This is a genomic window from Reichenbachiella sp. (assembly GCF_039944555.1).
Taxonomy (GTDB): Bacteria; Bacteroidota; Bacteroidia; order Cytophagales; family Cyclobacteriaceae; genus Reichenbachiella.
Genome location: NZ_JBDUYN010000006.1, coordinates 57,672 through 115,342, shown reverse-complemented (window position 1 = coordinate 115,342; position 57,671 = coordinate 57,672). Strand labels below are relative to the sequence as shown.

The 57,671-nt window shown below is 40.8% G+C and carries 44 protein-coding genes (2 of these 44 cut by a window edge); 19 read left to right on the top strand and 25 right to left on the bottom strand.

Features of this window, described 5'->3' with window-relative positions:
- From ABJD64_RS05335 to ABJD64_RS05325, 3 genes are all read left to right on the top strand, one after another.
- On the top strand, positions 1–248 hold the final stretch of the coding sequence (locus ABJD64_RS05335; RefSeq protein WP_348179586.1) for a hypothetical protein. 958 nt of this gene lie to the left of the window's left edge; 248 of the gene's 1,206 nt are visible here — the last part of the coding sequence; the start codon falls outside the window, past its left edge; the stop codon is at positions 246–248.
- 65 nt (positions 249–313) lie between these two features.
- Complete coding sequence (locus tag ABJD64_RS05330; RefSeq protein WP_348179585.1) at positions 314–718, top strand: antitoxin Xre/MbcA/ParS toxin-binding domain-containing protein; 405 nt, start codon at positions 314–316, stop codon at positions 716–718.
- Positions 715–1,164: an RES family NAD+ phosphorylase gene (locus ABJD64_RS05325; RefSeq protein WP_348179584.1), complete on the top strand. Its 450-nt coding sequence runs from the start codon at positions 715–717 to the stop codon at positions 1,162–1,164. The genes ABJD64_RS05330 and ABJD64_RS05325 overlap by 4 nt, the downstream gene beginning before the upstream one ends.
- Before the next feature lie 246 nt (positions 1,165–1,410).
- On the opposite strand, the gene ABJD64_RS05320 is transcribed toward ABJD64_RS05325, so the two are convergent.
- The 5 genes from ABJD64_RS05320 to ABJD64_RS05300 are packed head-to-tail and all read right to left on the bottom strand — an operon-like array spanning position 1,411 to position 12,512.
- Entirely contained in the window at positions 1,411–1,836 is a 426-nt protein-coding gene (locus ABJD64_RS05320) for a hypothetical protein (RefSeq protein ID WP_348179583.1), read from the bottom strand.
- A 4-nt stretch (positions 1,837–1,840) separates the two neighbouring features.
- Positions 1,841–6,337: a DUF6443 domain-containing protein gene (locus ABJD64_RS05315; RefSeq protein WP_348179582.1), complete on the bottom strand. Its 4,497-nt coding sequence runs from the start codon at positions 6,335–6,337 to the stop codon at positions 1,841–1,843.
- A 59-nt stretch (positions 6,338–6,396) separates the two neighbouring features.
- Complete coding sequence (locus ABJD64_RS05310) at positions 6,397–6,843, bottom strand: hypothetical protein (RefSeq protein WP_348179581.1); 447 nt, start codon at positions 6,841–6,843, stop codon at positions 6,397–6,399.
- Between the two features lie 19 nt (positions 6,844–6,862).
- Positions 6,863–10,663, bottom strand: a complete 3,801-nt coding sequence (locus ABJD64_RS05305; RefSeq protein WP_348179580.1) for a BACON domain-containing carbohydrate-binding protein — start codon at positions 10,661–10,663, stop codon at positions 6,863–6,865.
- 52 nt (positions 10,664–10,715) lie between these two features.
- A complete protein-coding gene (locus tag ABJD64_RS05300; RefSeq protein WP_348179579.1) occupies positions 10,716–12,512 on the bottom strand; it encodes a hypothetical protein in 1,797 nt (598 codons plus the stop codon).
- A 770-nt stretch (positions 12,513–13,282) separates the two neighbouring features.
- Between ABJD64_RS05300 and ABJD64_RS05295 the strand changes: the two genes are divergently transcribed.
- The gene (locus ABJD64_RS05295; RefSeq protein WP_348179578.1) at positions 13,283–13,897 is read left to right on the top strand and encodes a LysE family transporter; all 615 of its coding nucleotides are present in this window, start codon (positions 13,283–13,285) and stop codon (positions 13,895–13,897) included.
- A gap of 347 nt (positions 13,898–14,244) precedes the next feature.
- Here the strand turns inward: ABJD64_RS05295 and ABJD64_RS05290 are convergent, their stop codons facing one another.
- Together ABJD64_RS05290 and uvrB are read right to left on the bottom strand one after the other, a co-directional pair.
- Positions 14,245–16,140, bottom strand: a complete 1,896-nt coding sequence (locus ABJD64_RS05290) for a DUF3857 domain-containing protein (protein WP_348179577.1) — start codon at positions 16,138–16,140, stop codon at positions 14,245–14,247.
- A 187-nt stretch (positions 16,141–16,327) separates the two neighbouring features.
- Positions 16,328–18,352: an excinuclease ABC subunit UvrB gene (gene uvrB, locus ABJD64_RS05285; protein WP_348179576.1), complete on the bottom strand. Its 2,025-nt coding sequence runs from the start codon at positions 18,350–18,352 to the stop codon at positions 16,328–16,330.
- Between the two features lie 139 nt (positions 18,353–18,491).
- Here uvrB and ABJD64_RS05280 point away from each other — a divergent pair, with 139 nt between their 5' ends.
- Entirely contained in the window at positions 18,492–19,448 is a 957-nt protein-coding gene (locus tag ABJD64_RS05280) for a carbon-nitrogen hydrolase family protein (RefSeq protein WP_348179575.1), read from the top strand.
- On the opposite strand, the gene ABJD64_RS05275 is transcribed toward ABJD64_RS05280, so the two are convergent.
- From ABJD64_RS05275 to ABJD64_RS05255, 5 genes are all read right to left on the bottom strand, one after another.
- Positions 19,449–20,609 (bottom strand): MFS transporter, encoded by a 1,161-nt coding sequence (locus tag ABJD64_RS05275; protein WP_348179574.1) that lies wholly within the window; start codon positions 20,607–20,609, stop codon positions 19,449–19,451. It lies immediately after the preceding gene.
- A gap of 50 nt (positions 20,610–20,659) precedes the next feature.
- The gene (locus ABJD64_RS05270) at positions 20,660–21,403 is read right to left on the bottom strand and encodes a shikimate dehydrogenase (protein ID WP_348179573.1); all 744 of its coding nucleotides are present in this window, start codon (positions 21,401–21,403) and stop codon (positions 20,660–20,662) included.
- On the bottom strand, positions 21,400–22,353 hold the full coding sequence (locus ABJD64_RS05265; RefSeq protein WP_348179572.1) for a DUF368 domain-containing protein: 954 nt from the start codon (positions 22,351–22,353) through the stop codon (positions 21,400–21,402). The genes ABJD64_RS05270 and ABJD64_RS05265 overlap by 4 nt, the downstream gene beginning before the upstream one ends.
- 17 nt (positions 22,354–22,370) lie before the next feature.
- The gene (locus ABJD64_RS05260; protein WP_348179571.1) at positions 22,371–23,144 is read right to left on the bottom strand and encodes a phosphosulfolactate synthase; all 774 of its coding nucleotides are present in this window, start codon (positions 23,142–23,144) and stop codon (positions 22,371–22,373) included.
- Positions 23,145–23,260: 116 nt separating this feature from the next.
- Positions 23,261–24,655 (bottom strand): tetratricopeptide repeat protein, encoded by a 1,395-nt coding sequence (locus tag ABJD64_RS05255; RefSeq protein WP_348179570.1) that lies wholly within the window; start codon positions 24,653–24,655, stop codon positions 23,261–23,263.
- A 302-nt stretch (positions 24,656–24,957) separates the two neighbouring features.
- On the opposite strand from ABJD64_RS05255, the gene ABJD64_RS05250 reads away from it, so the two are divergent.
- The 3 genes from ABJD64_RS05250 to ABJD64_RS05240 all read left to right on the top strand — a co-directional run bounded on the left by ABJD64_RS05250 (position 24,958) and on the right by ABJD64_RS05240 (position 29,430).
- Positions 24,958–25,845 carry a sterol desaturase family protein gene (locus ABJD64_RS05250; protein WP_348179569.1) on the top strand — a complete coding sequence of 296 codons (888 nt, stop codon included), beginning with the start codon at positions 24,958–24,960 and terminating at the stop codon, positions 25,843–25,845.
- A gap of 31 nt (positions 25,846–25,876) precedes the next feature.
- Positions 25,877–27,007 (top strand): AraC family transcriptional regulator, encoded by a 1,131-nt coding sequence (locus tag ABJD64_RS05245; protein WP_348179568.1) that lies wholly within the window; start codon positions 25,877–25,879, stop codon positions 27,005–27,007.
- A 74-nt stretch (positions 27,008–27,081) separates the two neighbouring features.
- The gene (locus ABJD64_RS05240) at positions 27,082–29,430 is read left to right on the top strand and encodes an FtsX-like permease family protein (protein WP_348179567.1); all 2,349 of its coding nucleotides are present in this window, start codon (positions 27,082–27,084) and stop codon (positions 29,428–29,430) included.
- 54 nt (positions 29,431–29,484) lie between these two features.
- On the opposite strand, the gene ABJD64_RS05235 is transcribed toward ABJD64_RS05240, so the two are convergent.
- The 9 genes from ABJD64_RS05235 to miaB all read right to left on the bottom strand — a co-directional run bounded on the left by ABJD64_RS05235 (position 29,485) and on the right by miaB (position 39,555).
- Complete coding sequence (locus tag ABJD64_RS05235) at positions 29,485–29,883, bottom strand: DUF3127 domain-containing protein (RefSeq protein WP_348179566.1); 399 nt, start codon at positions 29,881–29,883, stop codon at positions 29,485–29,487.
- A gap of 210 nt (positions 29,884–30,093) precedes the next feature.
- Complete coding sequence (locus ABJD64_RS05230) at positions 30,094–31,440, bottom strand: hypothetical protein (RefSeq protein WP_348179565.1); 1,347 nt, start codon at positions 31,438–31,440, stop codon at positions 30,094–30,096.
- 163 nt (positions 31,441–31,603) lie between these two features.
- Positions 31,604–33,238, bottom strand: coding sequence for a chaperonin GroEL (groL, locus tag ABJD64_RS05225; RefSeq protein ID WP_348179564.1), 1,635 nt, complete (start codon positions 33,236–33,238; stop codon positions 31,604–31,606).
- A 46-nt stretch (positions 33,239–33,284) separates the two neighbouring features.
- Positions 33,285–33,563 (bottom strand): co-chaperone GroES, encoded by a 279-nt coding sequence (locus ABJD64_RS05220; protein WP_348179563.1) that lies wholly within the window; start codon positions 33,561–33,563, stop codon positions 33,285–33,287.
- Between the two features lie 230 nt (positions 33,564–33,793).
- Entirely contained in the window at positions 33,794–34,168 is a 375-nt protein-coding gene (gene secG / locus ABJD64_RS05215) for a preprotein translocase subunit SecG (RefSeq protein WP_348179562.1), read from the bottom strand.
- The gene (locus ABJD64_RS05210; protein ID WP_348179561.1) at positions 34,169–36,256 is read right to left on the bottom strand and encodes a hypothetical protein; all 2,088 of its coding nucleotides are present in this window, start codon (positions 36,254–36,256) and stop codon (positions 34,169–34,171) included. It abuts the gene before it with no gap.
- 42 nt (positions 36,257–36,298) lie between these two features.
- Positions 36,299–36,826: an LptE family protein gene (locus tag ABJD64_RS05205; RefSeq protein WP_348179560.1), complete on the bottom strand. Its 528-nt coding sequence runs from the start codon at positions 36,824–36,826 to the stop codon at positions 36,299–36,301.
- Positions 36,810–38,084 carry a sigma-54 dependent transcriptional regulator gene (locus ABJD64_RS05200; protein WP_348179559.1) on the bottom strand — a complete coding sequence of 425 codons (1,275 nt, stop codon included), beginning with the start codon at positions 38,082–38,084 and terminating at the stop codon, positions 36,810–36,812. Before ABJD64_RS05200 ends, ABJD64_RS05205 begins: the two co-directional genes overlap by 17 nt.
- Before the next feature lie 13 nt (positions 38,085–38,097).
- Positions 38,098–39,555: a tRNA (N6-isopentenyl adenosine(37)-C2)-methylthiotransferase MiaB gene (miaB, locus tag ABJD64_RS05195; protein WP_348179558.1), complete on the bottom strand. Its 1,458-nt coding sequence runs from the start codon at positions 39,553–39,555 to the stop codon at positions 38,098–38,100.
- Positions 39,556–39,707: 152 nt separating this feature from the next.
- On the opposite strand from miaB, the gene ABJD64_RS05190 reads away from it, so the two are divergent.
- The 8 genes from ABJD64_RS05190 (at position 39,708) to ABJD64_RS05155 (ending at position 50,361) form a co-directional block, all read left to right on the top strand.
- Positions 39,708–43,925 (top strand): S8 family serine peptidase, encoded by a 4,218-nt coding sequence (locus ABJD64_RS05190; RefSeq protein ID WP_348179557.1) that lies wholly within the window; start codon positions 39,708–39,710, stop codon positions 43,923–43,925.
- 226 nt (positions 43,926–44,151) lie between these two features.
- A complete protein-coding gene (locus tag ABJD64_RS05185; protein WP_348179556.1) occupies positions 44,152–44,628 on the top strand; it encodes a hypothetical protein in 477 nt (158 codons plus the stop codon).
- 130 nt (positions 44,629–44,758) lie between these two features.
- A complete protein-coding gene (locus ABJD64_RS05180; RefSeq protein WP_348179555.1) occupies positions 44,759–47,194 on the top strand; it encodes an ABC transporter permease in 2,436 nt (811 codons plus the stop codon).
- A gap of 233 nt (positions 47,195–47,427) precedes the next feature.
- The gene (locus ABJD64_RS05175) at positions 47,428–48,282 is read left to right on the top strand and encodes a methylated-DNA--[protein]-cysteine S-methyltransferase (RefSeq protein ID WP_348179554.1); all 855 of its coding nucleotides are present in this window, start codon (positions 47,428–47,430) and stop codon (positions 48,280–48,282) included.
- 1 nt (position 48,283) lies between these two features.
- On the top strand, positions 48,284–48,994 hold the full coding sequence (locus ABJD64_RS05170; RefSeq protein WP_348179553.1) for a 2OG-Fe(II) oxygenase: 711 nt from the start codon (positions 48,284–48,286) through the stop codon (positions 48,992–48,994).
- A gap of 2 nt (positions 48,995–48,996) precedes the next feature.
- Positions 48,997–49,245, top strand: coding sequence for an Ada metal-binding domain-containing protein (locus ABJD64_RS05165; protein WP_348179552.1), 249 nt, complete (start codon positions 48,997–48,999; stop codon positions 49,243–49,245).
- Positions 49,232–49,834 (top strand): alpha-ketoglutarate-dependent dioxygenase AlkB, encoded by a 603-nt coding sequence (locus ABJD64_RS05160; protein ID WP_348179551.1) that lies wholly within the window; start codon positions 49,232–49,234, stop codon positions 49,832–49,834. The genes ABJD64_RS05165 and ABJD64_RS05160 overlap by 14 nt, the downstream gene beginning before the upstream one ends.
- 53 nt (positions 49,835–49,887) lie before the next feature.
- Entirely contained in the window at positions 49,888–50,361 is a 474-nt protein-coding gene (locus ABJD64_RS05155; protein ID WP_348179550.1) for an N-acetyltransferase, read from the top strand.
- On the opposite strand, the gene ABJD64_RS05150 is transcribed toward ABJD64_RS05155, so the two are convergent.
- The gene (locus ABJD64_RS05150; protein WP_348179549.1) at positions 50,358–51,170 is read right to left on the bottom strand and encodes a M48 family metallopeptidase; all 813 of its coding nucleotides are present in this window, start codon (positions 51,168–51,170) and stop codon (positions 50,358–50,360) included. The genes ABJD64_RS05155 and ABJD64_RS05150 overlap by 4 nt on opposite strands.
- Positions 51,171–51,261: 91 nt before the next feature.
- Between ABJD64_RS05150 and ABJD64_RS05145 the strand changes: the two genes are divergently transcribed.
- The 3 genes from ABJD64_RS05145 to ABJD64_RS05135 all read left to right on the top strand — a co-directional run bounded on the left by ABJD64_RS05145 (position 51,262) and on the right by ABJD64_RS05135 (position 55,099).
- The gene (locus ABJD64_RS05145; RefSeq protein ID WP_348179548.1) at positions 51,262–51,870 is read left to right on the top strand and encodes a fumarylacetoacetate hydrolase family protein; all 609 of its coding nucleotides are present in this window, start codon (positions 51,262–51,264) and stop codon (positions 51,868–51,870) included.
- Positions 51,857–53,743, top strand: a complete 1,887-nt coding sequence (locus ABJD64_RS05140; protein WP_348179547.1) for a M23 family metallopeptidase — start codon at positions 51,857–51,859, stop codon at positions 53,741–53,743. The genes ABJD64_RS05145 and ABJD64_RS05140 overlap by 14 nt, the downstream gene beginning before the upstream one ends.
- Before the next feature lie 186 nt (positions 53,744–53,929).
- Positions 53,930–55,099: an aspartyl protease family protein gene (locus ABJD64_RS05135; protein ID WP_348179546.1), complete on the top strand. Its 1,170-nt coding sequence runs from the start codon at positions 53,930–53,932 to the stop codon at positions 55,097–55,099.
- Here ABJD64_RS05135 and ABJD64_RS05130 read toward each other — a convergent pair whose 3' ends face one another.
- From ABJD64_RS05130 to ABJD64_RS05120, 3 genes are all read right to left on the bottom strand, one after another.
- Complete coding sequence (locus ABJD64_RS05130; RefSeq protein ID WP_348179545.1) at positions 55,100–56,293, bottom strand: aspartate aminotransferase family protein; 1,194 nt, start codon at positions 56,291–56,293, stop codon at positions 55,100–55,102. It lies immediately after the preceding gene.
- Between the two features lie 65 nt (positions 56,294–56,358).
- Positions 56,359–57,318, bottom strand: coding sequence for a transketolase C-terminal domain-containing protein (locus tag ABJD64_RS05125; RefSeq protein ID WP_348179544.1), 960 nt, complete (start codon positions 57,316–57,318; stop codon positions 56,359–56,361).
- 13 nt (positions 57,319–57,331) lie between these two features.
- Positions 57,332–57,671: the 3' portion of a transketolase gene (locus ABJD64_RS05120; protein WP_348179543.1), read on the bottom strand. Its footprint extends 512 nt past the window's final position; 340 of the gene's 852 nt are visible here — the last part of the coding sequence; its start codon lies beyond the right edge, outside the window — the gene reads right to left on this strand; the stop codon is at positions 57,332–57,334.

Below are 57,671 nucleotides of genomic sequence, written 5' to 3'. Positions count from 1 at the left end.
TAGGCTACGTGGTCATCGGGACGACCACCAAGAATCAGCAAATAGTACTTCATTTTTATGACCAAACTACCGGTAATTATGTGGCCGTAGACTATTTGGGCTTTTCTAGTCCGTATCAGCTGGGGGCCATCGAAGTCACTGCCGACAACGGATTGGCTATACTGGGATCTATACAGGTGGCTGGTAAATTTCAGCGACTGTGTTTGTTTAAGGTCTCTGAGGGTGAGCTCTTGGATTTGGTGCAGTAATTAACTTTTAAAAGAAATGAGAATTTATTCGCTAATTTTAGCGAAATATTTCGTACATTTGAATTGTGAAAAAAAAGGAAGAAATACTGTCCATTGTTAGTGAGCCTGCAGCACGATACCAAAAAGCACATGAGGGGATAAGTAAGTTGGATTTTCTGGACATAGTAGCAATGACCGGGATGAACCTTACCGAATTTTCAGAATTTTTGCCTGTGAGCAAACGTACCCTAGAAAAGATTAAAGAGGAAGAGCTTATCAGTGCCACGGTGAGTGATCGCGTACTTCAGATTGCTGCTCTATTTCAACATGGTGCAGAGGTTTTAGGCAATATGGACGCGTTCAAATCATGGTTGCAGACGGAGCTACTCTCCCTCGCCAATAAAAGACCTATGGATTTTATGGACAATGGTACCGGGTTGTCCATCATTCACGACCTTCTTGGGAGGATAGAGCACGGTGTGTATTCATGATACTCTATCGGATCACAACTAAACCTTACATCAATGATTTGTCAGGAACAGGAGCAATGCTCTACGGAGGCAGATGGAATGCGAAGGGGCAAAGAATGATTTATACCTCTGAAAGTCTCTCACTTGCCATGCTTGAAATTATGGCCAACTTATCTTCCAAGTTGCTCGGTAGAAGTTTTTATTGTGTAGAGCTGGAATTACCCAAAGAGACGGTGATTGAAACTTTACAGGTTCTTCCGGATCAATGGAATGCTTATCCGTATACACTGGCCACAATTGAAATGGGGAATGATTTTTTAAAAGGAGGAGGAGCTTGTCTAAAAGTGCCCAGTGCAATTATTCCCAGTGAATTCAATTACCTATTGAATCCACTTCATGACGACTTTCGTCATTTGAAAGTAGTGGATGCCAGGCCTATTATGTTTGATCATCGGTTGATGGATTAATGTTCTGTTGTTTGAAATTACGCATCCATTGAATACTTATTATTCAAAATGAGCTTAGCCCACTGGCAAGAGATCAAAAACTGGCTTTGCCTACTCTTTATGCAATAAAAAAATCCCACCGACTCTAAAGACAATGGGATTCCTATTCCTTAATATCCAAGTGTAGATGCAATCTACACCTGGTAACTGCTTTTTATTTTATTCTTCACCCAGAGGGAGGGCTAAACGCGCCCGATTGAATCAGATCTATTTTATGTCAAACCAAACTGCATACTTCGAGATAAAGCTTTTGTGTACTTGCAAATCTTCCGTGCCAGTCAATTGAATATCTTTAGGTCCTGCACGCCTATAAATAATCGCCTTATTAAATATCTGCTTAAAATTGGAACCAAAACCTAAGTGATATGTGGAATGTGGTAAGATTGTTAAATTCACTTGATTATTCTTGGGTTCCTGTTTTAATGTCTCTATTAAATTTTCATACGTATCAAACTTTATCGGCAATTCTCTATTTATATATTTAAATTCAAATTTATCAATATCGTAACTTCCATCTTTTATTAAAGAGATTTTAACAGGCTCATCTGTTAAATTTCTAATGTAATAATTGACTGGAACTGTACAGCCGAAAAAAATAGGGGTTATCAAACTAATGAATACAAATACTTTCATAATACTATCTTAGCGGTATAAATTGTCTTCCAAACATTCCAAATGCATATTGATCAGCTTGATACTCTAAAGTTCCTGATGTATTATATACTTGTGAAAGTCCGTACCTCATATACTCTCTTATTGTTCTTCCATAAAAATTTATATACCCATGATTTCTTAGTTGAATAAAATGTGCAGTTTCATGAGCTCGCAAAAAATCATTTGCACGAGCAATGTCTACTTCTTTTCCAAATAAGGAAAATCCCTCTTTGAATTCATGAGTTACAAGGTTTCTTCCGAGTGCAACACCACTACCCTCTCCTGATAATGCTCTTGAAATAAATGTACCCTTCCGATAAACTGGACCATTATGCTTGAAAAAATTCCCATAACTCTTTTCGGGAACGTAAGCTGGCCCATATGCAGCAATTTTCAGGGCACCCATTCCAGCACCTACCATTGCCCCTGTCTTTGCTCCTCTAACTATCCCGTCCATTATATTTCGTCTATGAATAGCAGCGTCTACTCCTCCAATAACTGCACCTGAAATACCATATTGAAGTGTATGATGACCTAATTCAGCACCTATATTAGCCAAAGAACCTCCTTTTACGCCACTAAAACCTGGAATTCCTCTTGCCAATCCTGCAGAAACACCTCCATAAACTGCACCTTTTGCACCAGCAGATAACCCATCTCTAAAATTGGCTCCATTCGTCCAGGCGTTTCCTGATCCTCCAGCAAAACCTCCAGCAGCTCCTGCCGCAACACCTGCTCCAAATGATGTTGTAGCTGCCGCTCCACTAGCCATCACGGTTCCCCCTGAGATTGCTGTCCCGCCTGTGACGGCTGCATTTGCCGCTCCACCTGTAAAGGCTGCCGCCGCTCCAACGAAAGCACCTTTCTCCCAAGTTGTAAACAAGTCCCAGGCATTGTCTATGTTGTCCCAGTTAACTATGGTATTACCGACAGCCCCTACGATCGCACCCACCAGGATATGTACCCATTGCCCGTCAGGATCAACTCCAATGATCGGATTGTTCCCCATCCCTGTATACCCACTCGCAAACTGATCCCTCGGGTCATTACTCAAAAAGCGTCCTGTCGCCGGATCATACTGTCTGGCGTGGAAGTCGTAGAGATTAAGTGCTAAAGCCGTCTGCCACTCCTTGCCCTGGTAGAGGAACCTGTTTTCCTTGTTGCCTAAATCTTCGTATTTGTTACCACTAATCGGCAAACCGAAAGGGTAGTAGTCGTCGGCCTGATGCACATAGGCTGCCGAGGTATGGGAAACTTTGAAGTCGTCGAAGTAAACATTAACATCCAGGGATGATTCATTGCTCACATAAGTGTATAAATAGCCTTCTGTAGGGGCGGTATAGCTAAGGGTAAGCTCTTCGAAGGCATTTTCGGCACCGTCACTGATCTGTAAATGACCCATTAGCGGGTTTTCATAGTTTTGGTCATAAAAGATGTAGTTGAGATAAGCAGCGGGTACATCGCCCGGGCTTTGGGCCAGAAATGAAGCACCACTCAGGGTCCCGGACAGGGCATTGTAGGCCTCGCTGCTGGCGCTTAGTCCATAGGCTGAGGCGACAATGTCGAAGATCAGTAGACTGGAATTGGCCTGCACAGCTCCGTCTGTATCTAAATACCTGGCAAACACTTCCAGATCTACTACATCTCCGGCATATACTTTCAAAGCTTTCGCTGGGCCGATGATCCGGCCTTCACTGGGGTTGAGGCGGGCACTTTCGTTGCCGCTCCTGGCATTGGCTCCGTCCAATTGCCGGGTCTCAGCAATATGAAGGAACTGGGTTTCTTCGGATATGGCCTCGTCGGATTCCATGGTGGCCAGGTATACCCGGGTTTCAGGCGCCACGGTAGAGCGGATGTTGCCCAGGTGATCGCTCAGGTGGTATTGGTAGTCGTAGTTGTAGTCATTGGCTACTTTTTCTACTACGACCCGACCCTGCGGCATAGAGATGTGCGTCAGTTCGTCTTCTTCGAAGATCAGCCCACTGCTGTAGTCGGTCACGTAGGTGGTACCTCCGGTGGTCACGGACATACGCAGCCGTGTGCCAGCTGCATCGTAGGTATAGTCGATGTGGTCGCCATTCGTGAAGGTAATGGTCCCGGGCTTGTTGAGGATATTATAGGTCGTACTCGTGATCAGTTTATTGGCATCGCCGGTGAGGTTGCCGTTGGTATCGTAGGTGTACTCGATGGCCTGCTCAGCCCCGTCTTTGAAGCCTTCGTCCAGGTTGGTCAGGTCATCCAGGCTCACTAGTCGGTTGCCGTCATAGTTGTAGTCCAGGTCGTCTATCAGGATGTTGGTATGGTTTCTTTTCAGGCTCAGGATATTGCCGTTGAGGTCGTAGGAGATACCGCTTACGTTGTGGTGGTTGGTCCGTGTGCTCCAGCTATCGTTTTTCTTTTCTTTGTAAGTAGCCCCGGTCAATCGGTACACTGCATCGTACGCATAGCCATAAGAGCGCTGATCGGCGCCGGTCATGTCTGCATGTCCCCAGGTGGTGCCGGCCAGGTGGCCGTTGGTCCGGGTTGCAAAGGACAGTCCGGACGGAGCACTGTCATAATACAGCTGCATACCAAAGCGATCAGGATGGTCGTCTGTTTCTCCCGAGAGGGGAGTACGGTCGGAGGAGTTGATGTGGGTGAGTTGCCCGCGGATGTTGTAGCGGTAGTCTACCGATTGTACAAAGGTGCCATCGTCCAGCTTGTGCAGGTTTTTTTCGATCAGTTCGCCAAGTTCGTTGTATTGGTACTGGGCGATCAGCACTTCGGGTTCGTTGTCCGTGCTGTGGTATTGTTCGGTCAGTCTGCCGGCATGGTCGTAGACGAACCGCTCTTCGATGCTTATCGTTTTGTTGGCCGACAGCTCGTGTTCGAAGCGGGTCTTTATCACTTCGCCGCGCCAGCTGTATTGCGTATATACCCGCTCTTTGAGGCCCCGGTGATGATCGGACAGACCTTGTATCAGCTGGAGGTCGTTATCGTAATATTTTACCGATCGGAGCCATTGGTCAGTGCCGAGTACACGGACCTTGCCTCCGGTTTCCAGGCCTCTGGGATAGCGTCGGCAAGGGTCATTATTGACCGCATTAGCCTGGTCATAGGCAAAGCCAGCCCAATGGCCATCCATAAAATCATAGTCGTCGTAGTAGCTGACCACTAGGTAGTCGTCGTCCGCTATCCCCTTGGGCCATATGGCATCGGTGTAGCCGTGCTTATCCGATCCACGGATTTCGTATCTTTTGCCCACTACTATTTCGGCTTCGACGAAGGTTTGAAGGGCATCGCGGTCCCGATGGTCGGTCAGGATCCCAGTGAGTACGGGCCGGTCTTTGTTGTCGTATTTGGTAAAGGTCCATTGGCTTGCGCTCCGTTGGTTGCCGTCCTGGCTCAGGATCAGTCGGCCACTTTGATCATATACATAGTAGATCGCTTCTGCTCCGGGTGTTTTTTTACTCACCAGCCGATTTTTGTGATCATAGGAATTGATAAAGACGAGTTTGGCCATGTCTGAATCCGGGTTGGTGGCGTTTATCGTAGTACCCTCAGGGAAGGGCTTTAGTTTAAAGCCGGGCAGGATATTCAGACTGGGCGAGAAAGTAAGCAATACGCCTTCGGCCTTATAGTACACTTCGTCTAAAGGCAGGTGGTCGGGGAATGACTGTGAGGCATGGAACACATGGTCCGGATCTACTGCAGAAAAGTCACTGAGACGGGTCAATTGGCTGGCCTTAGGAGGAATGATATATACCAGTTGGCCCTGATCATCATATACGTAGTAGGTATCGAACTGGTCGGTACCGTTGTAGTATCGGGTCAGGACCTTTTGTCCCAGGTAGTTGGTATAAGTTTCTGAAGTATGATCTGTGCCGCTTTGCCACTCCGGGCTTTTGGTCACTTGTTTGTGCAAGGCGTGGGGAGGATGGTAAGCATTTGACGCGAGGTAAAGATCTCCTTGTTCATTGGGCAGCCATTCAAAAACCAGGTCTTCTGAAGTGTTGAAAGTGTATTGAGCCTGACTTTTATAGCCTTCGGATAGCTGGTAGTTGGCCCCTGTGCCTCCCTGCGCCAGCGTTCTTTTGAAAGGTGACCTTTCCAATTCTACCTGGCTCCAGGGGGCCGTGTCATGACCGATGTTGGCGGCTGATGAATAGAATGTCGTCTGGGCGGAGAGCGCGTCAGTCTGATAAGACCCGTCTGATCCGGTGACCGCAAAGGGCATGTAAGTGGTGGTAGGCTGGCCATATTCATTATAACGATCAAATGATACCAGGTCTTTGCCTGTAGGCGAGGCACTTATCGCTATGCTTTGGTCCGGACGGTTGAGCCTGTCGTAGTAGCTCACCGCTGTAGATACTTCTATGGTTGATTTACCATCCAGGGCAGCGTCGGTTTTCATGCCGGCTATCCTGGCGGTTTTGGTGATCACGTGGTTTTTTGTGAGGGAGGGTGACTGCCCAAAACCGGTCAGAGTGATGCTCAACATCAATAGGAGAGGGCTTGATTCTTTAAACGTTTGGCACAAGTTCATATTTATCCTGGAGTTCAAAGGGTTGATAATTGAATGATTTCCTCAAAGGAGATGACCTGGTCGCTGGCTTCCAGGACATCGACCCTGACCTGGTAGGTGTCGGCGGAGAGGCTGTCGATAGTAAACAGAAAATGGGACTGACTATGAGCCAATACACCGGTAGCTTCTTCTCTAACACCGGCAATATGATCTGGATGGATCAGCAAGGATTTCACCAGTGTGCGGGTATGAGCTTCCTTGAGGGTCAGTAGGATGTTTTTTGGGGTTTGCAAAGCCGCTTTGTACAATTGAATCTCTACCTGATAGGTTGATGAGAGACTATCTTCCGAAATTGACAAGGTCATGGGAGAGGCAGGTGTTTGGGCTGTTGCGGTCACACAGGGTTGTATCAATAAAATTGATATTATCAAGGCCACGCAATGGGGTGTGATCAGGTCTGAAATGGAGGTGTACAGTTTCATATTATCGTTTATTTTATATTTATTCATCTCCCTCTGGGGCATTGGCATTTACGAATATGGTGAGATCAGAACCATCGTCGAATGTGATGGTGATTAGCCCTTGCCCGACATATCTGGCCTCAAGCGTGACGTCGAAATTTCCATTGCCGAGCCCTTCGGTTTCCGAAAAGTAAAGTGGGCTTATGTTGTCCGATGTGACTGTCCAACCAGTGTTGCTCAGCACTTCTACCGTATGTGTTTCTTGTGTTTCGGTGAAAGAAAGAGACCTTGGAGATACGGAAAAGCTGCCCTTATAAAATCCTTGATTGACGGCGAGTGTGCGTATCTGGCCGCTGGCTGAGGTAAACCTGACTGTAGCTGATCGTGTAGAGGTGCCGTTATTTACCGCAGTACTTATGATCACGTCACAGTTAAAGGTGCCTGTGTTTTCTGAAAGAGATATCCAGCCCGGATTGCCATCAACACTCACTGACCAACGTTCATTGGAAACCACTGCGATCCGTTGATCTTCTGCAGCATAGGAGAAATTGGCTGAAGTCGTGAGAATGTTAAAGAACGGTGCGATATGGTATTGTTTGGCGGTGATCACGTCGAGGTTTTGATCCCGAATCATGGACAATCGGCCAGCTGCGTCGTAGGTGTAAAATATGGTGTTGTTGTTGACGTCGGTCTCTGACGCAGTGCCAAAGATCGGATCGACTATACTGGTAGTCATTTCTGCTCCGGATGGATAGAGCTTCAGTTCGTCGATGCTGGCAGATCCGGTGATATAAATTACGCCATCTGAGGCTCTGCTGATCTCTCTTTCCTCGTAGGTCCACCCATCCAGGGTTCGGCTGGCGAGAAGCGTGTTGCCTGATAAGCTTGAAATGGATACCGTGCCGTCTTTGTACCAATAGCTAAGACGGAATTCTTTTGATCCCTGAATGGTGGGTGAGGTGATTCGGCCATTATTCAGGTCGAATGCATAATTGCCGAACAGGCCTGCAACCTGATAAGCGGACTTCTGCGTGGCTGCCACACATTCGTACTTTGTCTGACGGCAGGCTTCCAAACATTCCTGACTCGGAGGGTCGTTTTCTTCTTCTATGCAATCATTATTGTCTGCCAGGCAATCCTGATAGCGTTGATCGCATTGTGGGGTGGATGCGGTGCCTTCATAGCTCCATCTGCCGGAATCATGACCTTCGAAGCTGGTGTAGGCGCACTCAGCATATTCCGCATCTACAACGCTGGCGAGGCTGTATTGTCCATTGTCATCCGGTATAGTGACCGTAAGAAGACCGGTCATGTTGTTTTTGCTGCCTACAGCCCTGCCCGTACCGACATCATACAAGTAACTGACATCGTTGACCAAGAGATCGGCTGTAGCGGTTCCCGTATATTGTTTGGTGGCTACAGGCACCAGTTTTCCCAAAGCATTGGTACCATACTCCGTGACTCCGGTAGAGAGGGTGGTCAGCGCCGTACCGGTTTCTTCATCGCTTGATTTGCTGGTCCGGGTTTTCGGTAATGTCAATAAATTGGCGTAATAAGCCCGGGAATCCGACTCAAAGAGATAGGAGGTTTCTTGTACTCTGGCGTTGTTTTTTTCATCACTCCGATAGGTGATGGTTTTGATCGGCAGTGGGTGGTCTGCATGATAACTATATTCTGTGACGGTGGTCAGCGATTTGGTAATGTCCTCAGCGTCATAAATGGTTGTTGTCTTTTTCTCTAATTGGGGATAGCCTAGGGATAAAGTGTAAAACCCCCAAGAATAGGTTTTGTAACTCTTCTCTGATACACTATTATTGGTATAGTACCCTGTCATTAGAGAGGTGAATCCTCTTGTATAGTCTGTGTTTTTATTAAGGGTGTACTCGAAATCCTGACTATTTAATTGCTTGCCTCGCTGATCGAAGATTTCTATTTTTCTGGGATATCCGACAAAAGAACCATTGAAACTCTTTGATCCAAAGGGAAGGCTGCCATTAATAGCCCTGGGAGAGAGGTCATACAGGTCATTTGTTTTATAGTACCATTTATGTCCTGATAAATCCAATGAACCTGTACCAAACTTGGATTGATCATCTTCAAAAACATGAAATTTTGTTGTTATTTGTCCATCGTCAATGTCCGTAGTTGTCACCTCACCATAGCATATATGTCTACCCATGGCGTCAGCCAAGGGTAGGATAGCATATTCACGGTGATCATCAAGAACCTTCTCTTCAAAATAGATCTTGGAAGTAAAGGACTTTGAATAAACAGGTTCAGTAAAGAGCTTGCCACTGGATATAGACTGCCCGTTGACCTGCTCTGTATAATCATAGGATTTTACAAGATAGCGAGTACCTGCCCCGTCATTTTTGTATACATTTTTAATCCTCAATCCGCCGGCCTCGGTTTCGACATCATTTTTCATATAGGTGTTCAGCTCGTATTCAAATTCATCATAGCCACCCGAAGTGTAGTAGATACTTTTGAGTGTATTGGCTTGGGCGTGAGTCAAAGAGGGGTTTCTTTCTGCGCCCATGATCTCGTAAAGTGTGCCTGAGCTATTCGCATTATGAAAGCCCCAATGGTCTTGTTTGGTGCTTTTGTGCCAGGGCAAAATTGGTTCGCCTTCGGCATCGCCATAGTATAAAAACTGGTACAACAATACATCGAGTCCGCTTTTGCTCACATTTCGGAGAGTAAGCCTGGCCGCTTGGCCCGAACCCATGTAACCGTAATTAAAATTGTAGGCTACTTTGACCTGATCACCGATCAGGTATTCGACAGACTCCAGTTTGTTTTTTGGTGCGCGATAATCATCTTCCCTTTCTCCATAATTAAACCTGATGGTGGTGTTTTTATGCGAGATTTCGCTGACCAAAAAAGGAAGGCGTTTAACTTTAAGAATTTGCTGGTTGACTGTTTCCAATACGGAAGTGTTTTCCTTATAGTATCTGGAGTTTAAATGATTGTATTCTGTATAGGCATCAGAAGAAAGGGCTCTGTAAGAAAAAGTGATTTCTTCTTGTGTGCTATAGTCTACGACGCGACTGAGGTGCCATTTGAGGATCGGGAATTCTATATTATTAGGCAACACCTGGCCACTTGCAGCTCCAACAAAAAGACCAAAAAAATTTGACCCCCCCGAGTCTGTACCGAAGTTTTCATTGGTGCTGATTCCAATTCTTTCTCTGTAATTAAAGTAATACTCGTTTCCCCGCTCATCTGCAATGTGGAAGGTAAACGTGTGAGAAGCGCTGATGTACCCTACATTTATTTTTAGGTTGCTTGGGGTAAGATGGATCACTGTCCGGTCAGAGCGAATGGCAAAGCTTCCGCTATGTCCCAGAAAATTGTAGGTGAAAATATCCGGCTCATGGTCCCAATGCTCTTCCTGGCGAGTATCCATGTAATCACCGACACTTCCGGCATGATTGCCCGGTTGAGGCCTGTAATCCGGAAATTCCAGTAACCTCCCCGTGGCATTTGTACCACTGAAGCCGTTTTCCTCATCATCGGCCTTATCCCTTTTTTGTCGCATGATGTAGCCGCCGGCATTCAGGGTCCAGCCCAATCCTACTTCAGAGGCTTCTTGCTTTACTCGTATTCCACCGGTACTATAGCTGATGGATACAGGTACCAGATGGTTTTCAATGGGCAGGTTGATATTGAGTATGCCTGAGCTGAGGTTTTCGGAGGTCTGTATTTGGTTGATACCAAAATTCTGTGGTGCACCGGGCTCGGGGTCGTATTGTGCCCATACCTGACCCGTCCATACGCCAAGCAGGCTTATTAGGGTACAGACCAGGGCTTTCCTGATTGGTTTCAAATAATTCATCATATATATAAATGGTAGGGTTTGTGAATTTTTCTGATCGGAGTATTTAGGTAGGCTATTTGTTTTCAAGCTTTGAGAGCCTTTCCATGACTTGCTGAAGCTGCAGGTCCTTTTCGATCAGGTGAAGTGTGAGTTCTTCTATTTTTTTGAGTAGGATCATGTTCATTTCCCCCATTTTCATCCCGTTGTTGGTGATCTCTTTCGCTGAGGGCACTTCGGGCAGGTGGTGGTTTTGCTCCACAAAAGATTTGATTTCTGAGAGCGGTTGCAGCTCATAATTTTTCTTAAAAACGTAATCAGGCCAGTTGACTTCTACTTCCACAGTGATTTCTGCTACGGCCATTTCTCCAGCAACGGCCAGTTTGTATCCTTTGGGATCCGTGGTGCCAATGGCTACCTGCCCGGCCACACTCAGAAGATTATTTACCGAAACCTGGTCTGCAAAAGTGCCGTTGGAGGCTTCTACACCCGTACCTGTCAGTTTGCCTAAGGCCTTGATATTTCCGGCTACTTCCAGCTTTTCTGATGGGGTTTCCACACCGATACCCATTTGTCCACCTACAAAGGCATTTTGCGCAACCGATGAGTTCCCTGCTACATTAAAGTCTCCGCTCAATGCCATCTCGACCGCATTTAAGTTTTTGGTAGTTAATGTCTCGCTGATGATGGCATTTCCCAGTACTTCTAGTTTTTCGGTAGGGGCTTCTGTACCCACACCCAAATTTCCGCCAAGGGTTACATCATTGACAACCGTCACTCGATCCGAAAAGGCACCGTTTACAGCTTCGATATCGGTCGATATAATCTTATCCGAGGCTTTAATGTTGCCAGCTACGTCCAGTTTTTCGACAGGCGTGTCAATTCCAACTCCTACATGCCCATCAATTCTCAAAAGATTACCTATTTGAAGCTGGTTTGTAAATGACCCGTCGACGGCTGACATTTCAGTGGAAGAGATTTTATCCGTCACCAGCACATTACCGGCTACTTCCAGTTTTTCGATTGGTTCTGGTACACCTATTCCGAGGTTGCCACTGACCACTGCATTATTGACTACTTCTATATCTCCTCCTATGCTGATGTCCTGTGAGAAAATCCCTGTTTCTGAGGTTACAGACTTTGAACTTACCCGGTCGCTTACCTTGATATTACCTGCCACTTCGAGCTTTTCTGTTGGATCTGCTACTCCCAAGCCAACTAGACCATTAACGTTCAGGTTTTGTTCGATTTGTACATTTCCGGTAAAACTTCCGTCTGTAGTTGTCAAAGTTCCGGACATCAGATCCTTACCGGTAATGGTCTCGCTGGCCTTTATGCTGCCGGCTACTTCTAAGCGTTCAGAGGGATTGGTTATGCCTATTCCGACAAATCCATTGCTATCAAGTATTGTCATCTGGGTATGCCCATTCGTGCGAAGTTCAAGGTTTCGGTTGCCATAAGTCCCTATCGCTCCGTCCACGCGAAGTTCCTTGTTCATGACAAATTTTGACAGGTTGGTGTGTATGTGAACTGATTGTCCGTTTTGAGCACCCAGGTCGAGCCAACCGAACTCGGTATTCACTCTAAGGGCTCCTCCGGTGGCGTTGCCTCGAATGGCGCCCCCCATATGTAATTGTTCTTGTGGGTTGGTGATGCCCATGCCTACATAGCCATTGGCATCCAGTACGGTTATACGTGTGGATTGATTGGTTTGCAGCACCAGATCTTTTTCTCCGGCTGAACTAATATTCCCGTCAACCCATAAATTCTTTTTAATCAAGTGAACCTGTGGGCCGGACTGGTCCTTATTGCTTTGTGCAAAAGATGATATGGAGAGGGTAATTAAAAGTAGGGATAGAGTAAATCGGTTCATAATTAAAATATTAATAGTTTTAGGTATTTCTTGAATCACACAGGCATCATCAAAAATTATTGAATATGTTTTTGTTCAAATAGGATTGAAATGAAGTAGACTGTCTGACCAGATTTTTGCAGGTTCGTAAATCGAGTGAAGAAGTTGTTGTACTTCGAATAGTCGATAAATGGCTTAGCGCTCCTGATAAAATAGATGCGGCATTAGTTGTTATTTGAAAAACGTGGTTAGGTTTAATCATTGGCGTTGATCAGAATTTATTTTTGTCAAAATCCGGTATACTTCCAATCCAGTGCTGAATAAGTTTCAGAAGGGTTGATCAGATGGGTTGAATTAAATGAGGTCAGATGCCGGACAAATGCATCGTACTTTCGATATTCTACTCACAAGGCTCAAAATATTTTTCACCGTGTCGAGTAGATATGAGGCAAACACATTTAAATGAATATATAGATTAACTCTACTTTGTCATGTTAATACAATCAATCTAATTGTGGTCAGATTTAGCTTGTCGAAATCCGTTCTAATTTACATTTCGAGAGCTGGGCGGCGTCCACTCAATGTGACAATTATCACAACATGACAAAGTAGGATCAAACTTACCCAAAGTCCGGTTTTCGAATCCGTGTTAAGCTTGAGTATTGCGGAGCAAATAGAAGCAACAACTTTTGAAAAGTTAGCTTTAATGTGTTTGTCTGAAGTAGGTAGATAATAGCGCGGGTTAATTAATAAATACGCTAACTTGGCTTTTTAAGTTAAATTTTCAAGACTTGATTGCATACTTAATCGGCCTATTCACAGGCCTAGTACCAGCATTTTCTACTGGCCCTGTTTTTCTTACTCTTGTTCAACATGCCATTGATCATGGTTTCAAAAGAGCTGTCTATTTTATTGTTGGAGTTGCTCTGACGGATACTTCAATTATTATCCTTACCTGGCTTGGCCTAAGTCAGCTATCTGATGGGAGTGAAACTTCGGTTGAATTGACAATAGGAGGAGGGGTCCTTCTTTTACTATTTGGGTTAGTGTTTATTCTAAAAAAGGAATCCGGAACTCAAACTCCTCAAAATTCCTCCTCAGGCCATTTGCATAAATTTGGATTATTTACCCAAGCCATCATGTTGAATGCTATTAATCCTATCGTTTGGGGTTTTTGGGCAGCTATTTCCAACTATGCGATAACGGAATTTCATGATACCACACAGGAACTGCTATTTTTTGCAGGGGTATTGAACATGGTTTGGATTACAGATATCCTTAAGGCCTATTATGCACAGCGCCTGAAAAAAGTACTCAGCGACAGGATCAAGAGATACATCAAATTAGGCATTGGTGTAGTCTTGGCGCTGCTTGGTGTGAAGATGTTAGTTGAGGGGCTGTTGTAGAAAGGACGGACTGAATGAATCGGGTCACAAAGACGCTACAACTAGCAGGGGCGGTAAGCACAGCATTCAAAGACATGCCGGCTTGGACTACTTAGGTATTCGAAAAAACATCTTATTGGCTGTCATATGATTAGCACAAATCTTTGCACATCAAGGAAAAGTCTCTTCATTTATTGTTTTTGCAAGTAGGAAATGAAGAGGTCTTTAATTACCTGCAATTATTTATTCGGTCTTTATTCGTTCAATAAAGACAAGTAAACGAACTTATCTCCTATATATGTTTGGACATATTGTGTTCAACTGTTCGGACTAAGAATGTTGTTGAATGACAGAGTTTAATCTTAGCCTTACAGTTTTTCTAGTACTAACACTTCTTCACTTGCAATTAACATCAGTTGATAGATATGTTTGATTCTCGTAAAAAAGAATTGAGGTATTGTTTTATTTGGTAATCTAAATTGCAAGTCTGATTTGACATGTTGCCCTCTTTTAGTAATTGTCGTTTTTAGACTGCCGCAATTTTTTGGGATGGATTTATTTAATTGCTGTGGCAATTCTTTTAATTGAAGGTTATCAGGAATGGTCAGAGATATGGTTTTTTCATATAAAAATGGATAGTCTAGCTCTATTGGGAAATCTCTCCTTTCGTACTTGAATGGATTTTTTGGGAAAGCAGATAGCGGGTCTGTCGACAAATATATTATGGGTGAATTTTCCTGGTCTATATCGAAATTGACGCTTATGGAAACCGCGCTTCCTCCAGTCTTTGTAGTGTACTCTTTTTCAACAATAGAATCATTTAATTCGAAGTTAACGAGTAGATTGGAAAATTGTCTTTTTTCAGAGGCCATATACTTTTTAGCCTCATATCCTTCCAAAAAGACTTCATAGTTGTAATTCCATGATTCTTCTGTGTCTTGTCTTATTTTGATTTTTACCTTTTTCTTTGAGATAGAAAACTGTTTTATATCTTTCCATTGAGAATAATTCTTATCAACAATATAGCCTTCTGAGCTGAGGCAATCTATCGGCAACAAATCAAATGAACTAGCAGCGCTTGAAGCGTCTAAAAAATACTCTCGATCATTATGTTTAGCGTATACGATCAGATGATTGAATTGGCTGAGGAGAGGATAGCTCTTCATGATGTCACCATTGGATCTAGTACTTATTAGCATTGGATAAGCTTCAATTCCCGAATTTTTGAGTAATGAGTTCAAGAAAAGATTAATTTCATCGGCATCAGCAGGTAAATCAGATTCATTTATAAGTTTGCCCAGTGGACGTTCTGGAAAGATTCCGTACAAGTTAGAATGTTTGAATTTATTTTGAACATAGTTAAAAATTGTTCGAATTGTATCCTGCTCAATTTTCAAGTCGGCCACAATCTTGGAAGATATTTTTCTCTCTGCTAGATAGGTGGAAAATTTCTCTGAATTGACGATTTCAGATCTGAGCTGTTCCCAGGTAGTCATTGTCTGAACTTGTTTGGTCTCGTTGCTCATAGCATCCATTAACTGCATGTACCCTTCAAGTTGAAAACTAATGCCCTCTGCGTATTTCTGGTGATTGAATACGAAGTCCTCCTTCCGTAAGGATGGTAAGTTGGTCAGTTCCCAAACATTGGTCTCTTTTTCGAGATATTTTTTTTGTATTCTTGTTCCATTGTAAATGGGCTTATAATTGATGCCTTCAGGAATATCAGCAGTACAAATGCTTAATATGGTCGGTAGTTCGTTTTGAAAATACCAATATTCTAGTTGTCTGACTGATTTAGACTTCTTAGAATACTTGTATTCTATTATAGATCCTACTTTAACATTTTTAAATGTAAATACTTTCTCTCTATGCGTTGGACTTATATCTTTTGTGTAGATATCTGAAGAGGTCAGTTTGGTAGGAATTATTTTGCCATTTACAATATTTAATGTTTGAGCATTGATTTTGCCAATAGCGTCTTGATCATCCTCAGGGTTATAGGGTATGCTGACATCAGCATAGCCTAATCCATTTTGGGATAGAATTTTAATTTTGAAATGGAATCTCGTATAAACCTCACCCTTAAAAAAAGCGATATCAGCGAATTCTCCTAGTATTACAGCATCTGCCTTTTTCTCAAATACTACCTCATCAAGTTTTATTTCTTTTTCGGAAAGCCTTCCCCATTTACTGATTTTTTGCTGAGAAAAAGTTGAGATTGAAGATGTAACAATCAAAAGGGAACTAAAAAATAAAATCTTCACAGATAGGAAATTAAAATGCAAAATGGCGATCAACTTCACCAAGTTCGATACTTGTCACTCAAATCTACAAATTCACCTTCAAAATGTCATTATTAAGATTCTTCTAACGTAATTAAAAGTTCTTTTCCAATTTTATTTTCTATTGTAGCATACTAGATCCCAATGTCAATTTTGACAACAAACTATTTCATTTTTCTTCTTTCAGTTTCTCCAATGATAGCATCTCGTCTCTAAGCCTGGCGGCTTCCATGAAGTCTAAATCCTTAGCTGCCTTCTCCATCGACTTCTTCGTCTTCTCAATCATCTTTTCAATGCCCTCTTTGTCCATATAAGCTACAACAGGATCTGCTGCTATGTTTACCTCTTCACTTTCTATATATGGTTTGGGTTTAGTCGATTTCTTCGAGTCTGCTACGGAAGTTTGTTCCATAATAGCTTCTTTAGACTTAAAGATGGTAGTAGGAGTAATGCCATGTTTGGCATTGTATTCCATTTGGATACCACGACGGCGATTGGTTTCGTCTATTGCCATCTGCATAGAACCGGTTACCTTATCGGCATACATGATCACCATGCCTTTTTCATTACGGGCCGCACGACCTATCGTTTGCACCAGAGACCTTTCATTTCGTAGGAAGCCCTCTTTATCCGCATCAATAATCGCCACCAAAGACACCTCAGGCAAATCCAATCCCTCTCTTAGTAAGTTTACTCCGACCAAGACATCGAATACGCCTAATCTTAATTCTCTGAGTATTTCAACTCGATCGAGTGTATCTACCTCAGAGTGAATGTACCTGGTTTTTACGCCTGCATTTATGAGATACTTAGACAATTCTTCTGCCATTCTTTTGGTAAGTGTGGTCACTAGTACGCGTTCTTCTAGCCTTACGCGCTCATCTATCTCATCCATCAGATCATCAATCTGATTTAAACTGGGGCGAACTTCAATGACCGGGTCCAGGAGACCAGTTGGTCGTATGACCTGTTCCACGACAACCCCTTCCGACTTTCTTAACTCATAATCGCCAGGAGTGGCACTAACATAAACGCTTTGTCCAACCATTGCCTCAAACTCATCAAAGGTAAGTGGCCGGTTGTCCATGGCAGAAGGAAGTCTGAATCCATGATCTACCAGATTTACTTTTCTCGCTCGATCTCCTCCCCACATGGCTCGAACTTGCGGCAATGTGACATGGCTTTCATCGATGATCATCAAAAAGTCATCTGGAAAGTAATCGAGCAGGCAAAAGGGACGTGCTCCTTTTTCTCTCCGGTCGAAGTATCTTGAGTAGTTCTCAACACCGGAACAATAACCTAATTCACGCATCATTTCTATGTCGAATTCGGTACGCTCTTTCAGGCGCTTGGCCTCAAGAAACCTGCGTTCCTCTTCGAAGTATTGGACTTGCAGTACCATGTCATCTTGTATTTGATTAATGGCCAGATGTAGTAGGTCCTTTCCTGTCACGAACAGATTTGCCGGGAAAATGGTAACTATCTTTTCATCTGATAGCTTTTTACCGGTGTAAGGATCTATTCGTTGAATCGTTTCAATTTCGTCACCCCAGAAGATAATGCGATAAGCAAAATCACCATAGGCGATAAAAATATCAACCGTATCTCCTTTAACACGGAAGTTTCCTCTTTTAAAATCAGCCTCCGTACGACTATACAGGATATCTACAAATTTAAAAAGGAGCTGGTTTCTAGAGATTTGTTGTCCGGTTTCTAGAGTTACAATGTTTTTGCCAAATTCTTCGGGATTGCCAATACCGTAAATACATGACACTGAAGCCACAACTATAACATCTCTTCTTCCAGTAAGTAAAGAGGACGTCGCAGCCAGTCTCAGTTTCTCAATTTCTTCATTGATACTTAGGTCCTTTTCTATATACAAACCTGTGGTAGGCAGGAAGGCCTCAGGCTGGTAGTAGTCATAGTAGCTGATAAAGTATTCTACCGCATTTTCTGGAAAGAACTGTTTCAGTTCACCATAAAGCTGCGCAGCCAGGGTCTTATTGTGACAAAGAACAAGGGCGGGGCGATTAGTTTTGGCAATGACATTCGCCATTGTAAAGGTCTTTCCTGAACCTGTTACACCTAAAAGAACCTGAGATGGTTCGCCATTATTAAGCCCCTCGGTTAACTGTTCAATGGCTTGAGGTTGATCTCCAGTAGGAACGTATTCAGAGGTGAGTTTGAAATCCATAAGCGTAAATATCGACTAGTCTATACGGATGAACAAATGAAAGGTGGCAGAGAATGAGAATATGATGATACGTTTTTTTAAACTTTCTTATCGCTATATTGTTTTAATATAATTGCCAACTCAATAATCCTATTAACCTATGAATGAAATTTACCATCTAAAAGTGGCTATTGCCCAAATTTCCCCAGTCTGGTTGGACAAAGAAGGAACAATTGAAAAAATATGCTCCTCCATTCAAGAGGCAGGACAGCACTCCTGTGAATTACTTGTATTCGGCGAAGCTTTACTTCCTGGGTACCCTTTTTGGCTAACTCTTACTCACGGTGCGGAGTTCAACTCCACTATGCAAAAAGAAATTCATGCGCACTACACAAGACAGGCTATTCAAATAGAAAAAGGCGACATGAGTCGAATTTGTGAAGCGGCGAAGTCAAATAAAATGGCAATATACCTGGGTACTATTGAGCGTGCAGAAAACAGGGGAGGTCATAGCCTTTATTGTTCGCTTATCTATATTAATCAGAATGGAGAAATAGGCTCAGTGCATCGAAAACTGCAACCTACATATGAAGAACGACTGACCTGGGCACCAGGAGATGGTCATGGGCTCAGAGTACATCCATTGAAAGAATTTACAGTAGGTGGACTCAACTGTTGGGAAAACTGGATGCCACTTTCCCGCACTGCATTATATGGTCAGGGAGAAGATCTGCATGTGGCAACCTGGCCAGGCAGCGAAAAAAACACTTTTGATATCACACGGCATATTGCTAAAGAAGGTCGCTCATTTGTGATTTCTGCGTCAGGCCTGATGAAAAAAGAAGATTTCCCAAAAGATACACCATATTTGGATGAGATTCTTAAGAACGCTCCTGACGTACTGGCCAACGGCGGTTCTTGCATAGCCGGGCCAGATGGCGAGTGGTTGGTTGAGCCGGTGATTGATAACGAAGGCCTTATTATTCAGACATTAGATTTCAACAGGGTACTGGAAGAACGCCAAAATTTTGACCCAACAGGTCACTATTCAAGGCCAGACGTCACACAGCTTATATTAAATAGAGAACGACAAAGTGCTCTGAAGATAAAAGAATAGTTAAGCAGGCCTGTTTTTTAAAATAGCTGCTAAGGGTATGACCAGCAGCGGAATGGTCGTGATAAGCATGTTTTCCCATCCCAGGGAATGTACTACAAGACCTGCGGAAAGGGCTGCTACTGCCTGCGTACCAAAAATCATAAACTCGTTCAGGGCCTGAACTTTAAATCTCTCATTCGCATGATAGGCCTGTGGTAATAATGTAGTGCCACCAATAAAAAGGAAATTCCATCCAATACCTAATAGTACAAGTGAGCCCCAGTAGTGTCCTACATGATGTCCGGAATAGGCAATGCCAATGCAGATGGCAAAAGCTAAAATTCCGGTAAGCATCATCTTCGTAACACCGATTTTATTAATAATCCAAGCGGTAATCAGACTTGGAAGAAACATGGCTACTATATGACTTTGAATTACCCATTTGGTGTCTTCCAATGAATGACCGTCCATGACATGCATACTTACAGGCGTGGCAGTCATTATAAAACTCATGACAGCATAACCCATCATTGCACAAAGTACGGCTGTCCAGAAAATGGGTTGTTTGATAATGTTGGTAAGCGGCCTTCCTGGGGAATCCTTTTCTTCTTTATTGATTTTTACGTTTTGATAAAACGAAAGAATGATAAAACCAAATACAAACAAGAATGCCAGAAGTACAAACGAACCAGTGAATGACGCAGACAACAATTCCTTTCCTCTTACTGCTATTTCAGGGCCGATAAATGCTGCGGCGATACCTCCAAGTAAAACAGTCGACGCAGCTTTTGGTATTTGATCCGATGAAACACTTTCCATAGCGGCAAAGCGAAATTGATTAAGCGAAGCGACGGAGATACCTATGAGTGCCAGGCTAGTGCAGAATAAATAAAAGGATTGTATATGAATACTATAGGCGGCCAGCAGCGATACTAAAATAGAAAATGCTATGATGGACAGAAAGGTCATACGGCGTCCAAATCTTTTCATTAATAGTGCCACCGGTACAGTTGCTAAGGCAGTTCCTACAATAATAGCGGCAACTGGCAATGTGGCTAAGTTGTCCGAAGGAGCTAGCATTGTGCCAACCAATCCACCCACAAATACAACAAGTGAACTGGCTGACATCATGAGCGCCAGACCTAGGGTAAGCACCCAGACATTTTTTGGGAGTGACTTCATTTATTTCGAGTTTCAGCGAAGATAGTAGATAAGTCGAGATTTAAAATGAATTATTTTTCATTCCAAATGCTCCATGAAGCCTCAGCCTGTCCGACCAGCATGGTATAGCCATTTTTGATCTTGGCTCCTCTGTCAAGGCCCTCTTGTAAAAATGACGTTACTTCAGGGTTATAGACCAAATCGAACAATAAGTGTTGATTTGTGAGTTGCTTGTAAGGGAGTTTCGGCCTTTCATCAATTGCAGGATAGGTGCCAAGGGGAGTAGTATTTATAATTAGTTCATGTTCTTCAACCCATTGTCCATCAAAAGTGTGCTCATAACTGATCGCATTTTCGGTGGTATATCTTGAAACCGATTGAAATAAGATGCCAAGATCAGTAAGCGCCTTTTTGATCGCTAATGAAGCACCACCTGTTCCTAACACTAAAGCCTTTTTATTTGATAGATCCCAGTCTTCTTTTAAGGCATTGATAAAGCCGAAGTAGTCGGTATTGTATCCTCTTAGCTTTCCATTTGGCAGTGCCTTAATCGTGTTTACAGCTTGTATATCAGCAGCATTTTCATCTAGTTCGTCCAGATAAGGTATGACTTCCTTTTTGTATGGAATAGTCACATTCAGCCCTTTCAGTTGATTGCCATACCTCTTGATAAGGTTCGGGAATTCGGAAATTTCAGCCAACTCGAATAAGTCATATTGACAATCATTGATTCCTTCGGTTTCGAATTTATCGGTAAAGTATTTTTTTGAAAACGAATGTTTTAAAGTTTTGCCGATGAGTCCAAATTGTATCATGATGGATTTTTATACTTTGCTTTCTTGATGGCGAAGGCAATCTTTTCCATAATTACCACCATCATAAATCCCAGAGCCATAAACAGAATAGCTTGGATGATCATGGGAGAATGGCCTGTTTCAGCATAATAATCAGTTGGTAATAAATTTCTTTCGAATGTAGGTACTTGCTCACCATGAGAATTGAATCTGAAAAGTTCTGCTTTTTTCCAAGGCCATATTTTGTTGAGGGAGCCTATCATGAACCCAGCCAATAAAGCGATAGCGTAGTTATGGAATTTTTGAAGAAACCATGAAATGAGCCTGGAAAATGTAAATAGCCCGATTACACAACCGCTTGCGAATACCGCAATGATTGTAGTATCAAGGTTTTTTAGGGCTGACATGATATAGGCATACTTTCCTAGTATCAGTAAGATAAAGCTACCGGATATTCCGGGCAGGATCATAGCGCAAATAGCCACGGCACCGCTAATAAACACAAACCACAATTCGTTTGGGGTGGTTGAGGGTGTGACCATTGTAATCACATAGGCAATTGCGATACCGCATAAGCCTGAAATGAAGGTATAGAAATTCCACTTATTAATTTCTTTCGCCACAGAAATGGATGATATGATAATCAGTCCAAAGAAGAATGACCAAATTTGAATGGGATGTTTGTCAAGTAGAAATGTAATGATTTTTGCCAAGGTCATAGCACTTAGCAATATGCCGGCTACTAGGGGTAGAAGAAATGAACCGTTGACCTTTATCCAAAACTCTTTAATCTTGAATGAAAAGAGGAGTCTAAAGGCTTTAGCATCAAATGAATTAATGGAACTTAACAGTTCCTCATAAATACCCGTAATGAAGGCAATGGTACCACCTGATACGCCTGGGACAACATCTGCGCTGCCCATCCCTATTCCCTTAAGAAATAGTAAAAAATAATCTTTAAACGAACGCATATGACTATTTTAGGCAGCTAGATTTTGGCGTCCCCATTCAGGAAGTAGTCAAAGGTATCCCCTCTAAGCCCTAATCTGAGTGTTTCTAACGGAATGACTTCCGCAGGAGCTATGTTTCCCAAATTCACATTGGATCCCAATAATTTGATGAAATAAACCTGTTGGGATTTTTGAGGTGCTTCCCAAATGACTTTTTCCATTGGGATTTTGGTTAGAATTTCCTGAACCAATCCGGACCGAACCTCTCCGGACGATCTGAACAATCCAACATTTCCACCTTCACGAGCTTCACCAATAACCTTCCAGGCACCGGCGTCAAGTTCCTTTTGCATCAATTCAATCCATTGATAAGGCGGTATAATTTCGTCCGCATCTTTGGATCCTACTTCAGAAAGTACAGTAACCTCCTTAGCCAATGTGCTTATGTACTCACACTTTTTGTCATGATCCAATGTAATTGAACCATCAGAAACTTCTGCATGATTGATGTCATATTTCTCAAGCACCTTGCGGTAATCATCAAACTGATCTCTGATAATGAATGCCTCAAACAATGTACCTCCTAAATAAACTGGAATTCCTGCAGACTTATAAAAGTCTAATTTGTTCTGCAGATTATTTGTAGCATATGAGGTGGCCCATCCTAGTTTGATAATATCTATGGAGTCTCCACAAGTCTCAATTAAATCTTCCGCTTGACGGACGCTTAAGCCTTTGTCCATTACCATTGTGAACCCTTTTTCACGCGGTTTTACCGTTCTTTCAGGTACATTATTAAGGATATAATTCATTCTTTGTATTCAATACGATAATCTGGCTGGTCGATTTTTTCAACCTGCAAATAAATTGATAATAGCCCTATTTGCAAAGGGTTTTGACGAATGATTTGGGGTAGATGACTAATGTCTTATTTGTACTGCTGAATGATCTTGTAGAGCGCCTTTTGTGTTTCTAAATTGGGAAAGTGATCATACAATACAGTATGGCCTTCATAGTCCAAAAACAGGCCTTTTTCTAAATAAGTGAATGCTGTTTTATAAGATCCGTTTTCAATCAGGTAAATTACTGCTCTATAAAAAAGGTCTGCTTCTTCTGGTAATTCTTCCATGCCGTCATGAAGGATATTTATTGCTTGCTCATGATCACCTTGTTCATGGTAAATCTTGGACCAGTTTATCCAAACGTCTACATTGCCCGGATCTAGCTGACTAACTTCATCGTAGGCATCTATACTTGAAATTACATTGCCTACCTTGTATTCAGCTTCTGCCAGTGCCATCCAATAGTCCGCGTTCTCTACACTGAGTTTGAGTGCTTTATTGAAGAAATGCACAGCTTCATACCATTTGTTTTGGTGGCCTAAACATACGCCAGTACAATACCAGGCTTCATCATAGAATTGATCAAGTTTTGTTGACTTTCTGAAATACCGAATCGCCAAATCGAATTGTTCCATTTGCTCGTATACAGAGCCTATACTGAAATAAATCTCAGGAGTAGGTCCTTCCAACTCAAGAGTAGTTTTAAAAGCATTGAGTCCCTGTTCATACTTTTTGAGCATCATGAGTGAATTACCCATATTGAAATAAGCAGAGCTGTATTTTTCGTCTATGGCGATACAATATTCATATGCACTTATAGATTCCTCATACTTTTCTAGCTTGTTGTACACGATTCCAAGGTTGAACCAGGCATACTCAGAGTAGGGGTCTTTATCGATAAATTCTTTGTAATATGAAATGCTGGTTTCCAACTCTCCGGTAACATCTAAACAATAGGCCAGTTCGTATAGTGCATTCTCATTATTAAGATTTTCCTCAAGGGACTGTTTGAAAAAGGTGATGGCTTCTTTGTAGTCGCCTCTGTTTTGATAGGCCAGACCTATGCTATAGAATATTTCATCTTTTTCATCAGATTGTTCCAATGCACGGTTAAAACTCGCAAGGGCCTCATCTATGTCTCCGTTCAATATTTGAATGTTTCCTTTGATTAGAAACACATCAGAATCTCCAGGGTGTAGATTGCCAGCTTTTTCCAGAAGGTCTATCGCAATACCATATTCTTGTAAATTAGAGTAGGTCTGTGCTTTGAGTACCATGAATTCGACAGCGAAGGGATACTGTTCGATGGCCAAATTCACCGCTTTAAGTGCCTTCCTGTGTTTGTTTTGCCCCAAGTAGGATTGAATGATAGATTCGTATTCGTCAGAAGTGAAATAAAACGCTTCCTTGTTTTCACGAAACGATTCGTACTTCTTAATGAGTTCTTTCTCCTCGTTTCGTTTCTTAAAATTCTCCTCCATTATCCAATAGCATTTGGTCGCAAAGATACTGATTGAATGATCTGTAACATCATGATCATTTAGGAAATATACTCATTATGAATTTACAAAAGACTTGTTGCGGTTTATTTTTATACATCCACACATCATAAAAATTTAATGCCTTGCCTTGCAAAATTGGCTATATAATTTTGATAATCAGTTAGATATAATTCACTAAATTAATTTTTTCTTGATATCTAATTTTTAGTATGTGGAATAGATTTGATTCGAATATTTTTACAATTGATCATTAAAGTGGGAATACAGCTTAGCAATAATCGATGAATGAATATATAGACACATTTTGGAGATCTACTACGGGCTACTTCGATTGGTTCGTTGGACAGCTTACATTAAGAACAAGTGACGGTCTTTGGGGAAATTACTTTTATTTACTCATTATTTTATCAATCATTTTTTTTGGGTTAGAGTTGGTTAAACCCTGGAGAAAAGATCAACCCAAGTTCAGGAATGACTTTTGGCTTGATTGTTTTTATATGTTCTTTAACTTCTTTCTGTTTTCTATTGTCGCATTTGCAGGCATGACTCAAATAGGAGTACAGTTGCTGACTGATTTTTTGGGTCTGTTTGGAATAGAGAACCTAGTGGCTATAGAAGTAGGAGGCCTGCCAGCCTGGCTTCAACTAGTCCTCTTATTTGTTATAAAGGATTTTATTGAGTGGTTAATTCATAGACTTTTACATTGGTCGCCGTGGCTTTGGGAATTTCATAAAGTTCATCACAGTGTTAAACAAATGGGGTTTGCTGCCCACCTAAGGTTTCATTGGATGGAAAACGTGGTTTACAAGTCGCTGGAATATATTCCTCTAGCATTGATTGGGTTCAGTCTGACTGATTTCTTTTTGGCTCATGCCGTGGCTATTGCAATCGGACATTGGAATCATGCCAATTTCAATATGAACATCGGCCCATTGAAGTACATAATAAATAACCCGGCCATGCATATTTGGCACCATGCCAAAGAGCTGCCTGATAGCCGAAAGTATGGTGTGAACTTTGGGCTATCGTTAAGTATTTGGGATTATCTTTTTGGTACCAATTATATCCCTTCAACCGGACGGGATATTGAGTTAGGGTTTCCTGAAGATGATAAATTCCCAAAGAATTTTATTGATCAAAACCTTAGTGGATTTGCTGCTAAGAAATAATAGTGATTAAAGCATTAACATCTTACACCTCATGAGTGTTATCAACTTCGTGGGAATCGGTCTTGCATTGTTTCTTTCATTTCTTTTGATAATTAAAAAGGAGAAGGGTACGTTTGACTATATTTTGCTGACTTGGCTGTTGTTGAATGGAGCCATGCTTTATTTCTATTATTTAAATTTTATTGGACAGACTGATAATTTTGTCCCTGCGCTTATTGCTTTAGGTTTGATTCCCTTCCTGGTTTCGCCTTTGTTATTCATTTATGTGTCATCTTTAGTTCAAGGCCCAAGATTCTCATGGTTAAAGCAACTCTTCCATTTCATTCCCTTTCTGATCATGCTTTTTTCGATCTGGTATTACTATTTGGTACCAAGTGAAAATTATATTGTAAAAGTTTCACAGGGATTTATCAACATAGGTGGCAAGCTTCCATTTCAAGTAAGATATTGGTCATTGATTATGGCTTTTTCTGCTTGCCTCTATCCGATACTTTGTCTTTTTAAATTATTTAAGCATCGTACATTCATTGAGAACGAATTCTCTAACCTACAAGAAAAGACACTTGATTGGATGAGGTATTGGATTATTATTGAGTTTGTAGGTTTTTGGATTTCATTCCTAATTATTATAGCCGGAGATTTCGATATGTTAGAGCGAATGACATCATTCAAGGTGATTGCGGCGATGATTATTGTGAACGTTTTTGTCGTTGGGTTTTTCGGTGTAAAGCAGTCCAACATATTCGTAGGGACTGATATTAAGGCAGTTCAAGGAAATTCGTCTGGCGAGAAATACCGTTTTTCAAACCTCAGTAACATAGAAGTAGACACTTTAATGACCAGACTTCAGGACATTATGAAAACGGAAAAACTCTATAAGAATCCCACTTTGAACGCAGCGGAGGTAGGAGATCTTATCGGTATCAGTAAACATCAGTTGTCTCAGCTCATTAATCAGAAAACAGATGGTAATTTTTATGAGTTTGTCAATAAATTCAGAATTGAAGAATTTAAGGCAAAGCTAAAATCAGATGAGGCGAATCGATTTTCACTATTAGGATTGGCATTTGATTGTGGATTCAATTCAAAATCTACATTTAATCATCTATTCAAGAAAGAGGTCGGAATTACTCCTTCGGAATATCGTAAAAGTTTGACTTAAAAGAGTCCGAATCAATCGATTCGGACGATTTGAGAAGTTCGAAGCAGCATTTTTGTATCAAAAACTCAAATGTCATGCTTAGAAATTATTTACTCACATCATTGCGTTCCTTACGTAAGGAAAAGTTTTACGTGGTCATAAACCTATTGAGCCTTGCTATGGCCTTTGCCCTATGTACCATCGGCTTTTTCAACTTCATGTACAATCATACCTATAATCACAGTCTGAACGGGTATGACTCCATCTATAAAGTCAATGCCAAACCGAAATCGGTAACTTCCTCTAAAGAGGTCGGTATTTCACCGCTAGCACTTTATGATGCTATGATTTCTCAATTTCCTGATCTAAAAATTGGCAGATTTCAAAGAGGTGCCTTAAACCTGAAAGTCGGAGATAAACTGTTTAGTGAATCTGTTGGATATGTTGATGGTTCATTTTTGGATATCGTGCATTTTCATAAACAACGGCTGAGCCTTGGTTTAAACCAATTGATAATTACAGAAGATGTTGCCATTCGGATATTTGGGAGAACGGATGTCAAAGGTGAATTACTTGAAGTTTTCTTTCCTGGCGGAAACAGTAAGTCTCTAATGGTGAGTGAAGTGATTCCGGTACCAAACCAAAATACCAGTTTTAAGTTCTCTGTACTTTTAAGTATAGATCACTATATCAGGACGGTGCAAATGGAGGGCAATAATTGGAGGCACTGGGTTAGTGGCACCTTTCTGCAGCTGGAACAGGAAGAGGTACAAACTATAGAATCTGCGCTACAAGCATATCTACCCATACAGAATGAAGCCAATCCGGAGACGAAGTTGAAATCATATCGTCTCGATAAAATAGCTGACTGGGCTCACTTTGAAAAGAACTTGCATGGCAGGAGTTTTGGAGGTGTACTTCATCCGGCATCAGTGATTGGGACTATGAGTTCGGCATTTGCTATTCTGCTTTTGGCATGTTTTAATTTTTTTAATACCACAATTGCCACATCCGGTAAACGACTGAAAGAAATTAGCATGAGAAAAATAATAGGTGGACAGCATAAGGATATAATTATTCAGTTTATGACAGAAAGTGGCTTGCAGGTCATTTGTGCTTTTTTATTATCTCTGGTTATTGCACATACTCTTATTGGTCCATACAATGCAATGTTTAGATACGAGCTGGTGCAATTTCAGCCAGCTTATTTACAGTCTTATGTGTTTTTTGCAGTCGGCATATGCTTGCTTACCATTTTGCTTTCAGGTGCATATCCTGCTTTTTATATCAGCAGATTTAGATCGCTGGACATTTTAAAGAACAAAACGAAGTTTAAGGGGAATGGCTTTTTGACGAAAAGTTTATTGGCCATTCAGTTTGCAGTTTGCGCTTATAACATATTTGCCTTGGGTGTATTTGTGGAGAACGCGTATTATCAGGAGAGTTTGGATCGAGGGTATGATGTGAAAAAATATATTAATGTTCCAGTCGAACCATCTTCCTATGTGCAGCTAATTAATAAAATTGACCAGACCGCCGGATTCGATTTGGTCATAGGAACCAAAGATCTGGTAGGGTTCTCAGATCGAGAAATATCATTTGAATACGATGGCATAGAATACGCTTCGGGTAAATTAGAGGTTGGAACAGGGTACCTGAGCGGTTTAGGAGTGGAGTTCATAGAAGGGGGGGACTTTCTTTCGGATCGAACCTCCAATGAAAACTTAATATTGATTAATGATACCTTCAATAAGCAAATGGGAGGTGAGATGATGAATAATGTGATAACAATTGGTGAAAAAAAGTACCGTGTGAGTGGTGTGACTGCTGATTTTAATTTGAAAACCATCATGTTGTCTAATAAGATACGACCTACAATCTTCTTTTTTGCACCTGACTCACTATACAACTATGCAGTCATTAAGTGTGATGAATCAAACCTTGTAGCAGAAAATAAGCGGATAGAACAGATTTGGTATGGCCTTTTTCCTGACAAGATTTATGAAGGCTTTTATCAGCATAAAGTGTTTGAAAATGTGAATATGACAAATCAAATCATGGTCAGAATAAATTCATTTATTGCCGTGGTTTCGATATTGATTTCTATTCTCGGTTTGTATGCCTTGATTTCACTGACCGTACAGCGACGCATTAAGGAAATTGGAATTAGGAAAACTTTGGGTGCTTCGTTTCATCATATTCTGAAGCTCCTTTTAAATGAGGTAAGCTGGATGATGGTGATTTCAGTTGTGTTGGGTTTAGCAGGAGGAGCCTACGCTATCAATATGCTGCTGGATATTATTTATGCATATCATATTGAAATTGATGTTTTTAACCACTTATTTTCAATTGTTGTCATTCTAATGTCTGCAGTAATATCCATTGGATACAAGGTGATCGTTACTGCACAAATGAATCCAGTAGCACAACTGAGAACGGAATAAAAAAAAACGGTACCTCGAAATACCGGGGTACCGCTTCTATATTTGATTTTTATCCTAAAAAGGCAGGTCGTCAGCCTCTCCACTGTTATCGGTATTCAACCATTCAGGCTCGGTAAGACTAGCACCGGCTTCGTCTGTTTGTGGTTGGCTAGCTGGAGTAGCAGCAATGTCGTTGGCTGCGCTAAGTCTCCAGGCTTGGAGAGAATTGAAATAAACCACTTCCCCTTTAGGGTTAGTCCATTTTCTTCCTTTTAGGTTGAATGCGATGTTCAATTCTTGTCCAATATTAAAGCCATCCAATTGCTCACATTTATCCTGGATTAGTTCGAATTTGATAAATTCCGGATACTGAGGATTTTCTGAATATTCTACTACAAATTCTCTTTTTTTGAAGCCACCAGTACCGAAGGTAGCGGTGTCGTATTTTTCTAGCAATTTCGCTTTAATTTCCATGGTGTATATTTTCTAAATGAATGGTTTGCAAAGATGGGAATTCAAAAGGGAAACTTCAATGATGTGTCCAAAATTTTGAATCCAAAGCTTGATCAACCCTAAAACCTATGCGCATTTTCTGGTTTTTTTTTAAACGACTCTGTAAAATGGAATGTATATACGAAAACCACATGTGCAAACACAAAACAAGTATAAATGTTTTATGATGCGCTAATGATTCCCTTTCACGAGATTTGGACAGGTGTCTTCATATTGGAAATTGTGCCCCACGTAATCCTGCCATTCTTCCGGAGTCATATTGCGATTGACATATTTACAAAGCCTGTCCGCCATCCATTCGAAATCTAGGTTAAAAATTCTGATTGTCTTATCCTTAGAACCTGTCAGAATCTTTGTGCCAGTCTGATCAAAACAGGCAGTCATTACCCAGTCGTCGTGATCATCCAATACAATAGGGAATTTTTTGGAATCAAATACATCCCAAACTCTGACTGTTCCATCCCGACTAGCAGTCAATATCCTTTTGTTGTCAGGACTGAAGTCAATTGCGGTGATAGCAGATTGGTGACCTGAAATTATGCGTATGATTCTTTCTTCTTCCAAATGCCAGATGATGGCATCACCCTTCTCTCGGCCTATGGCCAATAGCTTATGATCTGAACTTACGGCCAGTACATTTACCGCAAAAGTTTCCGGAATGTCCAGATATGAATTTTCAAATCGCTCATTCCAGACCTGCACTACACCATTGATTGTACCGGCATAGATCTCACTTTTTCTCACATCGACTGCGAGAGACCTTACTTCATATTGTGTCTGACCTTTTATTGAATCCAGTTGATATCCTTTTATTTTAATATGGCCCTGTTTATTTACCGTCAGATAGTTCAATTCATTGGGCAAGAATATCGCGGCTTGCGCGTTTTCAGAGTCCTGGCTTACGCGTGAGAATTTTACCTCGGAATTATTCAGTTTTTTGTTTTCTGTGCTGATGATTAGAATGCCATTTTCTTTGGTTAGAGCTAGCAGCCATTTACCATCAGAACTGAGATCGATTGATCTATAAAGATATCGATCCTTGAACAACAGTGTTGGTTCTTTGCCTATTTCGGCCTCATTCCATTTTAAGATTTTGCCGTCTGATGATGCAGAGTAAAAAGTATTGGGTTCGGTGCCGTAAACAATCGATGTTACCATTTCTTCATGTTCACGAATGTGGTTATAAAAGGTGTTTTCTACGCTGTCGTACTCGTAGTACTTATTGGCATCATAGAGAGCGGAGTAAACATTTAGATGGGAAATGAATTTGCTTGCACTATTTCTTATCCAGAAATTATAGGCCTGTCTGGCAGTGAGTGATTTTCTGTCATTATAATATTTAGGCGTAAGAATCGATCGCTGGGACATCGATTGGATAAGCTCGGTAGTTTCGAGAGATACAATCAGCTCGCTTAATGAATCAATTTTATCTTGTAATTCTATCGTGACACCTGATTGGGCAAATAATGGACACTTGAATAACAAAAGAGTTGGGAGCAGGAATAAGTAGAGTTTCATACTTAAAGATATGAAATTATAAGATCAATGAAATCTATAAAAATTGGTTACTCCTTGATTCAATAGCAGAAACAAAAAAGCCATTCCGACTCTGATATTAATCAGACTGGAATGGCTTTGTATATATTTAAAATCGTCCGAAAGGACTACCGTGCATAGATTATTACATCATGCCGCCCATGCCACCACCCATTGGAGGCATAGCAGGTGCTGCGCCTTCTGGCTCAGGTTGATCGACAACAGCAGCATCACTAGTCAATAGCAATGAAGCAATAGAAGCCGCGTTCTCAAGTGCTAATCTTGTCACTTTTGTAGGATCAATAATTCCCGCCTTAAACATTGATTCGTAAGTGTCATTGGCTGCATTGTAACCGAAGTCAGCTTTGCCATCTTTTACAGCATTTACCACTACTGAACCTTCGCCGCCAGCATTGGCTACAATTGTTCTCAATGGAGACTCAATAGCTGTTCTTACGATGTTTACTCCAGTGTTTTGATCTTCGTTTTCTAGCGTCAACTTTTCCAAAGAAGCAATAGCTCTGATCAAGGCAACTCCACCACCAGCTACAATACCTTCTTGTACCGCTGCTCTTGTTGCGTGTAGCGCATCATCTACTCTATCTTTCTTCTCTTTCATTTCTACCTCAGTAGCTGCCCCAATGTAAAGGATGGCCACACCACCTGACAACTTAGCTAATCTCTCTTGAAGTTTTTCTTTGTCGTAGTCAGAGGTAGTATTTTCTACTTGCTGCTTGATTTGATTTACTCTCGCCTGGATGTCTTCTGATTTGCCTGCACCATTAACAACTACTGTGTTGTCTTTGTCAATGTTCACTTTATCAGCAGTACCTAAGTACTCCAAAGTGGCATTTTCCAGGTTGTATCCTCTTTCTTCAGAAATCACTGTACCGCCAGTCAAAATTGCAATGTCTTCCAACATAGCTTTTCTTCTGTCTCCGAATCCAGGAGCTTTAACGGCAGCAATTTTCAAAGAGCCTCTAATTTTATTTACAACCAATGTAGCTAATGCTTCACCGTCAAGATCTTCGGCTATAATCAATAAGGGTTTACCGGTTTGAGCAGTAGCTTCCAAAATTGGAAGAATTTCTTTCATCGTGGAGATCTTCTTGTCGTAGATCAAGATGTAAGGGTTTTCCAATTCAGCTTCCATTTTCTCAGTGTTGGTCACGAAGTATGGAGAAAGATATCCTCTGTCGAATTGCATACCTTCTACAGTCTTTACTTCTGTTTCGGTACCTTTTGCTTCTTCTACAGTAATTACACCATCTTTACCTACTTTGTCCATAGCATCGGCAATCATCTTACCGATTTCGGCATCGTTGTTAGCAGATACAGTAGCAACCTGAGAAATTTCACTTGAGTCTTTAATCTCCTTTGACTGTTTTTTCAAGTCATTAACGACAGTACTAACTGCTTTATCTATACCTCTTTTCAGGTCCATTGGGTTAGCACCAGCAGCTACATTTTTGAAACCATTTCCAAATAAAGCTTGTGTCAATACTGTAGCGGTTGTTGTGCCATCTCCTGCATCGTCAGCAGTTTTAGACGCTACTTCTTTTACTAATTGTGCACCCATGTTTTCCAATGGATCGCTTAGTTCAATTTCTTTAGCAACAGAAACCCCGTCTTTTGTTACGGTAGGAGCACCGAATTTCTTATCAAGGATTACGTTTCTACCCTTAGGTCCCAAGGTTACTTTTACTGCGTCAGCTAGTAGGTCAACGCCTTTTTTAAGGCCGTTTCTAGCGTCTGAATTAAAAAATATGTCTTTAGCCATTTTGAATGATCTTTATTAATATCTAATTGAAATAATTTAAAAAAAATTAAAGTGTACCAAACAGGTCGGAATTGCGCATGATAAGGTACTCTTGGCCATCCAGAGAAAGTTCAGTGCCTGAATACTTTCCATAAAGCACTTTGTCACCAACCTTTACTGTAACAGGCTTGTCAGTTGTACCTTCACCAACAGCTACCACGATTCCTTCTTGTGGTTTTTCTTTGGCAGTATCAGGAATGATAATACCAGAAGCGGTCTTTTCTTCTGCAGCAGCAGGTTCAACCAAAATTCGATCTTCGTTTGGTTTAAAGCTTACTTTTGACATGTTCTTATATTTTTTATTTGATTCTATAATAAGATAATACTGCGACGCATATAGCATTTCTTATGCCAATGATAAAATTGTGTCAAAAAGTCAGTCAAATCTGCTGCAAAGATGACAAAGAAGAAAATTTACAATTGATATAGCTGTCAACTTTTCATTAAAAATACTGTATAAAAAAAGTCCCGAACTTTTTGAGTCCGGGACTTAAATTTCTTTTTGATAGGATTAGATCAATCTTCGCTTTCAGTTTCTTCCACCTCAAGTACCTCATCCAGACCTTCTGCATCAGTTTCATCAGCATTCAAATCCAAATTTGGAGCAATCGTTTTGTCTTGTGCACTTTCGATGTTAGGGCTTGCAAACTCATCACTTCTGGATTCAGTGATTAAAAATTTTGTAGATAGAGTAAGGCCAATCAACGCAATTGCTAATCCCCAAGTTAACTTTTCAAGCAGATCACCGGTTTTCTTAACGCCCATCAGCTGTGATGTACCTGATCCACCAAATTGACTAGTCAAACCACCTCCCTTAGAGTTTTGAGCTAACACCACTAATACGAGCACTACGGCTACAAAAACTATCAATACAACAATAGTAGTAAACATCTATTTCTTCTTTAATTTTTCAATTTGAGACGCAAAGTAAGACTTTTTTTGAGGATTATTCAAAATTAATTTTTCATAGATAGCGATGGCTTTTTCTTTCTTACCCTGACCAATCAATATATTGGCCAAATTTTCGGTAACCAAGTCATCTGGGAAGACCTCATACTTGGCTGCTAAATCCTCTACTGGTTGGTTATCTGTCGGATTGTTTTTTGATACCTGGATAGACGGATTGAGCTCAATGAATGAATCAATGATATCCAGTTGGTCTGGTTTTTTTTCCGACTTTACTTTTTTAGGTTTTTTTTTTTCTGACGAAGAATCCTCGTCTTTTTTAGGAGCCTTTTTGCTCGCCGTTTTTTTGGTGGTCTTAGCACCTATCGAGGCCGACATCCTGAATTTTGGCGTCGCTTTCTTAGATGGGCTTTTCTTAGTTTTTGCTTCCTCTTTTCTTACCGCAGTCTTTTTTGTAGCCTTCTTAGTTTCTGCCTTTTTAGGGGCAGCCTTCTTAGTCTCAGTTTTTTTTGTTGCAGCTGTCTTTTTAGCAGTTGTTGTCTTTTTTGTTGTGCTAGTTTTGGAAGCTTCCGGTTTTGTAGCTGAAGCTTTTGTCGCTGTGGCTTTAGAGGTGGTAGATTTTGTGGTTGAACTTTTTGTTGAAGTCTTTTTCGGAGCTTCAGGTTTTGCAACTTTTACTGTTTCAACCTTTGCCTCTGGCTTGGTTGCTTTTGCTCTGGTAACAGTTTTTTTCGACGTTGCTGATGTTGGAGACTTTTTTACTTTTTCTTTTGTGAATTTGGTTCCTCTTTTTAAAACACCAAGTCTGAATTTTTTTCCTGTAGGTGAACTTCCAGGAGTCAGTTTTAACTCTTGTATTTCTTTACCAATTTGGTCGAGTTCTTCTTCAGTTTCTTCTGTAGATTTGTCTGAACTCACGTCAATTTGTATAGGAATCTCTACCTCATCCTCCTTCTTATGTTCTTCCTGATCCTCTTTCGCTGACAGGTCTGATGCTACCGTATCATCTTCGTGCACTTCGACTTCTTCTGAAAGGACTGGCGAGTCTTCTTTTGAAGCGGCTTCTTCCTCAATCTCTATCTTAGCTACCTCTTCTTCAATCTCTTCAGCAGTTGGTAATTTATCTGCAACAGATTGCTCGATTTCCGCAACTTCATCCATTTCCTTGCTTTGCTCTTCAGGAGCATCAGTAGTTTCAGAAGGCTCCATTGATGATTCAGCGTCAACAATGGCCGTGAGTTCCTCAGAGGATAGGTTAATTCCAGAAGGTTTTGCAATGGCGTCTTCTTTGGGTAGGGTATCCTCAATTTGTGGATCTTTTGCTTCCTGAGAGACGTCCTCCTTTTTTTCTTTTTCAGTAATTTCGGAGAGCGCTTTTGAAATGGATTCTTCTTCAGCTTCTATTTCTTCAGCAACTTGATTTTTGAGTTTTTCAACCTCATCAACTTCAACTTCTGGTTTTACCTCGGTCGTTGGGATTTCTGGTTTTGATTCGGGTGTTTCCTCCGATTCTGACATATCCGGCTCATCGTGCTCTTGAGGAGTAGGCACTGAAATTGCATTTTCTTCTTCAGGAGGGGCAGGGGTATGCCTCGCGTCTGAGGATGCAAATGGATCTTCTATGACGATTTCTTCAGGATGCTTTTTGTCATAATCCAAATAGTGCTCTCTACTGGCTTTCCATTTTTCCAGATTTTCATAAATCTCTTTCACCAATGCATCCTGCTCCTCATCAGAATTGAGTTTGGGCGCTTTTCTTGGTGCGGCCTTTGGTTGAGGCGTAGGTGACGGCTTTGATGTAGGTACGGGTGCTTTTGTTGCTGGTGCTTGCTCAAACTTAACCTGCCCTTGAATGTATTGTTTAAATATATTTCTGTTGGTAGAATATATGGCTGCGGAACTCATCAACTTTGGCGAAGATGGTTTTTTGAGCTTTCGGCCAGCATAGGCTAGAACACATCGTCCATTTTGAAAATATGGGTTTGCCTTGACGAGGGTTTCCAACTCTACAAAATCGACATCTGATATCTTATCAGGTGTCCTCATTAACTCAAGAAATGTTAGCTTATTCAAGTATGGCTCTCAGTTTTGCGTAAGCGATAAAGATAACAAAATTTACCAATTGGCAACAGAAGAGTTGAAAATATCCAGAATGATTTGATCGAAGATTTCATTAACGAATTCTTCTTCATTTGCGGATAAATCCTCTCTATTTTGGTCAAAATCTTTAAAGAATGAAAATGTTTTCTCAAAGTCAAACTGATCATCCTCAAGGTTGGTATAGGTAGCTGAAACGAATATAGTAATTCTTGTCAAACTAGTTAAGTCCACTGCACTTGCGTCTTCGGAGGCAGACACGGCCACCGGAGTCAATGTATAGTTATCGATGCTTCCTTCTAGCTGTAAATCGCCTTCACCATCTACCAAAGTGAGGCTTGTGTTTCTAAGATAATAGTCCTTTATTTTCTCAGTAAAATTTGGACTCATATTGGATGGCCCAAGAGGTGAGTTATTGTAGAAGGTTTGGATTGAGATTGTCTCTACATTTGGGGAAATGGAGGCCCCTGTAAATGAATATACGCCACATGAAGTATTCATGAAGGCAAAAGAAATAAATAGAAAAATGCTATTCCTCCAGTTCATAATGTTTTATTTTTCTGTAAAGAGTTCTTTCGGAAATGCCTAAATCCTGAGCGGCATACTTTCTTTTATTTCTATTTTTTCTTAAAGCGCGAATGATCAGTTCTTTTTCTTTTTTTTCGATGGAAAGAGAATCGTCCTGCTCAGTTTCATGAGCTATGTCTTCTACTTTGTCAGAGTCAAATTCCTGATAATCTTCCTCACTTATTATAACCGGAGAATCTATTGGGTTCTCTGAAAATTCTGAAAAATGTTCATCCTTCAATTCGAGGTTACTAAATAGTTTACCATGCTCCTTGATGATTTCATCACGATCGCTGCTGTCACCAGCATTTTGCAATACCAATTTTTTAAGATCATTCATATCCTTTTTCATGTCAAAAAGGATTTTGTACAGTATGTCTCTTTCTGTAAATCCGTCGTCCGATGAGGAGTCTGATTTTCTGTCTAACAGTGCGGGAAGGTTACTCACATTTTGTGGGAGGTATTTTTTTAGTGTATCCTGGTCCAAAGTGCGATTCATTTCTAGTACAGAAATCTGTTCTACAAGATTTTTCAGTTGACGAATATTGCCTGGAAACCTGAATCTTAAGAGTGACTCCTTAGCTTCATCTGTGAGCTTGATTGGGTCTACATGATACTGTTCTCCGTAATCAAAGGCAAATTTTCTAAACAACAATTCAACATCAGCGCCTCTCTCTCTGAGAGCAGGTACATATATGGGTACAGTGTTTAGTCTGTAGTACAGGTCTTCTCTAAATTTTTTATTTTCTACTGCGGTAATTAGGTTGACATTGGTGGCGGCCAATACTCTGACGTTGGTTTTCTGCACTTTAGATGAGCCGACTTTTATAAACTCACCATTTTCAAGAACTCTAAGCAAGCGTGCTTGTGTGCTCATCGGCATTTCCCCAATTTCATCAAGAAAAATTGTTCCACCATCTGTTACTTCGAAGTAACCTTTTCTGGCCTCATGGGCGCCTGTAAATGAACCTTTTTCGTGACCGAACAATTCTGAATCAATCGTTCCCTCTGGTATTGCTCCGCAGTTGATGGCAATGAACTGTCCATGTTTTCTTTTGCTCAAAGAGTGAATGATTTTTGAAAAGGATTCCTTACCGCTTCCGCTTTCACCGGTAATGAGAACGCTCATGTCCGTAGGAGCTACCTGGGCTGCTACGTTTATCGCTTGATTGAGCAATTGTGAATTGCCAATAATTCCAAATCGCTGTTTGATTGACTGTATTTCCGATTCTTTCACTGAGCTCTATAATTTAGTTTTGAGCTACTGATGCCAATAGCGTACCAGTTGTTACATCATTGACAACTATATTGACGTAGTCTCCTTTTTTGAAGTTGCCAGCATCGAATACTGCTACTCTATTGCATGTAGTTCTTCCCTGAAGTTGCGTTTTTGACTTCTTAGAAACTCCCTCTACTAGTACTTTGTAGGTCTTGCCAATGGTCGTCTGATTTCGTTCTATGGAAAGTTTTCTTTGTAACTCGATTACTTCAGTTAGCCTTCGCTTTTTTACTTCCATTGGAATGTCGTCTTTGTATTTTTTCTCAGCTAAAGTGCCCGGTCTTTCAGAATAGAAAAACATATATGAATAATCGTATCGAACGTATTCCATTAGAGACAAGGTATCTTGATGTTCTTCCTCCGTTTCACCACAGAAACCTGAAATCATGTCACTTGAGATGCCACATGTTTCTCCTAGAATCTCTCTTATCCTGTCAATCTTACTTATATACCATTCTCTGTCATAAGTACGATTCATTCTTTCCAAAATTCTGGAATTGCCGCTTTGAGCCGGAAAATGAATGTATTTGCAAAGATTGTCGTACTTCTTCATGGTATAAAGTACGTCGTCAGTAATGTCTTTAGGATGAGAAGTGGAAAATCTGACCCTAAGCAGAGGGCTAACTTCTGCCACCATTTGCAGCAAATTCGCAAAATTAACTACTTCTTTGGTTTCAGATTTTTCTAACCTTGCCTTGTTGTTTTGTTCAGGTGACCATTTGTAGGAGTCAACATTTTGACCTAGTAACGTTACCTCTCGATAACCTTTATCCAAAAGGTCTTGAGCCTCTCGGACAATCGAGTAGGGATCTCTGCTTCTTTCTCGACCTCGAGTAAAAGGTACTACGCAGAACGAGCACATGTTGTCACAGCCTCTCATAATTGAGATAAACGCGGTGACGCCATTCGAATTTAGTCTTACCGGACTTATATCAGCATAAGTTTCTTCTCTTGAGAGGAAGGTATTGACTGATTTTTGTCCCGTGCTTACTTCATCTAGCATATTTGGTAGTTCCCGGTAGGCATCAGGACCAACAACCAAATCCACTATTTTTTCCTCTTCAAGCAATTTGGACTTTAATCGTTCTGCCATGCAGCCTAACACGCCCACTACCAATTCAGGATTTTTCTTTTTGTAGTGGTTTATTTCTGTTAATCGATTTCTGACCGTAGTTTCTGCCTTTTCTCGAATGGAGCATGTATTAAGAAAAGTTACATCAGCCTCTTCTATAGATGATGTGGTAGTATATCCTTCTTTTTTCAGTATCGAAGACACAATTTCACTATCGGAAAAATTCATCTGGCAGCCGTAACTTTCGATGTACAATTTTTTTTGTCCGATGTTTTTCTCCTCCTTTGTAATATTAACGACATCACTATTTTTCTGTGTGTTGTCTATAATATCAATATCACCAATTATCTCTTTCACCTGTGTAAGTAATTTTTAAGATTGCAAAGATAGATAAACGCGACAGAATGTCAGGTCTAATTTGAATAGGAAATCTTTACTTATTAGGATTTAATATTTTACTGCAAATTTGTAGTGAATTTTGAGTTGTACTGTCACAAATTGTTTAACCGATGAGAATTTGGAGAGTTAGAATATGGGTGATGTGTTTTGTACTGATCGTACTTCAGTGTCTGGCATTTCGTGCGTCGTCCCAAAATGACTATCAGACGGTATATGTTAAATTAAATTCAGAATTTCTCCAACCAGGCGCTCGCTCAATTTCAGGAAATCAACTACAACGGTCCGACATAAGTGCTCTTTCTGAAGTGATTTCTTTAGAGGATTTGAGTTATGGATTTGCTCATGAGTCCAGTGCTGGCCAAAGGGTTGAGAAAAAAAAGAGCAAATACCTGGATGGCATGATTAAGATCAAAGTGAATTCTGATTTCAATTTGGAACCTTGGTTGAAAGAATTGGAATCCTATTCAAATGTGATCTACGCCGAGGTTGAGCAGCCAGTAGAACTTCTACTCACCCCCAATGATCCAAACTTGTCTAATCAAGATTACCTAACAAAAATTGAGGCTTATAATGCATGGAATGTTACTCAAGGGAATCCATCAATTGTGATTGCTATAAGTGACAATGGTACAGATTACGGGCATGAGGATTTGGAAGACAAATTGGCTTATAACATTTCGGATCCTGTAAACGGAATTGATGACGACAATAATGGCTATGTAGACGATTATTTAGGGTGGGATCTGGCTGATGGCGACAACGACCCCTATGGAGATACACCGAATTCAAATCCATCACATGGAACTTTAGTAGCTGGAATAGCTGCCGCCAAAACTAACAATGGCATTGGTATGGCGGGAGTTGGATACAATTCAACTTACTTGCCAATTAAGATTTTTAAATCTTCGTCAGGGTCTTCGAGCAACTCCTACGAGTCCCTCATTTATGCCGCAGATCAGGGTTGTGAGGTAATCAACTTGTCCTGGGGAAGTACGGGAGCCTATTCTCAAACCTTGCAGGATATGGTCAACTACGCAGTTCTTGAAAAAGATATGGTAGTAGTAGCTGCGGCCGGAAATACCAATGCCGATCTGGATTTCTATCCAGCATCGTATGACAATGTGCTTTCAGTGGGCATGACAAATATCGACGATAGCAAACAAGCAAACGCAACCTATAGCTATAAAATAGACTTGATGGCACCTGGTGGTGCTGTATATGGCACGGCCAACGAGGATACCTATGCCACCAAATCAGGTTCTTCTTTTTCATCACCCCAAGTGGCTGCTACCGCGGCTTTGGTCAGAGAGGTTTTCCCAGAAATGAATGCCATTCAGGTCATGGAACAAATCCGAATGACCGCGGATGATATCTATGAGGTCGGCAGTAACTCGAGCTACGAAGGCAAGCTTGGGAAAGGTAGATTGAATATGTATCGAGCAGTATCTGAAACCAATGTGGCTTCTGTCCGATCTTACAATTACTCATACGCAGGCCCTTTTGGTCAATTGGTTTTCAGGGATGATACCGTGGTTGTCGATATTAGCTTTGCCAATATCCTGCGACCAGTTGACAATGCAAAAGTGAGTATTACAAGCACATCCTCATACGTTGAGATTTTAAATAATGAGATTGCATTGGGTAGTCTTGGTGAATTCGATTCATTAAAAAATGTATCGATAAACATTAGGCTTAAAACTGATGCACCAACGAACGAAAAAATTGGGTTTAGAATGGGATATTCAGATGTTTTAGGCCATGATGATTTTGAATATTTTGAATTTACTACTGCGCCGTCTTATCTAGAGATGGATAATCAAAATATTGAGTTAACTGTTGGGTCAGATGGCAGACTTGGGTATGCCAGCGATGTTTTGAAAGATGGAAATGGTCTAAAATATGACACGGAGCGAAGGGCCAACTTCATGGGGATCATGGTGGGAAATGATCCCGATTCCATTTCGGACAATGTAATCAATAGCTTTTTGAACTTTACTTTTGAAGATGATTTTATTGGGACCCAAAACATTAAATTTATTGAGAGAGACGATGCAGATTATTACAGCTTGGGTACACTATCAGATAATGGAGCAGACAAGCCACATGGACTCTTGATAGAGCAAGAATTTTTAGGATGGAACGATATTTCAAATAATGACTTTTTTGTGGCAGAGTATCGTGTGACCAACACAAAGAATTTTGCGAAGGATAATATGAAATTTGGGCTATACATGGATTTTAATCTTGAAGATTCTACCAAGAATTTCGTATCCTGGGATGTTACAAATAAGTTAGCTTATACCTGGAGCAATGATGAACCAAATTTGGTAGTTGGAGTTGCACTAATTACAAGCCATGCTGCCATTGTTAATGCTATTGACTTATTTGATCAAAACGAGTTGCCAATTGACGTGACCAATGATTTTACAGATCAGTTAAAATACAATTTTCTTACTACTGAGAAAACGTCTGCGGGCGGAGTATCAGGTTATGATGTCGCTCAATTGGTGGCTGCTGATATAGGAACACTTCCGGCTTATGGATCCGAGAAAATAGCATACGCTTTAGTGTTCGGAGCGAACCTTACCGAATTGATTGACAACGTGAACAAGGCCAAAACAAAGTATACAGCCTTTCTGAACACACCACCGCTTAATATGGTAGTGGGAACTTGTAAAAACGAAGATTTACTCTTAAATAATACAAACCCCATTTCAGTCTACACCGGTGCTTTAGCTAGTAATTTGTTGGGAAGCGGTACCAATCTAAACCTGGGGTCCTATACTGCCAATACATCACTATATTTTAAAGAAATTATAGGCGGCTACGAATCGGATATTTATAAAATGCAGGTATCAATTGCCAATCCTCAAACTGACTTTGAGGCCTCTCCAGAAGTACTCTATCTGGGTGATGAACCGAACAATGAAGTACAGTTTCAAGATTTAAGTCTGGGAGCTCAACAATGGAGTTGGGACTTTAGTAATGGGTCTTTTTCTTCGGTTAAAAATCCGAGAACATCTTTTAATACTGTAGGGAGTTATCAGATCAATTTTACTTCAAATACGGCCATAGGATGCGAAGAGTCTATTTCTAAGATGTATGAGGTGAAAGAAAGAGGAGCGGCTCCGATTATCTCAGATCAGACCGTATGCCATGGGAGTGGTGTTTCAATTACAGCAAGCAATTCCAATTCACTACGTTTTTTCCATGCGGAAAATGGCGGAGTTCCATTTTATGAAGGAGCTGAGTATAATATAGCTGCACTATCAGAGAGTGTAGTTTATTATGTTTCATCTAGTGCAACAGCCAATGAAAGCATAAGGGTACCGGTCGCTCTCATAGTTGATCCAATAAAAGCTGGTTTTACTTATTTACCTGATACCCTGGATTTCTCAAGAGCAAGTTTGATTCGAATTTTGGATGAGAGCGTCAATTCCGATAATACTGTTTGGAGTATCAATGGTACAAACCTGGTAGGGGGTAGTTCTTTTGTTTATGATTTTGATGGATTAACTAGTCTGTCCATTGTACAGCAGGTTACAAGCGATAATGGCTGTTCAGATAATAAGGAAAGCGAGGTCGCCCTACAGGCAACCAGTAAAGGCGGTATCATAGCACAGTCGATCTGTGAATGGGAGACGGTAATTGCGCAGCCTCAATTTGGTGATTACTTTGTTTTCTATTTGGATGAGAGCAAAACGGAGATTTTAGATAAAGGAAAAAGTGCTTCCTTTGGTCCGATTCGGACAGATACTTCATTTTTCATTTCAAATATTACGAATTATTTAGAAAGCGATCTTATTGAGTTTGAAATCAATGTTGATGAATTTGAAACGAAAATAGTGGCCAACCCTGATAGTTTGTTTTTTGAAACAAATCGTAATGCGTCTTTTGCAATAAACAACAATGATGCGATTTCCGTGAAATGGACTCAGGATGACGGTCAGCAGGCTTTGGTTCTCGCACCAACACTTACTTATCATCAGACCGGTAAATATATCTTAACTGCTATTTCTAGTAATGCCAATGCTTGTACAGACACAGCGACCATTGCGTATAGAGTATATCAAATTCTTGACGCTCAGAATTTGCCCGAAAGCATTGCACTTTACCCAAATCCTGTTGTGGATGAATTGGAGATCATTACTTCTTCATCTATATCCGATATTCGAATCGTAAACGTAAATGGATTGATAAAAAAACCACAAGTACATAATAAGAAAGGACGGGTATCAGTTTCAGTTGTTGGTCTGCCAGCCGGAGTTTTTTTAGTACAGGGAGTAATAAATAATGAGCATTTTAGTCTGAAGTTTGTCAAAAAGTGAAGTGACCACTTTTTGAAAATAATTTTACTTTTAAAATTTCTTCAGCTCTCTTTTAGTGATTTCTTGAGTTATCAGCTTTTCCTGACAAGTGTTTTTCAAACCCACAAGGTCTAATGATTTTTAATCGCATTTCTTTTCTCAATTTATAAATGCTCTTCCTTGATTGTTTTTATTCCAACCTTTCCTTGCCAGACGGTGTCATAAAACTGAATCAAAAATTGACACAATGAAAGTTCTCCAAATATCCTTTTTTCTTTTTCTATTTTCATCATGTGAAGAGTCGGCCGTTGATCAAACATCAAGTTTGAAAGGGATAAGTAAAGTCACAGTCGATCAGAAACAACTCGAGATAACATGGGGAAACTTGCAATTCGATCGGCAATCTTCTGATCCTTTTAAGTTGAAGACGTTACGCCATGAGGATTCAATACTATTCATAGATGTGGCCTACAGCGGAGGCTGTTCAACCCATAATTTTGAGCTGGTTTGGCCGGAAGTTACAACAATGATTTATCCACCGAGATATACCGTGGTATTAATGCACGGAGCGAATGATGACTCATGCGAGGCTTATCTGTCCGAAACTCTTCAATTTGATTTGTCAAAGTATGAACTGGGATTATCACCAGATGTAATAGATATCATGGATTTGACAATTATTAATGGTAGCAACCCTGATGAATCTTTAAAACTGAATAATTAAAAAGACCAATTGTAACCAGAGCTCTGAGGAAGCTGTCTTACTAGGACAAGACTCAAATAATATTTTGTGATGCAACCCTTATTTGTGAATGTGCATCTGTCGAATATTATAAACTCAAAAAACTCAGGTCATGCTCAAAAATTTCATAAATGTTGCGTTCAGAAACCTTCGGAAGCACAAGTTCTACTCCATACTAAATATTCTCGGCTTGTCCATAGGCCTATCATGTTTCATGATGATCTCGCTTTTTGTACTAGATGAGCTTTCATTCGATAAGTTTCATAAAGATTCATCAAAAATCTATCGGATGGATTTTCAAGCCAAGTTGAACGGATCTGACTTTAATTCTTGCAAGGTAGGTGCTCCAGCTGCACAGGCCATACTGAATGATTATGCTATAGTAGAAGACGCCATAAGAATAGCAGCCACCGGCAATTGGTTTATCAAGGAAAAGGGCCTTCAGAAGACCTTTAAAGAGGAAAATGTGATGATGGCGGATTCCAACTTCTTTTCTTTTTTTACTTTCCCCATGATTCATGGCAATCCAAAAACAGCTTTGGAGCGTCCTCATACACTGGTAATGGACGAAACCACAGCAAGGAAAATGTTTGGTGATGACAACCCGGTTGGCAAAATATTGGTTTTGGATAATACAACAGACTACGAAGTAACGGGGGTCTACAAAGACTTGCCCAAAAACTCACACTTTCGTCAAAATATTATTCTATCCGTAGCTAGTTTTCCCAGAAGGGCAAAAAATCCGAATTGGGTAAATACAAGCTTCAATACCTATCTGAAATTCCAGGACGGTGTTAATGCAGAACAGCTTGAAGCGAATTTTCCGGAGTTAATAGCAAACTACATAGGCCCATTAATCCAGAAGTTTTTTGGCCAAAGCCTGGAAGAGTTTAATGAGGCGGGAAACAATGTGGGGTTCTCACTTTTTGCGCTCGAAAAAATACACCTTCATTCAGACAAGGAAGGAGAATTAGGAGCCAATAGTGATATAAGCTATGTTTATATTTTCTCAGCCGTTGCTATTTTCATATTACTTCTTGCATGTATCAATTTTATGAATTTAGCAACCGCAAGGTCGGCAGGAAGGGCAAAGGAGGTAGGTGTAAGAAAGGTAATGGGTGCACTCAAAAATCACTTGGTCAATCAATTTATATCAGAAGCATTGATTATTTCCTTTATTTCCTTTTTGATAGCGTATCTACTGACGTTGATCTTTATACCGTCATTCAATGAGTTGGCCTCTAAACAACTTGCTATGACCCAGCTGTTTGATCTTACTTATATCTCCTACATGCTGGTTATTATGTTCGTAGCGGGACTGTTTGCAGGTAGCTATCCGGCATTCTACTTATCCAGATTTCAGCCCGCTGAGGTTTTGAAAGGGAAGGTAAGGCTTGGGATGAAAAGTGGAGTACTAAGAAGCTTGCTGGTCGTGTTCCAATTTAGCATCTCAATTATATTAATGATTGGTACTGCTGTGGTCTTTGACCAGCTTTCGTTTATTCAGAACAAAAAACTGGGATTCAGCAAGGATCAGGTTCTAATGGTAGAGGATGCCTGGATTCTGGATAAGAAAATTGAAACTTTCAAAAATGAAGTTAAAAGGAATGTAAATGTAAAAGGGGCAACACTTGCCAGCTTTAGTCCGGTAGGGGGCGATACAGATGGTGATTTGTTTTTCAAAACCCCAACTGCCACGACCGACCAAAGTAGGGTGATAGAAATTGCTCGGGTAGACCATGACTTCGTTGAGACCTTGGGGATAAAAATGGCGGATGGGAGATTCTTCTCAAAGGAATTTTTGTCGGACAGTACCGCCGTGGTTATGAATATGGCTGCAGCCAAAATTTTTGGCTATGAAAATCCGGTAGGAGACAAAATTTACACTTACGGGGGCTCGCAAGAAGAACCAGTTGTGATGGATCTCAAAATCATTGGCGTGGTAGAGGACTTTCATTACAGATCACTAAGAGACAATATTACCCCATTGTTGTTTTTTCTAGGTGACAGGTCAGGGTTTGCCATGTTCAAAGTGAATGCTAATAACATTCAACAAACGATTGCAGATATCGAAAATATATGGATAGAAATCGCACCTGGCCAACCATTCACCTATAGCTTTATGGATCAAAAATTTGATAGCATGTATGAAGCAGAACAAAAGATTGGCCAAATTTTTAGCGTATTTGCGATCCTTGGAATTTTAATTGCCTGTCTGGGTCTATTCGGATTGGCCGCATTTACGGCCGAACAAAAAACAAAGGAAATTGGTATTAGAAAAGCCATGGGAGCTTCAATCACGGGTATTGTGGTTATGTTATCCAAAAACTTTATCAAGCTAGTGATTGTATCCTTCGTAGTGGCCGTTCCGGCAGCCTACTATGCCATGGGTTATTGGTTGGAGGATTTTGCGTACAGAACTGAGTTAAAACCATTAACCTTTGTTGTTGTGGGCGTTATTGCATTCGCAATAGCCTGGTTGACCATGGGATTTCAGTCCTGGAAAGCAGCCAGAATGAACCCTGTGCAGTCACTTAGAGAAGAATAAGCATTGATTTCAAGTTGAGTTTTAAGCCACACCGGAGGGTGTGGCTTTCTTTTTACATACTTATGGAAAATATATTTTACCAATAATTGAACGCTAGAAAGTCCGTCTGTTTTGTAATTTGCACATGGTGAGTATCAGTCTTATAAATATAAGAATTGAAGTCCGCAAGATTCGGGTTTTGTCATTTAGACCCTGAGGCTACTTTTGTTTCATACAAATAAGCACTTGAAACCATGAACGAACAACAACAAATCAACTATACAAGGGTAGCAGAGGCAATTAGTTATATTCAGGATAACTTTAAAAATCAGCCAGGACTTGATGAAGTAGCAGAGCAGGTGCACCTGAGTCCTTTTCATTTTCAGCGCCTTTTTACTGATTGGGCCGGAGTGAGCCCTAAAAAATTCTTACAATATATCAGCGTCAAGTACGCGAAGCATGTTCTGAAAAATGAACAGGCAACTCTTTTTGATGTGGCCTACGAAACAGGTCTTTCCGGTACGGGAAGACTGCATGACCTCTTTGTGAACATTGAAGGGATGACGCCAGGAGAATATAAGAATGGGGGAGAAAATCTCATAATAAATTACAGCTATACATGGTCTAAATTTGGAGGATTGCTGATGGCTACTACCACCAAGGGCATATGCTATATGGGATTTGTAGATGATAAATCCAAAACGTTTACCGAACTAAAGAATCGATTCCCAAATGCTAAATTTTGCGAAAAGCTTGATGGATTTCAGGAAGATGCGATAAAAATATACAATGGAGACTGGGATAAGATCGACCAGGTCAAGTTGCATCTGAAAGGAACCGATTTTCAACTAAAAGTATGGGAAGCTTTGCTCAAAATCCCAAGAGGACAGCTTTCAACGTACGGAAATATTGCAGACGAAATCAAAAGCCCTGGTGCCTCAAGAGCAGTTGGTACCGCTATAGGGAGTAATCCAGTAGCTTTTCTAATACCTTGTCATCGAGTGATTCAATCCAGTGGGATCATCGGAGGATACAGATGGGGAGCGACACGTAAGACTGCAATCATAGGTTGGGAAGCGGCACAACAGGAGCTGGCACAGGCAGTCTGAAATGAATATTCAAAAGACTATAGAAACCATAGACTGGAAGTCTGTGGCTTCATCTCTGAATGAAAAAGGATTTGCTCTTGTTCCTCAAATTCTTTCAGCAAATCAGTGCAAGCTTCTGATTGAAAATTATGATAGAGTAGATGGGTATCGAAAAACTGTCTTAATGGAGCGTCATCGATTTGGATTAGGGGAGTACAAGTACTACGATTATCCACTACCCGGGTTGGTTCGGGAATTAAGAGAATCCATCTATCCTTATCTAGTGCCAATTGCCAATCTTTGGATGAAAGTGCTTAAAATTGATAGGCAATTTCCGGACAATCATGGTGAGCTTATCAATCAATGTCACACAAAGGATCAGATACACCCGACAGCCTTGATCCTAAAATATGGGAAAGGCGGATTCAATACATTGCATCAAGATTTGTATGGAGAAGTATACTTTCCCTTACAGGCCGCCCTGTTTCTGAACGATTCGACAAAAGAATACGATGGTGGCGAATTCGTTTTGGCCGAACAAATTCCCAGGGCACAATCTAAGGTTGTGGTATTAAGACCCAATCGGGGAGATCTGATGATTTTTACGACGAATTTTAGACCCATTAAAGGAAGTAAGGGTTATTACCGAGCCAATGTACGTCATGGAGTTAGTGAAGTGTTGGCAGGAGAGCGACATACACTCGGTATTATTTTTCATGATGCGATTAAATAGTAATGATACTGTATCACAAAGGAGTAAGTGACCAGGCTCTTTTCGTTTTTTTAAAAAACAAAAGGATAAAATGGGTCGGAAATCAGAATTTAAAGATCTACGGGAAACTTAACTGCAAGACCGGAAAGCGTATGAAAAGAGAAAATCGCATCTTTTTCACCACTGAAATTGAGGCAACAGAACTGGGCTATCGGCCTTGTGGGCACTGTATGAGAGTAGGTTATAAACGATGGAAAAATGGACTTGTTTAACTCAACACCTGGAGCTAATCTCCTACCTTACGATGGAGAGGTTCAATATTTCGGAAAAATCATGGATATCGAAAAGGCACAATACTATTTGAATAATTTGTTGCAAACCATTCAATGGAAGAATGACGAAGCCATCATCTTTGGCAAGCATATCATTACCAAACGCAAAGCAGCCTGGTATGGAAATGATAGTTATGCGTATACCTATTCCAATACTACAAAGCGAACGCTACCCTGGACGCAAGAGTTGGCGGAGTTAAAAAGTTTAGTAGAGCATCTTACTCATACTTCATTCAACTCATGCCTACTCAATCTCTACCACAGTGGAGAGGAAGGTATGGCCTGGCATAGCGATGATGAGAAATCCTTGGGCAAAAACACTACAATTGCATCACTGAGTCTGGGCGCAGAACGTAAATTCTTATTAAAACATAAAGAGACCAAGGAGCCTATGTCCGTAGTACTAGAACGGGGTAGTCTGTTAGTAATGAAGGGAGCTACTCAAACTCATTGGCTCCATTGCCTACCGAAATCCAAGAAGGTACAGTCTCCAAGAGTGAATCTGACCTTTCGTACCATAGTAATTTGACGGCTATTTATAATGCCTTCAATGCTAATTGAAAATATGCTATTTTGTGGTGAATGAATAAAGGCTCTATTTTAAAACTAAATCATACCCATCCCGACGTTGCCAAACATTTGTGGATAGTTTTTCAACAATCTTATCAGGTTGAAGCAGACCTCATTGGTGCGAAGGAGTTTCCACCACTCAAAAGGATGGTGTCCGATTTGCAGTCGAGTTCGACAGTGTTTTATGGTTATATGAAAAATGAACTGCTGGCAGGGGTAGTAGAATTAAATCATATAAAGGATCAGTTGGAAATTTGCAGTTTGGTTGTAAGTCCTGACTTTTTTCGTCAGGGTATTGCCAGCCAGTTAATGGACTTTGCCTTGAAAACCTTCAACCACGAATTGTGTGTTGTAGAAACGGCAGCAGCAAATGTTCCAGCTATTAAACTTTACGAAAAACTGGGGTTTATAAGATCGAAGTGTTGGATAACACCTGCCCAAATTGAAAAATTGAAACTAATAAGGGACCTTAGAGTTAGCCCTTAGTTTCTTTTATACTTATTGTAATATTCTCGTGCCTTAGGCAATTGAGCATTTAGGTCAGAGATTCTAGTCTCATGCGATGGGTGGGTGGATTGCCATTCTGGCGGTGCTTGTCCTCCTGATCCTGCTGACATACGTTCCCAAAACTTTGGAGCAGCTTCGGGATTGTATCCTGCAATAGCCATGAATATTAATCCAATTTTATCAGCTTCAGACTCATGTGTCCTTGAAAATTTGAGCATACCCAATTGGGTTCCGGCTCCAATCGACTGCATGAGTAGTTCTTGCGTACCTGTTGGATTAGACCCCATTGCTACCTGCAAAGAACCGAGTCCAAGCTGGGCCATCATACCCTGGCTCATTCTCTCGCGACCATGACTTGCCACAGCATGTGCTACCTCATGCCCCATGACTACAGCCACCCCCGTTTCATCTTTACATATCGGCATAATGCCAGTGTAAAAGGCTACCTTGCCTCCGGGCATGCACCAGGCATTCACGGTACTGTCATTATCAATCAGGTTAAATTCCCAATTAAATCCTCTAAGCGCATCGCTGAACCCTTGCTCGGCTGCATAGAGCTCTACTGCTTTCTGAATACGGGAACCTACTCTCTTGATCATAGCAGTCTGCTCTTTGTCATCAGAGAGTTTGGCTTCTTTAATTACCTGCTCATACTGCGTAAAACTCATCGGAATAATTTCATCATTACTCACTGTACTGAGCTGCTTTCTGCCAGTAACAGGGACGGTGGCGCATTGAACCATCAAAAAACCGGCAAGTATTAATGAAAGGAAATTAAAATATTTCATGGGGCTCTCTAATTATCTTTTACAATATTTTATCTTCACGATTGTAAAGACAAATCTAATCAGTTTTTAATCATATGAGGGATTCGAGAAAATGAAAATACTGGCCATTGGAAGAAATTATGCAAAGCATATCGAAGAGCTAAATAACGAACGCCCTGATGAACCGGTGGTCTTCGGGAAGCCTGAAACAGCCATATTGAAAAATAATGCGCCCTTCTATTATCCGGATTTCTCTAACGACATTCACCACGAAGTTGAAATCCTTATAAAAATTTGCAAAGTCGGAAAAAATATCGATGAAAGATTTGCTTATAAATATTATGATGAAATCGGGATTGGAGTGGATTTCACGGCTCGTGATTTACAGAGTAAGGCTAAATCCAAAGGCCTTCCTTGGGATCTGGCTAAGGGATTTAATGGATCTGCACCCATTTCTGAATTTGTACCTAAGTCCAATTTCGACCTTTCAAATCTAAATTTTAGTTTGAAAAAAGATGGTCGGGATGTACAGGTAGGGAATACTTCAATGATGCTATTTAGTTTCGATTATATCATATCATATGTCTCCAAATTTTTTATGCTAAAGAAAGGAGATATTATTTTCTCAGGAACACCTGAAGGAGTCGGTCCTGTTCAAATGGGCAATCGGCTAGAAGCATTTATTGAAGATAAAAAAATGCTTGATTTTGAAGTTAAATAAAGTCCTCTTTCTTCTATCATTCGTTATAGCCTTTGATTGCTGGAGTCAATTAGCGCCTAAGCGCGGAGATTTCATGTTTCCGGTTCGTCCAAAACAGGAGAATTACCTGGCAGGTACAATGAGTGAACTTAGGTCTTCACATTTTCACTCTGGGCTTGATATCAAAACAAGTGGAATAACTGGTTTGCCGGTATATGCAGCAGCCGATGGCTATATCCAACGTGTCAGAGTATCATTGAACGGCTATGGAAACGCATTGTATTTGGTGCACCCACAAAACGGTTCAGTTACAGTTTACGCACATCTTAAATCATTTCATAAGGACATTTCCGAATACGTGAGAGCCAATCAATATAAGGAAGAGTCTTTTCAGGTTGATTTGTACCCTGACAAAAATAAATTCGTCTTCGAAAAAGGAGAGATTATAGCACTTTCTGGTAATTCTGGCTCATCATCTGGACCTCATCTCCATTTTGAAGTTAGAAACCTGAAGCATAGGGCGTTAGATCCTCTCGATTACGGTTTTGAAGAAATTGTGGACAAGCAACCACCAATTTTGGCTCAGATAGCTTTTGTCACAATGGACCAAAATGCAAGAGTAAATGGAATGTACGGTCGAGTAGAATTCGATGTAGAAACCGACGAATTTGGAAATGCTACCATTCCAGAAGGGATCTCTCTTTTTGGGAATATCGGTGTCGAAATTTATGCCTACGACAAGTTTGATGGAGCAAGAAACCGAAACGGAATTAGACATCAAACGATGTTGTTTGATGGTAAACCAGTATTTGAACAGAAAATTGACCAGCTAAATTTCAGCACACAAAGAAACATTCTGGTACATACCAATTACAAGCGATCAAAAGAGGGGGGGAGGCGATTCAATAAACTATATGTTGATGAAGGCAATAGCCTTAATTTTTATGAGACTAATTCGCTATCCGGCTTACTAAGAATATATGATCCAATGGAACATGAAATTGAAATACGCCTTGAAGATGCCTATGGCAATATTAATCAGGTTAATATTAAGATTAATGAAAATGGATTCAATCGAAGTCGAGACTTAAAGCATACTTATCAACTAGATGCAGATGGGTATGATATTATGGGACACTTTTTAGAAGTACAAAGTGAGGAAGGTTATTGCTCGGCGGATTTTTACTTGAATGGCAAGAAGGAGTCCGTGCACATGGCTTACTATACAAGTAGTACTCATCACTATTTGTGGGATCTTAGAAATGGGTTGCCCGATTCCGCTCAGATCTGTGATCAATTCTATCGTTTCAATTTGGTAGCAAGTATTCCACCAGGTCAAAAAACAAAATGGCAGGGTGATGGCTTATCCGTAAGCTTTCCAAAGCGAGCCTTGTTTGATTCTGTCTATTTACAATATAAAAAGTATGTAAATGATGATGGATTAGAAATTTTCGAGCTCGACAATTCAACTACAGCTTTAAGGCAATTTGCCACGATGCACATCAGGCCCGAAGGAGTATATGATTTAATAAAGTCTGGGGTTTACGCTATTAGTAGTAAAGGTAGGTTGTCATTTGCGGGTGGTGAATGGGAAGGTGAAGAACTGGTATTTAAAACAAGAGATTTGGTGTCATATACTATTGCCACAGATTCCATACCTCCCACTATTGTACAAAGAAAATTTCGTAGTGGTCGCCTTGAATTTAAAGTTGCAGACGAAATGTCCGGCATTCAGTCCATACGTGCCACGTTAGATGGGGCCTGGTTGTTGATGAATTTCGATGCCAAAAGCGGACGCCTCTGGAGCGATGAAAAGACTGAAATATCTGGCCAATTTTCACTCGCCATTAAAGACAATGCCAGCAATATTACCCGATTTGAAACCGTCTATTAATTTTTTTGGCACAATCTCTGATAAAGATCATTAATTAAATGACAGGCGTGTTTTGATATTCGGGTAATTGAGATTAATTTCATGCTCTTATGACAAATCAGAGATAAACGACTGTCGATTGTATTGATACATATGAATTTCACAGAACAAAAATTTCGATTTGATCACCTCTAAAACTATTAAATAATGAAAAGAACTATAGGAATAGCAATTGCAGCCGTGTTATATGCTGGTGCAGCATTGGCACAAAAGCCAGTGGCAAGTTTTCCTTTTGAACAATTTGGCTCCCATTCGTTCATTAAGGTTAAAATTAACAATTCAGAAGAGTTGGATTTTATTTTTGATACTGGCGATGGTTTGACGGTGCTGAACATTAACAGAGCAAAACAACTTGGAATGGCCTCGGGTGCAGATGCTACAACCACTAGCGCGGAAGGAACGATCAGTGGAAAACTGGTTAAGCACAATGAGATATCCGTAGGAGGTGCGCCGATCCATAATGTAAAGGTATATGAAACATCACTGAATCACCTTGAAATAAGTATTGGCAGAGATATAGATGGGATTATCGGATACGACATTCTAAAGAATTATGTGGTGTCCATGAATTACGATAAGAAGAAAATAGAACTGTATGATCCTTCTGGATACAGTTACAATGGGAATGGTAAAGTAATGAGCATCAATTTGACTTCTTTCATCCCGCATATTCCTGGACAGGTTACTTTGAGTAATGGAGAACAAGTAAAGGGAGAGTTTTTTGTAGACACAGGGGCAAAAGCAACTGTCGATTTTAATACCCCATTTGTCGAGTCCAATCAATTGGCCTCTAAGATAGGCGATAGCTATATCTATTTGGTGGCCGGACTAGGAGCCACTGAATATGAACATCACAGAGGTAAAGTGAAATCATTTGCTTTTGAAGGGTTCTCTTTTAGTGATATGCCTGTAGGATTGAGTCATGCTAAACATGGTATTCAAAATCATAAGAAAATCTCCGGCATTATTGGTAGTGGGGTATTGAGCAGGTTCAATATCGTTTACAACTACCGCGAGAAAAAGATGTACTGGGAAGCAGCCAAGTCTTACAACGATGAATTTCCGATAAATGCGTCTGGTATTGAATTACAATTGAGTAAAGACAAATCGCAGGTGCTTGTACATAAGGTATTTGAGAACAGCCCTGCCGCTGAAGCTGGTATCGCTGTAGATACCGAAATAGAAATGGTAAACGAAAAAATGGCCACAGAACTGGGCTTGGCGAAGCTAAGAGAAATATTCTCACAGGATGGCGAAACAGTCACTTTAACCATTGGAGGTGAGAAAACGAGTATGAAATTAAAAACTATGCTCTGATTAATTGGCTGTCAACACAATATCAATGGCCTGCAATATCTTATTGCAGGCCATTTTTATTTCCTCTGCAGTAATTGTAAGGGGTGGAGCAATTCGCATAGAATTATCGCAAAACAAGAACCAATCTGATATAATGCCATCCTTGAGTAGTTGATGTATGATTTTATCCAAAAGTTCAAAGGATTCGAACTCAACTGCCATCATTAAACCCTTGCTTCTTACCTCCCTAATTTGTTCATGCTTTAAAAGAGACAAAAAGAGTTGCTCTTTTTCAGCCACCATTTCAATGAGGCCATGACCTTGAAGTACATTTAACGTAGCAAGCGAGGCAGCAGCACTCACTGGATGACCTCCGAACGTGGTAATGTGTCCCAGAATTGGTTCGTGGGTTAAGTCGTGCATGATCTTTTGCGATGAAATGAACGCCCCAATGGGCATACCTCCACCCATTCCTTTTGCGCACAATAATATATCAGGAATTATGTCATAATGTTCAAATGCCCAAAATTTACCTGTGCGACCAAATCCACATTGGATCTCATCTAATATTAAAAGAGCACCGACTTCCTCGCAACGAGATTTGAGTGCACGGAAGTATGCCAAATCTGCCTGTCGAACACCCGCTTCTCCTTGAATGGTTTCGATGATAATAGCAGCTGTTTGCAAATCAATTTGAGAAAGATCATCAATGGACCCAAATCGAATTCGGTACGTATCGGGTAGGAGAGGGCGAAAAGGATGCTTCAAGTCTTCGCTACCTGCCACAGAAAGAGCTCCAGCTGTTGATCCATGGTAAGCGTTTTCACATGAAATGATCTTACTCCTTTTCGTATGTCTTTTAGCCAGTTTTAATGCACCTTCAGTGGCTTCGCTACCAGAGTTGACAAGAAATACGTTGTCTAGAGGGGGCGGAATAGTGTTCGAGAGTGCATGTGCCAGTTGAACCTGTGGAGAAGAAACAAACTCTCCATATACCATTAAATGCAGATGTTTGTCTATCTGATTTTTAATGGCTTCGATTACCTCAGGGTGCCTGTGGCCTATATTACTTACCCCAATACCTGATATGAGATCTAAATAAGCTTTGTTGTCCCCATCATACATGTAAATACCCTCTGCTCTTTCTATCTCAAGTAGTAAGGGGAATTTGGACGTTTGTCCTAAATGCTTTAGGAAGAGTTGTCTGTTGTTCATAAATAAAAAAGCTGCCTAAATTTAATATAATTCAGGCAGCTCAGTGATTTTGTTAGAATGCCTGTTTAGGCGTTTTTCCTTGCGATTGCTTTCTTTGCTGACTCAACTATGTTCTCTACGCTTAATCCATATTTAGCAAGTAATTCTACAGGTTTACCGCTTTCGCCAAAAGAATCATCTACACCAATAATTTCTAAAGGCTTAGGACTGTTTCTTGTCAATAGCGAAGCAATACTTTCTCCCAATCCACCAGCTATCTGGTGCTCTTCTGCTGATACGGCACAACCTGTTTTATCAACGGATTTGAGTATTGCCTCAGCATCCAGAGGTTTGATGGTATGTATGTTGATAATTTCTGCAGATATACCCTGCTCAGCAAGTATAGCTTCAGCTTCAATAGCCAGCCACACCATGTGACCAGTTGCGAAGATTGATACATCAGTTCCTTCAACGAAGTTTATGGCCTTGCCGATTTCGAACTTTTGATTTGGGTCTGTAAAAATCGGCCAAGCCGGTCTACCAAATCTCAAATATGCAGGTCCTACATGATCAACAAGTGCCAGAGTAGCAGCTTTGGTCTGGTTATAGTCACACGGGTTGATCACCGTCATGTTAGGCAACATCTTCATCATGCCTATATCTTCCAGTACCTGGTGTGTGGCACCGTCCTCTCCTAGAGTAAGGCCAGCGTGAGAAGCACATATTTTTACGTTCTTTTCAGAATAAGCAATGGACTGTCTGATTTGATCGTAAACCCTGCTGGTAGAGAAGTTAGCAAAAGTACCTGTGAAAGGAATTTTTCCTCCAATAGTCATTCCCGCAGCAATACCCATCATGTTAGCTTCAGCAATACCTACTTGCACAAATCTTTCAGGAAATTCTTTGATAAAGTCTCCCATTTTCAAAGAACCAATCAAATCTGCACAAAGAGCAACTACGTCAGAGTTATTTTTACCAGCTTCTAAAAGCCCTGCTCCAAATCCTGATCTGGTGTCTTTTTTTTCTGTGTATGTATATTTAGTCATTGTCAGTCAAGATTTAGTAATCGCCTAAAGTTTCTTCCAGTTGAGCCAACGCCTTTTGCAGATCGTCGTCATTTGGTGCGATGCCGTGCCATTTATGAGTACCCTCCATAAAGTCAACACCAGCACCCATTTCGGTTTTCATTAGGATCAGAATAGGTTTTTCCTTTTTAGAAAGTGACTTAGCTAATTTTATATTGGAAAGAATGTCCTCCATTTCATTACCATTGGCCTCTATAACTGTCCAGCCAAAGGCCTCCCATTTGGCTTTGAGGTCTCCCAAATCGTTAACCTTAGATGTGGGGCCGTCAATTTGTTGGCCGTTATAGTCTACGGCTGCAATTAAATTATCTACT

Bases quoted from the DNA above. Each gene is read 5' to 3' on its own strand.
- ABJD64_RS05245 (WP_348179568.1), top strand. From the start codon at position 25,877: ATGAGTGTTATCAACTTCGTGGGAATCGGTCTTGCATTGTTTCTTTCA.
- ABJD64_RS05270 (WP_348179573.1), bottom strand. From the start codon at position 21,403: ATGATACAATTTGGACTCATCGGCAAAACTTTAAAACATTCGTTTTCA.
- ABJD64_RS05300 (WP_348179579.1), bottom strand. From the start codon at position 12,512: ATGAACCGATTTACTCTATCCCTACTTTTAATTACCCTCTCCATATCA.
- uvrB (WP_348179576.1), bottom strand. From the start codon at position 18,352: ATGGATTTCAAACTCACCTCTGAATACGTTCCTACTGGAGATCAACCT.
- ABJD64_RS05275 (WP_348179574.1), bottom strand. From the start codon at position 20,609: ATGAAGTCACTCCCAAAAAATGTCTGGGTGCTTACCCTAGGTCTGGCG.
- ABJD64_RS05160 (WP_348179551.1), top strand. From the start codon at position 49,232: ATGGACTTGTTTAACTCAACACCTGGAGCTAATCTCCTACCTTACGAT.
- ABJD64_RS05310 (WP_348179581.1), bottom strand. From the start codon at position 6,843: ATGAAACTGTACACCTCCATTTCAGACCTGATCACACCCCATTGCGTG.
- secG (WP_348179562.1), bottom strand. From the start codon at position 34,168: ATGTTTACTACTATTGTTGTATTGATAGTTTTTGTAGCCGTAGTGCTC.
- ABJD64_RS05305 (WP_348179580.1), bottom strand. From the start codon at position 10,663: ATGATGAATTATTTGAAACCAATCAGGAAAGCCCTGGTCTGTACCCTA.
- ABJD64_RS05165 (WP_348179552.1), top strand. From the start codon at position 48,997: ATGATACTGTATCACAAAGGAGTAAGTGACCAGGCTCTTTTCGTTTTT.
- ABJD64_RS05205 (WP_348179560.1), bottom strand. From the start codon at position 36,826: ATGAACTGGAGGAATAGCATTTTTCTATTTATTTCTTTTGCCTTCATG.
- ABJD64_RS05250 (WP_348179569.1), top strand. From the start codon at position 24,958: ATGAATGAATATATAGACACATTTTGGAGATCTACTACGGGCTACTTC.
- ABJD64_RS05130 (WP_348179545.1), bottom strand. From the start codon at position 56,293: ATGAACAACAGACAACTCTTCCTAAAGCATTTAGGACAAACGTCCAAA.
- ABJD64_RS05125 (WP_348179544.1), bottom strand. From the start codon at position 57,318: ATGACTAAATATACATACACAGAAAAAAAAGACACCAGATCAGGATTT.
- ABJD64_RS05265 (WP_348179572.1), bottom strand. From the start codon at position 22,353: ATGCGTTCGTTTAAAGATTATTTTTTACTATTTCTTAAGGGAATAGGG.
- ABJD64_RS05145 (WP_348179548.1), top strand. From the start codon at position 51,262: ATGAAAATACTGGCCATTGGAAGAAATTATGCAAAGCATATCGAAGAG.
- ABJD64_RS05220 (WP_348179563.1), bottom strand. From the start codon at position 33,563: ATGTCAAAAGTAAGCTTTAAACCAAACGAAGATCGAATTTTGGTTGAA.
- ABJD64_RS05185 (WP_348179556.1), top strand. From the start codon at position 44,152: ATGAAAGTTCTCCAAATATCCTTTTTTCTTTTTCTATTTTCATCATGT.
- groL (WP_348179564.1), bottom strand. From the start codon at position 33,238: ATGGCTAAAGACATATTTTTTAATTCAGACGCTAGAAACGGCCTTAAA.
- ABJD64_RS05320 (WP_348179583.1), bottom strand. From the start codon at position 1,836: ATGAAAGTATTTGTATTCATTAGTTTGATAACCCCTATTTTTTTCGGC.
- ABJD64_RS05260 (WP_348179571.1), bottom strand. From the start codon at position 23,144: ATGAATTATATCCTTAATAATGTACCTGAAAGAACGGTAAAACCGCGT.
- ABJD64_RS05315 (WP_348179582.1), bottom strand. From the start codon at position 6,337: ATGTTGAGCATCACTCTGACCGGTTTTGGGCAGTCACCCTCCCTCACA.
- ABJD64_RS05230 (WP_348179565.1), bottom strand. From the start codon at position 31,440: ATGAAACTCTACTTATTCCTGCTCCCAACTCTTTTGTTATTCAAGTGT.
- ABJD64_RS05255 (WP_348179570.1), bottom strand. From the start codon at position 24,655: ATGGAGGAGAATTTTAAGAAACGAAACGAGGAGAAAGAACTCATTAAG.
- ABJD64_RS05135 (WP_348179546.1), top strand. From the start codon at position 53,930: ATGAAAAGAACTATAGGAATAGCAATTGCAGCCGTGTTATATGCTGGT.
- ABJD64_RS05280 (WP_348179575.1), top strand. From the start codon at position 18,492: ATGAATGAAATTTACCATCTAAAAGTGGCTATTGCCCAAATTTCCCCA.
- ABJD64_RS05180 (WP_348179555.1), top strand. From the start codon at position 44,759: ATGCTCAAAAATTTCATAAATGTTGCGTTCAGAAACCTTCGGAAGCAC.
- ABJD64_RS05150 (WP_348179549.1), bottom strand. From the start codon at position 51,170: ATGAAATATTTTAATTTCCTTTCATTAATACTTGCCGGTTTTTTGATG.
- ABJD64_RS05170 (WP_348179553.1), top strand. From the start codon at position 48,284: ATGAATATTCAAAAGACTATAGAAACCATAGACTGGAAGTCTGTGGCT.
- ABJD64_RS05190 (WP_348179557.1), top strand. From the start codon at position 39,708: ATGAGAATTTGGAGAGTTAGAATATGGGTGATGTGTTTTGTACTGATC.
- ABJD64_RS05325 (WP_348179584.1), top strand. From the start codon at position 715: ATGATACTCTATCGGATCACAACTAAACCTTACATCAATGATTTGTCA.
- ABJD64_RS05235 (WP_348179566.1), bottom strand. From the start codon at position 29,883: ATGGAAATTAAAGCGAAATTGCTAGAAAAATACGACACCGCTACCTTC.
- ABJD64_RS05175 (WP_348179554.1), top strand. From the start codon at position 47,428: ATGAACGAACAACAACAAATCAACTATACAAGGGTAGCAGAGGCAATT.
- ABJD64_RS05155 (WP_348179550.1), top strand. From the start codon at position 49,888: ATGAATAAAGGCTCTATTTTAAAACTAAATCATACCCATCCCGACGTT.
- ABJD64_RS05240 (WP_348179567.1), top strand. From the start codon at position 27,082: ATGCTTAGAAATTATTTACTCACATCATTGCGTTCCTTACGTAAGGAA.